Raw genomic sequence first — 57,671 nt, forward strand, 5'->3', positions numbered from 1 at the left:
CATTTATACCACCGATATACCCCGCATCTCCATAGCTGTCTCTTTGGGTAAAAAAAGCAATCTCTTCTGGTTTCAACCCACCTTCCTTAATCAAGGCATTCACCATGGCTGATGTTTCTTCCGCATAGCTAGCGCGATAGTTTATGACATAGCGATCAGGGGGATTTTTTCTCAAGACACCAGCACCAGTGTAAGGTGCAAACAGGAGTGTTTTTTCTTCGTTCACAATCGGAATAGCCGATATAGCTGTCGGTGTCCCAACATTCCCAATAACGGCGAGAACTTCTTCCTGATTAATAAGATCTCGCATATTCGGGATTGTGCGTTCAGGCTCATACCCGTCATCCCAGGCAATCAATCTGATTTTACGTCCACCAATTCCCCCGGCTTTATTTTCCCGTTCCAACCTGATCTGCACCCCAAGGCGCATATTTTTCCCAAGTTCAGCGGCAGGACCGGACAACGCGGTCGACATGCCAAAAACCAGTTCGTTTTTCGTCTTAAATTTAACCGTATTTGATGTTTCCTGAGAAAACACAGGTTTAGCTATGCCAGCAACTAAACAGCAAAAACCAATGAAGAATAGCTTTTTAAATGAAATTTCCTTGAAAGCACTTAATCCTTTAAGTGACATTAATAGCGCCTTGTTTTAATTGAAATAATTCCCTGAATCACTCTTAGAAGAAAACCATCTTATCTCATTGCTCTTTATAGGATGTTAATAAAACAACACCTTAACAATCATCATGGGTTGCGCATTAATGAATTAGAAATCCCTAGATTGTAGAATTAGAAACATTGATACTTATTCTATCGCGATATCGCGTGGGATCGGCCATCCAAAGGATAATCGGGGTACCTTAATGGATACAGGTGGCAAGAAGATAAGCCCAAAGAAAATTCGTCTGCATCACATACTTTTTGTAGGGTTTACCCTTATCTCAACCATACCTGTTTTCTTCCTCGCAGCATGGGCCCAAAAAACTGCAATTGAAAATGAATATTCGGCAACTGAAGACAAACATTTGCTATTAGCAAAAAACCTGACGGGCGCATTAGATCGTTATGCCCGCGACGCCGAACAGATTTTCCGAGTTTCCGCCCAATATCTGCAAACAAAAAAGTCCGCCGAGCAAATTGGTGATCTTATGAAAATCGTCAACTTCAATCATATTTGTATAACAGACAAGACAGGGCGTGTATTCAGTATCAATACAGATCAACAGGGGAAAACATCGATCAAGAACAACGGCCATCTCTCCCAGGACATGTTGGCCAAACTATCTCTGGATATAGAACGCGCGAAACTCTTGCCTGATCACGTTTTCTTTTCCCCTGCCTTTCATAACTCTCATGGGAAACCAACAATATACCTAATAAAATCTGATCTTGATGGATCTTTGGTTATTGGTGGCCTTGAGACTGATTATATTGTTGATATTGGACAGAAAATTTCGTTCGGCAAACTCGGTCACGCAGCAATTGTTGATCACAAGGGGCAGGTTCTTTCCCACCCTAATTCCTTATGGCAGGATGAGATCAAAGATATTTCCGACATCAGACCCGTTGCTCTTATGATGGCTGCTCAGACAGGGGTAACTACCTTTTACTCCCCTGCAATAAAGGCCGATATGATTGCAGGCTTCACATCGTTACCCAAAATTGGGTGGGGGGTCATGATCCCTCAACCTTTATCAGAGCTTGAAGAACGCGCCAATGGTGTAAAAACCGCAGTTGTAATTATTACGCTTCTTGGTGTGATAGCTGCTGCACTCGTCAGTTGGCTTTTGGCACGTTATCTATCAATGCCGATGCAGGCTGTCGTTCACGCAGCAGGGGATGTTGCATCCGGTAAATTGAACGCAAGAGTACCTTCATTTCACACATTCGTTCTCAAAGAAGCCAATGATCTCGTCCACTCTTTTAATTCAATGGTCAATGAACTGGAGAAAGTTGAACGCCGCCTAAGAACAAGCGAAGAGAGGTTTAGAGAATTTGCCTCAACAGCATCAGACTGGCTTTGGGAAACAGACGAAAAGGGCCGTATCGTTTGGGAATCAGCCAGTAAAAAGTTGGGTTACCGGGGGCGAAAATTCACTGACATACAGGGAATGACCCGGCAAGAGCTGGCTGGCGATGCCATGACATCTGAAGATTGGTATCCATATCAACAAGCGATTGATGATCGCGAAGAGATCAAGGATTTTCATTACAGATACCGCGGCGAAAACGGTAAAATTTATCACGCTCTGATTAATGGTATCCCTCTCTATGACGACGCAGGCAAGTACAAAGGCTATAGAGGATCAGCATCAGATATTACCAAACGCAAGAAGGCTGAGTACGAGTTAAAAAAAGCGCGCGACGCGGCAGAACGTGCCAATAAATCGAAATCAGATTTTCTGGCAAATATGAGCCATGACCTCAGAACACCTCTTACTGCTATCATTGGATTTAGTGATATCATGCTTGGTAAAACGTTTGGGAAATTAGGACACCCCAAATACGAAGAATATGTGCGTGATATTCATAATAGCGGAACCCTGTTGATCAGCCTGATTAACGATATTCTTGACCTATCCAAGATTGAGGCAGGCAAATATGAACTAACGGAAGAGCCTTTAGAGATAAAAGAACTTATCGAGATATCATTTAGACAACTAGAGCTAATGGCCGAAAGCTCTCAACAAAATCTCAAAATGGAAATTTCCCCAGGCCTCCCCAATTTAAAGGGCGATAAACGGGCTGTAATACAAATTTTGAATAACCTGATTTCCAACGCAATCAAATATTCTCCAGAACAGGGAACTATTCTTGTTCAAGCAGCGACTAAAGAAGATAACGCCCTTATTATAACAGTAGAAGATACCGGAATGGGAATGTCCGAACAGGACCTTGAGTGCGCAATGCAAGCTTTTGACCAAACAGACCGTGTACACCCCAGAAAGCACGAGGGAACGGGATTAGGTCTTTTCTTGTGCCATAGCTTTATGAAACTTTTTGGTGGCAATCTAAAAGTTGCCAGCAAGGTTGATGTCGGAACCAAGATCACACTCTTATTTCCATCATCCAGAACAATACATCCCACATAAAAAAAGGCACCGCCGTTACTAATCAGCAGACAACATAAATTTCAAAAAAAAACTAAGACCAATTGTTTTATAGGAATTAATTACACAGGAAGCCCAATATGGAAGAGCAGCTCAATATATTGCTCCTAGAAGATGAGCAGGAACAAAACCTTCTGGTCAAAAGTTGCCTGAAAAAGGCTTTCCATAACACTCATCGTTATGACAAGGTCACCAGCCTGATTACAGGTGTCGAAAAGATAAAATTGGAAAGTTACGATCTCGTTCTGCTAGATTACAAATCAACAGGTCAAGACGGTATAGAATTTGTTAATCATGTCATTAATGAACTCAAGATTATGGTTCCCATAATTTTCCTTGCTGATGAAAATAACCGCGAAGCAGACTTGAAGGCAATGGAAGCAGGCGCACAAGATTTCCTTTTAAAGCAAGAACTAACCCCCTATTCCGTGGAAATGGCTATCCGGTATTCTCTCAAACATAAAAAAGCCGAAGAGCATATTCAGTACCTAGCCTATCACGATGCCTTGACAGGGCTACCCAACAAAAACCTTTTAATAGATCGCCTGGAACATACCTTGATCAGGTTCGCACGTCATCAACGTCACAGCGCTTTACTTTTTCTCGACTTAGACAGCTTTAAGATTATTAATGATTCCTTGGGGCATTCTGTTGGCGACAATCTACTGATAGAAGTATCAAAACGTCTTCGTCGTATTTTAAAAGAAACCACTTCAGTAGCACGACCAGGTGGCGACGAATTTATCATTCTTCTACCGGAAATTTCGAGAGATAAAGAAGAAGCCGCCCTTAAAGCGCAACAGATTGCTGATGAAATCATTCACGCGCTTAGCTTGCCGTTTGAATTCGGCGACCATCTTTTGCACATAGGTCTTTCCATCGGGGCTTCATTATTTTCAGGAAAGAATACCACCTGTGCAGATACCGTATTAAAACATGCTGACACAGCAATGTATGAAGCTAAGGCGGCAGGGCGCAATACTGTCAGATTTTTTCAGGAAGAAATGGAAAAATCAGTCAAATACAAATTAGCTTTAGAGAATGATCTTCGCAAAGCCATACCGGCAAAACAGTTTGAGTTATATTACCAGCCGCAGGTGTGTGTGAACTCAGGCCAAGTTTTGGGGGCAGAAGCACTTGTCAGATGGATACATCCGGAAAAAGGGTTAATCTCCCCCCTTGATTTTATTCCCTCAGCAGAACAAAGCGGCTTGATTCATCCCCTAGGCGCTTTGATTTTCAGAACTGCTTGCGAACAACTTCATAGTTTCCCGAAAATCCCGCGAATTTCAGTAAATATAAGTGCCAAGCAATTCCATGCGCCAAACTTTGTAAAGACCATAGAGCAGATTATCAAAGAAACCAATACCAGCCCAAAGCGACTTGAATTAGAGCTAACTGAAAGTGCTATGTTGGCTGATATAGAAGAAACCGCCGCCAAAATGCTAGAGCTCAAAGATATGGGCTTCTCTTTTGCCCTGGATGATTTTGGTACAGGTTATTCATCCCTGACTTACTTAAAGCGACTTCCCTTTGATGTTCTTAAAATTGACCGCTCTTTTATTGCCAATATTATGGAAGATCCCGAACATGCTGGTATTGCTACCGCGGTTATTTCACTCGGGAAAGCCTTGGACCTTCATGTTGTAGGTGAAGGGGTAGAAACAGAAGATCACCTGCAGTTTTTAAAACGCCAGGGGGCCCATTCTGCCCAAGGATACTATATCAGCCGCCCGGTCCCCGCTGATCAGTTTATTGCATGGCATAACCAGCGAATGGCTGGATAATATGTAACCCGGATAATATGTAACTATACCGTATAGAAAAACTTTAACTTTTCAAACAATTGCATCATCATTTATATGATGTAATGATTGCGCTCTTCAAAAATTTATTCCAACCGCAAATGACATAGAGAGTAATCAATGATTATCCCCAACCTCATGGTAACGGATATAGAAAAATCCCTTAATTTCTATAGAGACATTTTAGGGATGGAACTTGTTGTCCTTGTTTCCCCGCAAAAAGATGTTTCCTTTGAAGGGAATGGTGCTGGGGCAGCTTTTGCGACACTGGAGTGGAAAAATCAAAACAGCGCTTCAAACAATAAAGCTGACGATAATAATAAAGAAACGCAATCTGGCGGGCAGATAATGCTTCAAACAGCCCAAAGCCTGGCTGATGAATTGTCAGTCTATAGCCCCGAAAACTCCCCTACTCCATCGGGAACTATTTACTTCCGTGGCTTGGATCCAGAAACAATCCTGAACAAAGCCCCTCAAGACATTGTTGTAAAAGGTCCTTTTCAACAGTGGTATGGCATGAACGAACTCTACCTTCGGGATCCTGATGGGTACATCATCTGTGTCGGAATACCTGCAGGAAATCCGCCTCAATAAGCCATAACCCAACAAGTTTAAAGACCGGACACAGAAATTTATGGTGACAAAACCTGTTCTTTTTATTCTAAAAATGCCATTTGAAGACAAGGATCTTCCTTCAACAAATAAAGACGGTTGGTTTTGCACTCACTGTGCAATGATCGAAGGAGCACTTTTGGTTAATCCTCATTGGCTTGATCATATCGAAGTCAGGCGTATTGATCATGCGAAACCTAGAACTGAAGTGATCGAATTTCTCGGACAAGAAAAGCAATGGCTTCCGGTTCTCATAATCAATGGATCTGAAACGCTGACCGACCCCAAAGAGATTACCACCTATCTGTCAGATCACTTTGGTGGCGCTGCACCGCATCCTTAATTATTTAAGGCTTAAATATCTCTGGCTTAACCCTCTATGTCCTAGACCTATCTAGTTCAATCTATATTGACGCTCCCTTTTCTTCATGGCATAAATTTCTTGGCTTTAATTAAGCCTCCATGTTCGCGGAAAGGGCTGCGCCCAAAATTAAACGTTTATGATCGATATAAACGATTTCCTAACCTGACTGGCGGACACAGGTTCTTATTCAGAGGATAATCGTATGAATAATACACCAGAATTAGATCTGGCGTCTCCCGCTACCCCCCGAACAATGTTTCATGGTGTTCTAAACTACGAACAGCAAAAAAAGCGTGCGAAAGAGCTTTTAAAAACTTTCAAGAATCAAAATCAAACTGCCAGGACGAAGCTAAAGCGTTTTCATCCCCAGTTTGAAAAAAGGCCGATAGATTCAAGCAATATAACACTTTCTGATTGCCAATTATGTGTCGCCCGCGAAAATGGCTTTTCATCCTGGCTCAAATTAAAAGCCCATTGTGATCAGCTTAAAATAAAGCAAAACCAAATTAATTCAGGACATATTCCAGAGCTTGATAATAAAGATACTCTTCATATCCGCTGTGGATCAGATATTAAACATAGCCTAAAAGTCGCCGGGTTTATCGGGGAGTTTCACGAGTTTAACGATCCTTTTTGCCAAGGTCCGATCCCTAAAGGAAGCAAGCTGGATTTTCTAAAAACGAGGACTGAGTTTATATCTACGGCTTACGGCATTCCCTTAAAAGAAATTACAGCCAATCAAAAAATTGCTTATGAGAAGCTGGAAAAGCTTTGGGATTATGAACGGGTTATTTTATGGTTCGAGCACGATAGCTACGATCAGCTTATTCTTGCCTTTTTGCTCGACCATTTTTCCTCACTTGTCTCCCGCCCAAAGCTAGAGATCATTTGTATCGATAGTGTTCCCGGCGTTCCTGATTTTGTTGGTCTAGGACAGCTTGCCCCGGAAATGTTGATATGGCTATGGGAAAACCAGCGTGCACCAATAACAGACGAACAACTCACGCTGGGTGAAAGCATATGGGGCGCTCTAAAACAAGAAACACCTCACGATCTTGAAAGAATCATTGAGACAGGCACACCAGAACTCCCCTTAATGGCAAATGCCTTAAAACGACATTTAAAAGAACTGCCCTCGGATAAAAACGGTCTGGGTCTTACACAGGAATTGACCCTAGGTATCCTCGCAGATAAAGGCCCTTTGAAAGGCAAAGAACTATTTGCAACCTTAATGCGCGAATATGAGCCCCTCCCTTACCTTGGCGACCTGATGTACTGGTATGAATTGAGCCAACTTAAAAAATCAAAAACAGCACTTATTAATGACGAAGCGGCAGATACGCCTCTCCCCTGGCCAGAACGCCTAATTAGCATCACACAAGCTGGACAAGAGCTTCTATCAGGAAAACTGAACTATAAAGATTTCATACCTGATGCCAGGTGGGTCGGAGGCATAAAAATCAACCCAGATATTACCCAAAAGACATAATATTCTATCACGTCTATTAAAGCTGAAACCTCTGACGATATTAGCCCATTGTTAACCGATATCATTGTAAAAGAGGAATAACTGTAAGTTTTATTGTCACAAGAAGATAGGCCTTCTCTGAAACAATTCAACTTGCTAATCAATAAAAGATACTATGAGGTTTCAGCTTTGCCACTTTCAGCTCGCATTACTAAAGGAAGTCACCGGTTTATCAAACTGGTCGTTGCCATATACGTTCTGCTTGCTTTTGTGCTCAGCTTTAGTGTGGTTACACAGGCCACAGCTCAATCATCAAAAAGAATTATTGTTTTGGAAACAATGGCTGTTCCGGTTCTGCAAGATGCCACGAAGTGGTTCCGTCAAGGAATGACTGACTTGGGCTATACTGAAGGATCGAACGTTGAATATGTCATTCTTAATGCTGAAGGCAACATTGATAAAGCGTTTAGCTTGTTGGAAGCCGAACTAAAGAACGAACAACCCGACATGGTAATGTCCATTGCCACACTTGCGACAAGGGCTTCTCATAGCCTTCTCAAGGGCAAGGAAATTCCACAAGTCTTTATTTTTGTCTCTTACCCGGACCAAGAAGGCTTTGTCAGCGCCATTGGCCAGAAAACAGGCACCAATATTACCGGGAAAACTCACATTGTCCCACCAGCAGCCAAACTCGAAGTCGTCAAGCAAGCCCTAAAGCCACTAACGGATAAATCACCTTTGAGAATAGGAATTGTCAATTCAACCTATCCCTCAGCTCTCAGTGAAGCAGCACAACTCATCGAAATAGACAAACAAGTTAATGAACTGAGCTTCATTGATTTGAATTTTGAATATCAACCAGGCTCTGAAAATAGAAAAGCACTACGGGACAGCGCGTTAAAAACAATTGAAGAAAACCGCTCAAAATACGATTTACTCTGGTTTGCAACTGGTCCCATTGGAAATGACACAGAGCTCCTAAAAACTCTGAAAGAAAAAAACATCCCGGTCGTTTTTGCCAACAACACAGCGGCGGTGAAATCCGGGGCCATGATCTCGATGGTCTCTAACGCCGAAGTAAACGGGATTGCCGCGGCCCAGATGGTCGATCAGATTTTTAAAGGCACCAAAGCAGGCGATATTCCTGTTACTCGCCCCAACAGTTACTTAGTCAGCATCAACGTAACAACAGCCACTGAATTGGGAACAGTCATCCCCTCTTCTCTTTTAAAGCTCGCTGGCAAAAACATTTATCGATAGAAACCTGACATGAGATTATATCAAAAATACTTTTTGACCATGTTGCCAATCATTTTAATTTGTATTGGCTCTCTTGGGTTTTGGTCTTATACGCACTCCAGAAATGCACTCTATGAAAGTGAAGAAGAAAATATGAACCTGCTTCTGAACGAGGCAGTACATCATATAATTTCATCGCGTCATGAATTGCTAGAACAAGCTGGCCTCACCGATATACCGGCATTTGTACAATCCTATCAGGATGAAGTCTTTAAAGAATTGGACGACTTGGCAGTTGTCACAAATCGACGCTACTTTATTATTGCCCAGGATGGTACCCCTATCTATTGCAGTGACAGTAAAGATCCCAGTGTACTTGCAGAATGGAGCGTTCTCGCTCAATCCTTACAGGGACAGACTTTTGGATCTTTTCAAGCCAAGGACAACATTAATACTTTATATGCATCCGCTGCTTTCAGTAAACCGGACTGGAATTGGGTCATTTTTGTCTCCCGCCCCGAAGCAGAGGTCACCAAACAGGTTTCCATCATCCAGCTGGTAACAATTGGCGTATCCCTCATTTCCATCCTTTTAATGGGGGGCTTGCTCACCCTTGTGACGCGCCGTCTTCTCATCCAACCCATTAATCATCTACAAGAAGCCGCAGCGCAAATTTCCAGGCAAGAACCCGTTGACCATATTGATATAACCTCAAATGACGAGCTCGGCGATTTGGCCCGTGATATGGAGGGCATGTCCGAAGCAATTAAAAACAAAATCGAAGAAGTGCAGGTTGCAAACAAAGCTAAATCCATGTTTTTGGCCCATATGAGCCACGAATTACGATCACCGCTAAATTCTATTCTTGGCTATGCAGACCTCGCCTTGGGTAATAAAGAAATTCAGGCCCTTCCCAAGGAAACCCAAAATTACATCAAAACCATCTCCAGTTCTGGAAACCACTTGATGGACTTGATTGGTGATATTCTGGATTTCTCGAAAATAGAAGCCGGTGAACTCGTCCTTGAAAAAAGTACAATGAGTTTGGCTGAACTCATCGAAGAAACCAGTAGTATGATGGTTCTGGCAGCAAGAGAGAAAAACAACACTCTTGATGTTGTATTCCCAGACAATATTCACAGGTGGGTTCTTGGTGACAGTGTTCGCTTGCGACAGATCCTGATGAACTTCCTTTCAAATGCAGTAAAATTTACCACGGATGGCACCATCAGACTGGGCGTGACATTAAAATCGGAAGATGAATTCACTCAAAAACTACGCTTCGAAGTATCTGACGAAGGCATTGGTATTCCAAAAGCCAAACAAACGTCACTCTTTAGTGCCTTTTCACAGGCAGACGTATCAACAACACGAAACTATGGCGGTACAGGTTTAGGCCTCGCGATCAATAAACAGCTCGTACTGGCTATGGATGGTCAGATTGGGGTTGATAGTGAAGAGGAAAAGGGAAGTACCTTCTGGTTTGAAGTTACACTGGATAAAGCCAAAGCGCTCTATCGCCCGCAAGAAGAAATACTAGAGCACGATCTGAGGAACCTCAAACTCCTGCTTGTCGAAGATATCAAGGTTAACCAGATCATGGCAAAAGCACTGCTTGAAAAAAGTGGTCAGACCGTGGATACCGCAGACAACGGTTTTGAAGCCGTCGAAAAAGTAACGACCAATGAGTATGATATCATTCTCATGGATATCCATATGCCGGAAATGGACGGTGTTGAAGCAACCAAACAAATACGGTCCCTTTCAGATACGACAAAATCTTCCACTCCCATCATTGCACTGACAGCAGATATCGAAACCAGCAATCTAAAAGAATACATTGCAAGTGGTATGAACGCGACCTGTTCAAAGCCCTTGAATATGGATGACCTGTTAAAGACCCTAAAGCGCCTTGTTCATGAAAGATCAGCAAGTGCGGCTTAGAAAACACAGTTCCTAAACACATAGATTTCAGAACAAATAGGTCTGAGAAAAAAACTCTTTAATACAAGTGTAAGCTTTACACCGAAATTAGAATAGAGAGTGCTCTCTTATCTGCAATACATGTTACCGAGATAAAGAGCACTCAAAATGTCTATGAGGATAAAGTTACATGAGCTATGAAAATCAAAACGACAAATTCACATTGTATCCTTCTTGGATAAAACTTTTCGCAGAGAAGCAAAGTGTTCATCCCAGCCTGCATCCAGCGACAAGATCATATCCATAGCTGCTTCTCCAGCCGCAGCTTCAACACCTTCGTGTTTAAGCGTTAACCGGGTTCCACAAAGAACTTCCTCCAACACCCAGGTGACCGTTGTTAATGAACCATTCAAAGGATTTACCGTAAAGGACCACACCATCTTTTCAGGACGGTGCATCTCCAAAACACTCCCCCAGCAAACCTTCGCCTTTTCGCCGTTGTCTCGGGTTAAAATCAGCTCATAGTCCTCGCCATCGGCCAAATCTTCTTTAGGTGGGTGGAACCAAAGGCCGATTTTGTCCCGCTCGGTTAGAAAAGACCACACGGTTTCCCGGGTTGCGTTGAAAAAAACAGTCTTTGTTATTGTTGATGTCGTCATTATCTATATCCTTCCCTTAATAGATTTTCGTTTTGTCTTTTCCGCATCCTCCACAGCTGTTTTCAACGCTCCCAGACGTTGATCCCAGAACTGATCAAAATAACCGATCCAGTCAGAAACGGCAGATAACCCTTGTGCTTCCAGTCTATTGATCCGCTCACGCCCTTGAACATGAACTGAAATCAGCTGTCCCTCTTCCAGAATGTTCAAATGCTTTTTTACCGCCGCACGGGTGATTTCAAACCTCTCTGTCACCTCACCGATCGTCATCTCCTGTCGACTTAGATGCATCAAGATTTCGCGCCGTGTCGGATCTGCAAGCGCCCTGAATGTTTCTTGTATGTGCATAATCACACCTCAACATAGTACCTTATGGTATCATTTTATACAATACCTTTTGGTATCATGTCAAGATACAAAAACCACTCATGTCATTAACAAGAGTTCTCACCTTCGCAAAAAAACCAAAACCGCCAACAGAGATAATTCCTGTTGGCGGTTTTGGTTTCTATTAATGAGCAAACGAACTAATTGTTTACTTTTGTTTATGAAGCCGTTCTGATTTGAAGCAAGAATTTTTCGACCTCTTGCTTCAATTGATCCGAATTTTTACCTAATTCATCGGCGGCTGATAAAACTTGATTTGAAACTTTTCCGACCTCACCAGAAGCCTCTGTAACACCACTAATATTTGAAGAGACTTCCTGAGTTCCCGCAGCAGCTTGATCAACATTTCTGGCAATTTCCTGCGTCGCTGCTGTTTGCTCCTCAACTGCCGCGGCCACTGAAGCAGCAATTTGGTCGATTTGCTGAATAGTTTCACTGATACTATCAATAGAGCCAGCTGCAAGCCGGGTAGAAGACTGGATACCCTCCACTTGTCCGCGTATCTCCTCAGTTGCTTTCCCAGTCTGGTTAGCCAAATTCTTGACTTCGCTTGCGACAACGGCAAAGCCCTTGCCTGCATCTCCTGCCCTCGCGGCTTCGATCGTTGCGTTAAGCGCCAAGAGGTTAGTTTGTTCAGCGATATCAGTAATTAAACTTATCACTTCTCCTATTTTTTCAGCAGCTTTAATAAGCTCATTAATATTATTTTTTGAATGTGTTGCCTGATTAACCGCTTCACGAGCGACAGTCGCAGACTGAGAGACCTGCTGGCTAATTTCATTACTGGATGCCGTTAACTCTTCCGTCGCAGCGGCAACGGTTTGAACATTGGAAGATGCTTCATTTGAAGCTGAAGCAACTGTCGAAGCCTGCGCTCGCGTTTCCTCTGATATAGCAGACATAGATTGCGCTGTTTGCTTAAGCTCTGAAGCCGCATTAGAGACAAAATCAACAACAGACCCAACACTGCTTTCAAAATCCTCTGCCATTTGCGTCATAAGCTTGCGCTTTTCATCCTGATTTCGTTTCTCCGCCCCTTTTTGCTCATTTTCAAGTTTGGTATTTTGAATAATACCAAGTCTGAAAACTTCCACAGCACGGGCAATCGCCCCTATTTCATCTTTGCCGTCCTGCGCGGGTACCTCAACATCCGTATTACCCTGAGTTAACTGACCGACAACCGCAGTAATTTTATTGATCGGGGACGAAATTTGACGGGCTATAAGAAAAACAACAAAAACAGCACCTGCTAATATAACCATCACAATCAATGCAATTTTTGCCATGGAATCAGTAATGTCGCCAAAAATTTCAACGGCGGGAACTTCAATAATAACAAATGATTGAATAGAAGGTATCCAAGAAGCACCTACAATCATATCACCATTGTTTCCGTTGTAGCTTGCAAAATTAACAGCATCTTCATTTGCTTCTGAAGAAACTTTTAATAACGTTTCGGCAACATCCGATATGCCAATGGCTTTTGTAATATTTTGATTTCCGATCAGTTCAGCATCACGATGCAGCTTGATCATACCGTCAACTGTTGTCAGATAAACAAACCCAGATTTTCCCACTTTGATATTCGCAATGTCTTTGGCCAATTCTTCTGCTCCGACACCAAGACCTACAGAAGCCAGTTTGCCGTTAACATCAACCCGGACATTTGTGAACATTTTCCACTTATTGCCAGTGGTTTCGTTCTTATCCAAAACCATTTCATAAGGTTGGTTACTCTCAATAAAAGCATCAAACCAAAATTTAATAGCCCCGCTTGCCCCTTCATTATAGCCGTTCTGATCATAATATTTACGAGAAACATTCGATACGAGCGAAACATTAAATGCCTGTGTTCTCTGCTGTACTCTTGAAGCATATTTTTGCCACCCGGCAATGCCTTCAACAGATTCACCTTGCGCAAACCAATCCAGAACAAAAGTATTATCAGCAACCGCCAGCGACGTTGTTAAATAAACGTTCAGTCTTTTTTCAATATTGTTGCGAATAGACAAAACAGTTGCGGGTAACTCATTGTTATAAAGCCGCTTTGACACTAGATCAGTGGTTTGAAAGTAACTGATTGTTCCAGCAATCAAAATTGTGACACTCAATAAAACTGAAATTAGCAGCATTAGTTTATTACGTATCGTCATCTATCGATCCTCTGAGTAAACTCCTAAATCGACCTTTTGCCTAATGACACATAAACGACCATACATATAGCATCAGCAGACTCATTAAATCTTTAGGTCTGATTGCACACACATCTTTTGATATCGCCTTTACTTACAAAAGAACTTTACCATAATATCTTAAGGAAACCTGCTGACATCTTTAACACGAAGCAAAATAGTATTTTCAATCAATAACATTAACAAACCATCGAGTTCACAAAACAAATCAATCCTGTTTAAATTACATCACTCTCCTATCCCATAAAATTCAACGGGTTGAGTTTGCCCCCTGACAGTTGTCTCGCCGTGTAAGCATAAGTTTTGCATTGCTGACTTTGAAGGGGCCAACTTTGTATAGGTATGGCCGGACACCAGAAGAGACTGGCCTTTTTCTTTTGCCAGAGCTTCCAAACGGGCCGCCAGGTTCACCGCATCTCCGTAAACGGTATAGCTTTGGCGACCACCTCCACCGACATTACCTGCGACAACAGATCCGGTATTAATGCCGATACGAATTGAAAGCTTCTCTCCGGCAAAGTAATCCTCATCCACACGTAACAACATCGCCTGCGCTGCCTTTAACGCATGTTCCGCGTGCTTGTTATCCTCAAGCGGCACATTAAAAATCGCAAGAATCGCATCGCCGTGGAAGGTCGCAACAATACCACCATTTTCCATGATGACATTCGTCATTTCGTCAAAATAACTATTAAGAACATCAACTGTTTTTGTTGGACCCAGACGCTCTGTCAGGCTTGTAAAGCCAACAACATCGGCAAAGAGAATAGTTGCCTCTCTCTCCAGCGGGGCAAGAAGTCCTTGATCGTTAATCATCGCTTCGACAATAGGTTCCGGTACAAACCGCCCGAATATCCCCGTAATGGACTGTCGATCACGTTCTGCCATCAACTTATCTCTCAAGGTATTTTGAGCTCTCTTCATTACAATCGCGATCAAAACAGCAACCACCACCAGTATGATCGCTTCTTGAATACGACTGCCCGTGCCACCAAACATAGGGTCCAGAATGACCTTTATCGCGTCTTCAGCTGTCGGATTTCTGGGAACATGCCCCCAGTCAAGAACATCGCCATCCTTGTGCACCACCCAAGCATAGGCACTAAGCCATCCAGCGGCGCCAATGCCTCCGGCCCATAAAACAAGCCTGGGCGAAAAGCTAAAGGCCGCAACGGCAAGAATTATAAAATAATAGGTAAGCAGGGGACTGCGGAAAATCATTACTTGAGGCAAATCCGCGGTTTGGTAGAGCGGTTGAGTTGCAATCAAGATCGAGAGAATAGCAACATCAATAGCAACAAAAAGATATTTAACCCAAAACTTATCCCATCGTGTCCCAATGATACGATAATGCAACAACCCCAGAAAAATAAGCAGCAGAACAAGTATGCCAAACTTTAGAGAAACACCAGGTAAAGCCAATCGGGACAAAACAAGCCAAATACCTAAAATCAAAAGCGCAATCGTTCGCCCTGCAATAGCAAGTTTTAACCCTGCACTTTGAGCTTGATTAAAAGTTTGATCCAAGTCTGATGCCAGATCGGGATTGTGATATTTGCTTTGTGACAAACTGAATTTTCCTCACTCAAGACTTGCTTAAACCTTGAAAGCTGTTGATTTGTTTTGGCACAATGCATGCCTTCAATCATTCTGCAGTTTAGAACGAACTTCCTAATCGGAGGTAAGCATTTTTTGTTTTCTATTGGATTTGGTGTCAGAGAACGGCGCTTTTTCATTGTTCATCCGCATCATAATCCCTAACTATTGAGAACATTAATTCATACAACCAAGCTGGCCCATATGACCTCAACTTTAAACATTCCCTTTGATAACAGCTTTGCCGAACTGCCTGATCAGTTTTACACACGGCAAGATCCTGTGCCTGTAACGGCCCCCAAGCTGATTAAGGTGAATGAAAAGCTTGCAAGGCTTATGGGAATTGATCCTGCTGAATTGAAATCCGATGACGGTGTTCAGATACTTGCCGGGAATAATGTCCCCGATGGCGCATCACCACTGGCCATGGTTTATGCTGGGCATCAATTTGGGGGATGGTCACCTCGTCTGGGTGACGGACGCGCGATTTTGCTCGGCGAAACCATTGGAACCGATGGTATCCGCCGCGATATTCACCTCAAGGGTTCGGGGCGCACCCCCTATTCCCGTGGCGGTGATGGTCGTGCGTGGCTGGGGCCTGTCCTGCGTGAATATATCATCAGTGAAGCCATGGCAGCCTTGAATATTCCGACAACACGGGCACTGGCCGCGGTTGAAACGGGCAACAAGGTCCTCCGCGAAGAAGGCCCTTTGCCCGGCGCCATTATCACCCGGGTTGCCCAAAGCCATATCCGTGTCGGCACCTTTCAATATCACTATTCCCGCGGAGACAAAGACGCCCTGCGCACGCTGGCAAACTATGTCATAGAACGTCATTATCCCGATGCCAAACAGGCACAAACCCCATATCGCGCGCTGATTGAAATGGTCATGGAAAGACAGGCCAGATTGATTGCCAAGTGGATGCAGGTTGGCTTTATCCACGGCGTCATGAATACGGATAATATGTCCATAGCGGGCGAAACCATCGACTTTGGCCCCTGTGCCTTTATGGATACTTACCACCCTGGCACTGTTTTTAGCTCGATTGATCACGCAGGCCGTTATGCCTGGGCAAAACAACCCGGTATGGCACACTGGAACCTTTCCCAGTTTGCTCAGTCCCTGCTACCGATTTTACACGAAGATGCTCAAATCGCGGTTGGTATCGGCCAGGAAACCATTGATGAATTTCAGGGTATTTTCAGCGATTATTACTTCGAAGGATTTGGCAAAAAACTCGGCCTTGTAACCTTACAGCAAGGTGACCCGGATTTTATTGGCGACACTCTAAAACTCTTGTCAGATAACGAAGTCGATTTCACCCTCTTCTTCCGCCATCTCACGGGCTACGCCCAGTCAGCCTTGGATCAAGGTCAAGGTGAGGAAAATCATAAAGAAAAACTACAAAACCTGTTCAAAGATCCCGAAGCACTAACCAACTGGCTTCCCCAATGGCAAGCCCGACCGGATCAGGAAACAACGCCGACCAAGGAACGCTTTGAGATCATGCGCACATCAAACCCGATCTTTATCCCTCGAAATCATCAGGTCGAAGCCATGATCCAAGCTGCTGTTGCAGGTGACTATGGGCCTTTTGAGCAGCTCCACAGCGTTCTGTCAGATCCTTTCAACGAACAACCTGATAATGCTCATTACGAAGAGTCTCCCAAGCCCGAAGAAGTTGTCCATGCTACTTTTTGCGGGACTTAAACACACCTAATTGTTGCATAACTTTAAATCCTAAATTAAAACAGTTTTAAACTGTGCATTTAAATTGGGGGATTAGGTAAATGCGAAACTTGTTAATTTTATCAGTAGCGTCTTTATTTACTTTTACTGGATGTCAAACTACCGTTAACCAAGTTGCGCATAAACCAGCAATTGAAATATCCAATCAAGATGAATTAAAACCAATCGCGATCACAAAAGTGGTTGCCAAGATTAAAAGAGGGGCTGAAATTGGAGCTATCCAATTTGGAGCGTTTTGTATTGATCAAGGGAAAATTAACTGGAAGTCAGGTGGAAAGGTCAATCTATCCACCGAAGAACTCGTTGATGTTTTCAAAGACGAACTAGAACTTAATGGTTGGCCCGTGGTTGGGTCAACAGATGACTTGTTCTCAGGATACGATGTTTCGGGAGCAGAAATACTTGTCGCTGCGAAAATCTCACAAATAGAAAGTGCTGTTTGCTATCCCATGACAGGATTTGGCAACTTCACCGATGCAAAAGGGTCAATGCGAATTGACGTCGATTGGCAGATTTATAACCCGGCAAGAAAAGAGATAATCGGAGAACTTTCATCCTCAGGTTCAGCAGAGGTTGGAACGATGACCTCAGGGGTAGAGTATGAGCTATTAAATAGTTCTTTTGCCTCTGCTGTTAACAATTTGATCGCCACTCAAAAGTTTCTTTCCTTGGCTGAACGAAATAAGAATAGCCCTTCAAGTAAGCAAGTAGCCATTACAACAACCATTCCCAATAGTAACATCAAAAACCAATCAGCCCTGAACCCCGTTAATACTGTAACTAATTCAACAGTTACAATAAGAACCTCAGTTGGGCATGGATCTGGCTTTGTCATAGGCGATGGAAATTACGTTTTAACAAATTCACATGTTATCGGCCAAGCAAAACACGCGACATTGATAACAAACAATGGCATAAAAATCGACGCCGACGTTTTGAGTTCAGATAAAGCACGTGATGTTGCTTTATTAAAACTAAATCATGTCAGATTGTTGCCTCTTCACCTAGACACAGAGAAACCGGCTTTGGCTCAAACAGTTTATGCAATAGGCTCACCTTTGGATGAAAGTCTGTCAGGCAGCGTTACAAAAGGTATCATCAGTTCTATACGTACCTTAGATGGTTATGAGTGGCTACAGTCTGATGTGGCGATTAATCCCGGGAATAGTGGCGGCCCACTTATTAATGAATCTGGGTCCGTAATAGGAATCTCCACCGCTGGTTACCAACGGGGAGGCTCTCAAGTCGGGGTAAACCTGTTCATCCCGATTAAAGACGCTCTGAAATTCCTTGGTGTTAAGCTTGAAGATATAAAAACTTAAACGCATTCAAATACTTCAAAATTCGTTTCACTCATCAATAAAGCTCCAGGTGTCTGCCCCGTCGAATTTACGGATTTTAATGCCTTCGATATCGCTACGGTCGAACAGGCGTGCGTTAATTGCCATACGAGGCTCGGGGTATTTGTCCGTACCGATCCAGTGCGTGACACAACCGCAATTTTCGCAGTGATGGAAGGCAATTGTTTCATCGCCATGTTTATAGGCTTTAGTCTCGTTACCAGAACATTCAACCTTGATTTGATCCGGGGTTGAGTAGGTCCAGAGTGCCCCGTAACGATTACAGATAGAGCAGTTACAACTTAAAAGAAATTCCGGTTTTTGCTTGATGGTCAGTCGAACCGCTTTGCAATGGCATGTTGCTTCCACTGTCTTCCCCCCCTGTTTTGACGTTGGCTGTTTTAATACGGATTGTAATTTATTTTGTGCATTTTATGATTTGTTCCTGCGAGAGTACTCAATTTTTCAAGCGAATTCATCCTGAAAACTAAAATCAATATTATTCAACAGAGCAGAGGGAATTGTTTAACCTCTGTGTGCTTTACTTTCTTGGCTGCACAACGTACAAGGACGCCAGCTTTCAAGTATTTTACGATAAAGTATGTACGGTGGACCCGACGAATGAAGAAATTGAGGTCCCCATTCACGTTACACCTGCCGCGCCTGTTCGTTAGCCATCCTAATTGATGGCCCTTGCCGCGCAGCCAGAAAATTGCCCAGAATATCCATATGGGATATTACGGCTAAATAATCAGAAAGATAAAAGATGTCCAATTCGGATAAGCCCGTCAACGACACTCCAAAAGACGTTACAGAAAACATCGCAGAAGATACCTCCGTTGATACGCCTGTAGAAACCAGTACTGAAGAAAAAAATCCTGACGTTTCACCACAGGATGAACAAGACGAAACGCATGATGCAGATACTGACGCGGATGCAGAAACCACTTCTGACTCAGAGGCCAACACTGACACCGCCGCAAACGCTGAACCAGACGCTGAACCAGAACAAGCTGATCCCTTTGAAGGCGTAGCTGCACCCTTGGCAAAAGCCTTGGCCCAAAAAGGCTATGCCAAACTGACCCCTGTTCAAAAAGCCGTTCTTGATCCAGAACTAGCCGATGCGGATGCGTTGGTTTCTGCGCAAACAGGTTCCGGTAAAACCGTTGCTTTTGGTATTGCCCTCGCCCCGACATTGTTGGAAGGACAAGATCACTTCAAACGCGCCGATGCGCCCTTTGCCCTGATCATCACCCCAACCCGTGAACTTGCCCTACAGGTCATGCGAGAGCTGGAATGGCTCTATGGCGATACAGGCGCGCGTACAGCCACCTGCGTTGGTGGTATGGATATGCGCAGTGAACGTCGTGCGTTGGAACGTGGTGCGCATATTGTTGTTGGTACGCCCGGGCGTCTTCGGGACCATATTGAACGCGGTTCCCTGAACATTAGTGCCTTGAGGGCCGTTGTTCTAGATGAAGCGGATGAAATGCTTGATCTCGGCTTCCGGGATGATCTGGAATATATGCTGGATACCACACCAAAAGAACGTCGCACGCTGATGTTCTCGGCGACTGTACCGCGCTCTATTGCCATGCTAGCCAAGCGTTATCAGCGTAATGCAGTTCGGATCAGCACCAAAGCCGAAGAAAAACAGCACAGCGATATTGAATACCGCGCCTTGACCGTTGCTCCTAACGACAAGGAAAATGCGATCATCAATCTGGTTCGATATTATGAGCCAAAGAATGCGATTGTTTTCTGTGCGACCCGTGCAACGGTAAACCACATGACCAGCCGCTTTTCCAATCGCGGCTTTTCAGTCGTGGCTCTGTCCGGTGAGTTAAGTCAAAACCTTCGTAGCCATGCGATTCAAGCCCTGCGTGATGGGCGGGCACAAGTCTGCATTGCTACAGACGTTGCCGCCCGTGGTATTGATCTACCAGATCTGGAACTCGTTGTTCATGCCGATATTCCCAAAAGCCGCGAACCACTGCTTCACAGGTCCGGCAGAACAGGCCGTGCAGGCCGTAAGGGTGTTTCTGCCCTTGTTGTGCCCTTTAACTGGCGTAAACGCACGGAACGGCTATTGGAAAGTGCCAAGGTTCAAGCAACCTGGGCCAAGCCGCCATCTGTTGAAGAAATTTTGCAACGAGATCGTGAGCGCTTCCTTGCCAACCCAACACTGATCGAGCCTATAAAAGAAGAAGAACAGGCTTTCATCAAAGAGTTAATCGAAAAGCACGGCGCAGAACAGATTGCTGCTGCGTTAATTCGGACACAAAGCGCAGGACGTCCCGCGCCGGAAGAGCTAATCGACCGCCCGGAAAGACCATCACGAGAAAGAGATCGCGACAGAGGTGGCAGAGATCGTGGCGGCAGCGATCGGGACAGAGGTCGTGATCGCGACGAAGGGTACGAATACGGCAACGGCGGCAGACGCAATAACGCCCCTGGAACCCGTAAAGAGCGGGTAGATTTCGAAGACGGTGTCTGGATTTCCATGACCGTCGGGCGCAAGCATACAGCAGACCCTAAATGGTTGTTGCCAATGGTTTGTCGTGCAGGGTGCATCACCAAAAAGGAAATCGGTGCTATCCGCATTCACATGGCCGAAACCCATGTCGAGCTTACCCCTAAAGGCGCGGAAAAGTTCTTTGAGACCATTGGCGGTAGCAACCGGATTGAAAAAACCATTACCGTTAAACGTCTGGAAGGTATTCCTGATCTGCCCGAAGATACGCTGGATGATAAAGACGGTCCCGGATACCACCGCCAGCCCAGAGAAAGCAAAAAACATAAGCAAAAACCGTTTCGCGATAACTTCAACCGAAGCGACCGGAGTAAAGAATACAGCCGTCGCGCGGCCGAAGGAAAAGACACCAAAGATCGGGATGAAAAATCTACTGATCGTAAATTTGGCGATAAACCTTACGGCAAAAAGAAATTTGGTGACCGCAAAGCGGGTGAGCGGGATTACGCAAAGAAAGATCACAATCCCAAAGCTAAAACCAAGTTTAAAGGCAAATTTGGTTCTGATGGCAAGTTCCAAGGCCCCCAAGATGATAGCGGAAAAAAACCTTGGTTTGACGACAGTTCGGATAGCAAGCGTCGCGAAGGTGACAAAAAGCCATTTGGCAAAAAACCGTTCCGCGATAGCGCCAAAGGTCCAAAGTCAGGTGCGAAACCTTTCAAAGGTAAAGGCGGAAAACCAGCTGGTGATAAAGCAGGCGCCTCGACACTGAAACGGAAAAAATCGCCAAAGAAGGATTGATGATCCAAAGCTCCAAAGAAGATTAGGGGTTTAAAGAAAGATCACTCGGTACTTATTGGCGTACATGATACAGGAGCTACAATTTTTATTGTGGCTCCTTTTCATATCAGTGTTTTCCATTCATACTAAAAAATACAACCTATAATTAACATGTCATCTGAAAATAATACATTTAAGAGCACCCTTATTGATAAGGAACTTAAGACGTGAGCATTCAAACTGGCCGTACAGCTATTCTTGTACCGATGACCGAAGCAGATTACCCTGTCTGGCGTGAGCGCGGTATTAAAGCCTATGCGGAAGACAAAGCACAGTCAGGATACAGCCTTGAAAACGCACAGAAACTGTCCGAAGAATCATACGCAACAAGCCTGCCAAAAGGTGTAAACACGCCGGATAACTATATCTTCACTATTTTAAATGCTTCGGAACAACCCGTTGGAGCACTGTGGTTCGCCGTCAAGGAAGACTACGGTAAAAAGACCGCTTTCATTTATGATATTGAAATTAATCTGGCAGAACGTGGCAAGGGATTGGGCAAAGCAACCATGCTGGCGTTAGAAGCAGAGATAAAGAAACTTGGTATCAATAGAATTGGATTGCATGTCTTTGCCTTTAACAAAACAGCACACGCACTCTATGCATCGCTTGGTTACAAAAGCACAGATATCACGATGGAAAAGATCATCTAGATAACGATCTATATAGAATGTCCCCTTATCTCAACAGATCTTCTAGTACCTCGAATATCTTGGGGTTCTGTGATTGGGCAGCATTAAAACGGATATAGTTATCAGCGGATTGCGTAATACTGAAAACGCTACCGGGTGCCAGAATGACGTCACGGGCCAAGGCACGCTGTGCCAAATCAGCAGCATTTACACTTTTGGGCAATTCACACCAGAGAAACATGCCCCCACGTGGTTCTATCCACGGTTTGATCCCCAGCGAGGTCAAACGGGCAGCCGTAGTACCCATTGTATCGGCCAACTTTGTTTTCAGAGCATCCAGATGTTTACGATAGCTGCCGTCTTTTAAAACCGACAACACAAGTTCAGCTGAAAAATGTCCTGCCCCAAACGACGTAGCAATGCGCAGATCCACCAAACTATCAATCCAGTCTGGCCGGGCAATAATATAACCGCAGCGTACAGAAGCCGAGAGTGTTTTTGAGAAGCTGCCGATATGAACAACCCGCTCTAAACCGTCAAAAGCAGCATAGCGCGGTGCGTGTTCATGCTCCAGATCCGCAAAGATATCATCTTCAATAATGGTCAGATTGTGTTGTTCAGCAAGCTTTAGAACCCTATGAGCTACAACAGGGGACAAGGTTGCGCCTGTGGGGTTATGTAAACCCGAGTTAGTAATGTAAAGCTTTGGTTTGTGCTCAATCAAGACTTGCTCAAATGCCCCGACATCCGGGCCATTAGGAGTAAATGGTACCGAAATCACCTTTGCACGATGCGCCCTTAAAAGCGCGTGAAAGTTAAAATAACAGGGATCATCAACAACCACGCAATGCCCCGGTTCAAGCAAAAATCGGCAAAGCTGGTCAATAGCCTGCGTACCAGACCCTGTGAGAATAATTTGATCCGGGCTGGCATCGATACCGTGCCCTCCTGCCCGTCTGGCAAGAAACTGGCGCAATTCTGACAATCCCAATGGCGATCCATATTCAGTCAAAATTGTATCATTCGCCCGTGATAGAGATCGCAAAGCCTTGCGAATAGATGTTTCCGGCATCCACGACGGTGGCATCCACCCACACCCCGGCTTCAAGAAATTTCTTCCCGCATCTAGCGACTGCCGTGATACCCATAGGGGATCAACCTCCCGATCCAGTTTGGGGCCGATTTCCGCCAAAGACAAAGGCGCCAATTGTCCTGCCACATAAAACCCTGATCCGGGTCGCGATATGATAATTCCTTCGGCTGAGAGACGATCATAGGCATCGACAATGGTTGATTTGGAAACCTGCATATCATCGGCAAAGCGACGGATAGAGGGTAACTTTGCCCCGGGTGCAAGTGTACGAGCAGCAATCCGCTGTCTGATCGCATCCATTGCTCGTTCAACCAGTGTCGTTTCTTCTGCCAACATCATATCTGTACCTATTCCGTAACCAGTACAGTTTAATCAAACTGTACTTAACTGTATCTGGTACAGTTTTCTTTGGCAACCTACATAGGTATCGAGGCCGGGTAACATCTTTATCCCCTTTAATTCCATTTCGGCGCCCAATTCCGCATGGGCAAAAAATGACAGGACGGTAGGTTATGAAGAACATAAACAAAGGCTGGATATATGGCTTTATTGGCATGACGATTTTCAGTGCTTCCCTGCCTGCAACACGCGCTGCCGTTGGTTCTTTTGACCCGATCTTCCTGACGTTGGCACGGGGGAGCATTGCCGGGTTACTTGGCCTCGCGCTTCTATTGGTATTCAGGGAAAAACGTCCACGGGCAAAAGACCTGCTTTCCCTGTTAATCGTGGCTCTTGGTGTTGTTGTTGGCTTCCCCCTACTCACGGCCTATGCATTAGAGCATGTAACAGCCGCCCATTCGACGGTCTTCATTGGCTTGCTTCCGCTTGCTACGGCTATATTCGGCGTCCTTCGCGGGAATGAAAAACCACAGGCAATATTTTGGCTATTCTCACTATTGGGGTCAGCCTTGGTCGCTGGATACGCCCTTATTGAAAGTGCCGGATCCTTCAGTCTTTGGGATTTTCTTATGTTTGCTGCAATTGTGCTCTGTGGGCTTGCCTACGCCGAAGGGGCAAAATTGTCGCGACGACTAGGGGGATGGCAAGTTATCTCTTGGGCCCTCGTTCTTTCACTACCGCTGATGATCCCGATTACTTTCTATACGATGCCTGACAGTTTTAGTGATGTGACAACACCAGCCTGGGTCGGTTTGGCCTATGTCTCTCTCTTTAGCATGCTGATTGGCTTTATCTTCTGGTATCGTGGATTGGTCGAAGGAGGGATCGCCTCTGTCGGTCAACTCCAACTCCTGCAACCTTTTTTCAGTCTGATACTCGCGGCCCTTCTTCTGGGGGAAACTGTAAACATGGCAATGATGATCGTAACCCTTGCCGTTGTTCTCTGTGTCGCCGGAGCAAAACGTTTCGGGCAAAACAATGCTCCCGCATCCCCTTCTGCCAATAATCTGGCGAGCATCAACGCAACAAACGCAGGATCGTGAAATGTCAGGCCTTGAGGATATTCCCCCCTATCTCTCGACGATAGCTGTTTCTTATGTTGCTTATCTTGTCGCAACAATTAGCCCGGGCCCCGCGAACCTGGCGATTATGTCCACCTCTATGAGTGAAGGGCGTAAACCTGGCCTGTTATTAGCGTCTGGTGTTATAATCGGATCTTTGACATGGGGAATGCTGGCTGCTATCGGCCTTTCCAGCCTTCTTTCATCCTTTGCATGGTTGATGACTGCACTTCGCATTATTGGTGGCCTGTACCTACTATGGCTCGCCTATAAATCATTAAAGTCTGCCCTGGGGTCCCATGCCCCGAAAGCAATGAAAACAGGAAAAACCCGCAGTAATATTCAATATTTCCTCCTCGGCCTGGGTATCCACCTGACAAATCCGAAATCTATCTTCGCTTGGGTATCCATTATAGCCGTTGGCATCAAGCCGGATGCGCCTACCAGTATCACCTTTATTATTGTCGGCGGATGTATTCTGTTGGGCGTTCTTGTCTTTGGCGGGTATGCACTGGCTTTCTCGACACAAAAAATGATCGCGCTCTATCAATCATTCAGACGCTGGATTGAAGGCACAGCCGCTTTGATCTTTGGCTTTGCCAGTTTCAAGCTGCTAACAATGAAATGAAATTCCGAGAGAGAGAATTCCTGAAGATACTATTCCAAATAAACCTCACCTGAAAAACAGGTATAACAACTTGAAACAACGACCACGCCATGAGAAGAGAAATGACAATTTCTTTCTTGTGGAGTGAAAACAATGCCTTGGGTTTATCTTGTACTGGCGGGTATTTTCGAATGTGGGTGGGCTATCGGGCTTAAATACGCTGATGGCTGGACCAAGCTTGTCCCTTCCCTTTTGACGATTGCCGCCATGGCGCTCAGCTTCTGGCTTCTATCCGCTGCCATGAAAACGATCCCTGTGGGTACGGCCTATGCTGTCTGGACAGGCATAGGAACCGTTGGGGTCGCCATTTTAGGCATGATCCTGTTTAACGAAAGCCACGACATCATGCGCATTATCTGCCTGCTTCTCATCGTTTCTGGCATCGTCGGACTAAAGGTCTTTTCGCCGATTTAATGTTAATTACCTACCTGCTAAATTTAAGATAATAACTTTTCATATAACAAAGACTAGCACTCATATCCTGAAATAAATTTATAACAATTAAATTCAAATTTAACCTTTTACTCTTTAGTGTACATATATAATTCATCATTTACAGATGGCATTACACACGCACAAGATGCATTATTTTCATTAAAAATTTAAGAGTAAATTAACTTACTACATACGATAGTATGTGAGTCATGCGGGGGGAATCGAAACAAACCAAGGCTTGAAACATGCTTAACACTACGATTAAAGATCAAGAGACAGAAGTTTCATTACCACGACACTCTTCTCGTACCAACTTTTTTACAAATATGAAGGTAGGAATGAAGATAGGTCTGGGCTCAGCTCTTACCTTATTTCTTCTCGCTGTTGTTGGTTTCATTTCTTATAACGGTACTTCCCGGGCAGAAAAAAACTTCTCTGAATACCGTTCATATGCCTTACAAACCAATCAGATGGGGCGTATTCAGGCCAACCTACTGACAGCAAGACTTTTCGCGAAAGATTACATTAAAACAAACAAAGATTCATCTGCAGAAAAAGTATCCCAACGGATTCAAATAACAGTCGATCTTATCAACGAATCAAAAAGCTTATTTCAACGCCCGGAAGCTATTGAGCTGATGGATAAAGCCTCTAAAGATATGCTGACATATCAAGAATCTTTTCAAAAAGTAAGAGAGCACGTTAACCAGCGAAATGAACAAGTAGAAAAGATGAACACAATAGGTCCTCTCTCTGAAAAAAGCCTAACAAACATCATGGAAAGTGCCTATAAGGATGGAGACGCATCAGCCAGCTACATGGCCGGAATTACACTAAGGCATCTGCTATTGGCAAGGCTTTATGCGACCCGCTATTTGGTAGATAACACAGCTGCCAGCGCAGAGCGCTCTATATCTGAATTAACAAACTTTAGCACCACAGCTGATAATATGCTTCAAGAGCTTGAAAATCCTACCCGCCAAAAATTGGCTCAGGAAGTAAAAGACCTCGCTAGTCAGTATCTGATTACGTTCAAGGAAACTGTTAAAACCATCAGCGAAAGAAATACTATTATTACAGGAAGTCTTGATGTTATTGGCCCAAAACTTGCCGATGAAACCGAGCAACTAAAACTCCAAAACAAAGCACTCCAGGATGAGCTAGGCCCACGCGCTGTAAAATCTATGGAAGAAACTGTGGTAATTACAGCTGTAATATCTATTGGTGCGATTATCGTTGGTATAATTTTATCATTCTTCACAGGTCGCATGATCGCAGGACCAGTTAACAACATGACTTCCGCAATGAACGACCTTGCCCAAGGAGATCTGGATACAGAAATTCCAGCCATTGGGCAAAAAGACGAAATTGGACATATGGCTTCTGCTGTTCAAGTATTCAAAGATAATGCAATTGCAGTGAAAAAAATGCAGGCAGAGAAGTTAGAGCAAGATCAACGCATTGAAGAAGAGAATAAACGCCGAACAGAAGAAATGGCAGACAAATTTGAAAGTAGTGTGGGATCTATCATCAGCACAGTATCTTCAGCGGCGACAGAGTTGCAACATACGGCTCAGTCAATGTCTTCTACAGCTGAAGAAACCAATACGCAGTCAAATGCTGTTCGCTCGGCCTCAGAAGATGCTTCTTCAAATGTCCAAACAGTTGCGTCTGCGACAGAAGAGCTTTCTGCTTCTATTGGGGAAATTAATCGACAGATTGAAGAATCAACAACAATTGCACAAAAAGCAGTTAATGATGCAGATACTGCAAATGAAAATGTGAAGGGGCTTTCAGACGCAGCCCAAAAAATTGGCGAAGTAGTTGGATTGATTTCAGACATCGCAGAGCAAACAAATTTACTAGCCTTAAATGCCACAATAGAAGCGGCAAGAGCTGGAGAATCTGGAAAAGGTTTTGCCGTTGTTGCCAGTGAAGTTAAATCTCTTGCCAATCAAACTGCAAAAGCAACTGAAGACATTTCAATTCAGGTTACTCAGATGCAAAATGCAACAAATGGTACAGTACGTTCTATTGAAGGAATTACCGAAATCATCAAGAACATAAGCACAAATACAACATCCATTTCCGCGGCAATAGATCAGCAGACGAGTGCCACTCAAGAGATATCAAAAAACGTCCAAGAAGCAGCAGTTGGCACCCAACAAGTTTCAACAAATATAACAACGGTTCAACAAGCTGCTGAGCAAACTGGAGCATCTTCAAGCGAGGTCCTAGAAGCGGCAGGAGAACTTTCGAAACAGTCTGAAACACTCCGATCTGAAGTTGATAACTTCATTCAAGGATTAAGGGCCTCCTAAATAATCTAAGTAAAAAGATAACAGGCCAAATTCCAGTTATGAATTTGGCCTGTTATCTTTTCGAAATATGTTCTAAATAATTTTATTAAGGCGACTCAACGTCTCCACCGGCATCAACCCAGTCCTTGATCGCGCCAAGATTACGAACGTTTTCGTAGCCCATATCCATCAGAACTTTTCCACTGAGCGCCGAGCGCCCACCAGACGCACAGTAAAGAACAATCATCTTGTCGCGCGTCAATTCTTTCTGGTGCATCGGCGTTGTGGGGTCCGCCTTGAATTCCAGCATACCTCGGGAAATATTAATCGCCCCCGGGACCATACCTGTTGCTTTCAGTTCCTGTGCATCCCTGACGTCAACAACAACTACGTTGCTCTGACCCAATACTTCCATTAACCCGGCGGGACTGATTGTTGGCACCTCTGCCTTAGCTTGCGCCACAATCTCCACTACGGACTTAATCATAACCTAGTTCTCCTTTAATCCTCTCAGGTTTGAGAAATATTCACCTAATCTACACGATGATCAAAAAATAATTACGTGAAAAACTTATGTCAGATTTTAAATCCTGAAAACTAAATTTTCGTTAGTTCCAAGAAACCAGCCAACAACAATCCAAAAAGTACAGAGTAGAAAGCCATGCAAACACGCTTGAGGACAACTTGCAGAAACTAGAAACAATCCTAAATGGCCCATTTAATCATAAATTAATGATAAAACCGTAATATTTAACCCATTGTTGGGGTTGAAGGCAGTAGTTCCCCCACTTTTTCAAAAACATGTGTGTTGTCTTTTAACCTGTTTAGAAGAGGTCGTTTCATGTCTCTGTCAAAGCTTTCTTTCCGCAATTTAAAACTGGCATACCAAGTCAATTTAACAAGTGTTATTGCCCTAATTGGCTTTATTATTGTCGGTGGTATCCTCTTCACCAGTTCTAAAACGGTGCTCTCTTCACAAGAAACTCAAACACGCTCGGCACAGGCAATGGAGTTGGTTTCCAGTGTAAAGTATGAATTTCTCAATGCCCGCAGACGCGAAAAAGATTTTCTGATCAGGCTAAATGAAAAGTATATCGGACAACATGCCGAGGTGATCACCAAAGCATCCAGTCAATTAACCCAGCTAAGAAGTCTGGTTACAGGGCCGGAAGTTCTCAAAGCCATAGATACAACCCAGGACGGCATTAAAAAGTATCAATCCCAGTTTAAGCTGGTCACCAGTCAATGGCTGAAAATGGGATTAAATGAAGAGGCAGGATTGCGAGGTAAGCTGAGAAAATCAGTTCACAATGTTGAAAGCAAACTAAAGGAATTCAAAAGCGATCGTTTGCTTGTCACCATGTTGATGATGCGACGCCATGAAAAAGATTTTCTCTTGCGTCTTCAAGACAAATACGTTGGTCGCATGGATACACGCCAGGAAGAATTCAGTGCCGATCTGGCCAAAGCGGACATCCCGCCAGCCGCGAAACAAGAAATCACCACGCTTATGACGTCTTATCTAAACGACTTTAAAGCGCTAGCAGCCACAAGACTTCAAACGCAAGAAGACATCAAAGTTCTGAGTGCCATATTTGCAGAGATGGAACCACACTTCGCCCTTGTTTTCGCCAGTACTCAAGAGAATTTTCGTCAAGCTGCTTTAACAGGGACGTCGGCAATTTCTGATAGCCAGAACTTAACATTAACATTGATCGTGGTCATCACTTTCGCTGTTTTTGCAATCGGGATTTTAATTGGCAAAGGCATTACTACGCCGCTCAAAAAACTAACCGATAGCATGACTGTTTTAGCCGCTGGTAATAAAGATACAGATGTATCCGTCACAGACAGAACAAATGAACTCGGTGAAATGGGGCGGGCCGTTCTCGTCTTTAAAGAAAACATGATCAAAGCTGAAGAACTCGCCATTGCACAGGCAGCAGAGCAGGCAGAAAAGCTTAAACGATCAAACAGTATTAATCAGCTAACCGAAGATTTTGAGGCACAGATAAAACAAATCCTTGGGTCGGTTGATGGCGCTGTGGATCAAATGGAAGATACCGCAAGTTCAATGAATAATTCAGCTGATCAAGTCAGCAAACAATCAACTGCTGTTGCAAATGCTGCCAATGAAGCCTCGTCAAATGTGCAAACAGTCGCCTCGGCCTCAGAACAACTTGCAGCTTCCATTAAAGAAATTGGCTTACAGGTCAGCAAATCTACTCAAGTGGCCTCGGATGCTGTCAAACAGGCCAATGACACCAACGCTGTTATTCAGGGCCTTGATCATTCTGCCCAGAAGATAGGCGAAGTTCTTGCCCTTATCCACGACATTGCCGAGCAAACTAATCTTCTTGCTCTTAATGCAACAATCGAAGCGGCCCGGGCTGGTGAAGCCGGTAAAGGTTTTGCCGTTGTCGCATCAGAAGTTAAAAGCCTCGCCAGCCAGACCTCTAGTGCAACAGAAGAGATCGGTAGCCAGATCACAGGCATACAAAATGCAACAGGAGATGCGGTTCAGGCCATAGGTTCAATAGGAAAAACCATTAGCACAATGGATGAAATTGCCTCGGCCATTGCCGCAGCAGTTGAACAACAGATGGCCGCTACTCAGGAAATTGCCCGCAACGTTGAGCGTGCGGCAAACGGTACAGATTCCGTGACCCAGAATATTAATAATGTCAGCAATACAGCCAAAGAAAGCGAAGCCGCTGCCAATCAGGTAAAACGAGCATCGGTTGAGCTATCTGGCGAATCTGGGAAACTCAATTCCTACGTATCGAGCTTTATCCAACAGGTAAAAGCTGCGTAACCCCCCCAAAGTCACCACGGCCACACTTAGAAAAGTGTGGCCGTAGTCTTAATTTCAAAGCAGACAGAGGCAGCTATTTAATGAAAGGCCGCGTTTAGATTGGCGAACTCGCCAATCTTTCTCTCTTTGAGCGTCAGGCCTTCGCATTCCTGATCAAGGTCGTTATATTCCTGACCAAAGATTTTCTTAAATTCATGAAAATCTTCTTCAGTATCCCAATAATCAACTGTCAGATAACGTTGAGGATCTGATTGATCCTGGACCAACTCGGTCCTGATATAGCCAGCCCCCATTGTAAAGAGCTGAACCCAATCACCTTCGGCACCATAGAAGTCTTCAAAATGGTTATTCGCGCCGTCTTTGACGATAAATTCCCATATGTAGCAATATGATTGCTCGGGCATCACACGCCCCCTCACTGCAAAGGACTATACTTAAAAGTACTCTGGTAAAATCTTGGCAAGATTATCCCGAATACGCTCTCTCAACGGCTGGTCAAAGCTTTCACGCTTAAAGGTCTCGCCCGTCACCCTTTCAAACAGGTTGATATACTTTTCGCTGAAGATCTCCAGCGTTTCATCCGGAATATCAGGAATATCATCTTTGTAAGGATCGCATCGCTGACTGACCCATAAGCGCAAGAATTCTTTGTCCAGACTTTCTGGCTCCAATCCCTTATCCATCCGCTCCTGATAGCTCTCGGCAATCCAGTAACGACTTGAATCCGGTGTGTGGATTTCATCAGCCAAAGTAATGCGACCATCCTGATCAACACCAAATTCATATTTTGTATCGACCAGAATAAGTCCATTTTTTGCAGCAATTTCACGACCGCGCGCAAAAAGAGCCAGGGATAACCGCGCAAGTTCTTCCCATACATCTTTGGACAGAATGCCCTGATCCACAATTTGCGTTGCCGTAATCGGGGCATCATGGTCCCCCTGAGCCGCTTTGGTTGTCGGCGTGATAATCGTCTCTGGAAGCTTTTCGTTCTTCATAAGACCTTCGGGAAAATCGTGACCGTAAAGGTTACGCTCTCCGCGTTGATACATGGGCCAGATCGATGTCTCTGTTGACCCTGTCATGTAATCACGAACCACCATTTCAATCGGCAACATTTCCAGATTACGCCCAATAACAACATTTGGGTCTGGAAAGCTGATTACATGGTTCGGGCAAATATCTTCTGTTTTTTCAAACCAGAAACGAGCGGTCTGGTTCAGAACCTGTCCTTTGTGAGGCACAGCAGCCAAAATACGATCAAATGCAGACTGTCTATCCGTCGCAATCATGATCCGACGTCCATCAGGAAGATCATACGCATCCCGAACCTTGCCTTGGTAATGCTTCGGAAGTTCTGGATAAGTGGCGTCAGTAAGCCTGTTTATTAGCGCTTGCTGAAAGTCCTGATTTTTGTCGCCCATCGCGATGGTTCCCTAAAGAATATAATCTTGCTCAGGGTGTCTCTTTCTTAGCTCAGTCACCCGTGAATGATCTGGCTTAAATATCACCCCTCTTGCCTGTTCACAAGATCTTGTATCACCCAGTCACAAACAGAATTTTCAATTGCCCCTGTTTGTGTCATTATTAGGTAATCGCAGTAACCACTACTGTGCTTCATTTATAGGATGCTAATGTTAGAGTTTGCTTACCCGGAACATAAACAACTCTATGATTACTGGGATAAAAAACGTGGTGACAGCTTTGCCCCCGGCCGAAAAGATATAGATCCCATCGACTTTCCCTGTCTTCTTCCAAATCTTTGCCTTTATAAAGTTCACAGAGATCCTCTTCGTTACGAAGCAACTTTAATGGGGACAAAAGTGGTTGAAATATGGGGTATCGATTACACTGGAAAATTCGTCGAAGACATTATTCTTGGCCCTGTATATGATCAGGTAACAACCCAATTTAAATATGTTGTTACCCATAAAGAGCCAACGTTACATGACCTGGATGCCAGTTGGCTGGACAAGGATTATATTAAATATTCCCGCCTGATGCTTCCCTTGTCAGATAACGGTACAGATGTGACACGCCTTCTGGTCAGCATCCTTCTCAAGAAAAAAAGTCATACTGTTTAATCGGATTATCTTGATTGGTTGCCAAGATAATCGATCAACACCCGATAAGACCCGAGAATATGTTCTCTCGTTCTTTTTGCTGCCAACACACCATCTCGTTGTAAACAAGCTTCCAGAATCCCGTGGTGTTCGCCTATAGCTACTTCCATCCCATTGGTTAGAACCAACTGTGCCCGAAGATAGGAATCAACCCGATCAATCGCTTCACCTACTAACTTGAGATGATAGGGCCGCTCAGCATCTCTATATAGGGTTTCGTGGAACAGTCGGTTCCATTCCCCCCATTTTGACGCCTCCGTTTCCGAAGAGAAGCTGTCACAATAGTCTTTTGCCTCTTCCAGTGTCTCTTCACTCATATTGGCGACAGATTTTTCAATAACGATCGGCTCCAGATTGGCCCGGATTTCGTATATCTCTTCCATCTCGGCATGGGACAAAGGAGAAACCACATAGCCCTTATAGCGAAGGGACTGTACCAAGCCTTGTGCCTCCAGCCTTTTCAAAGCTTCTCTGACCGGAATACGCGACACATTGAACAGCTCAGCAATATGAGCTTGTCGCATAGACTCCCCTGCTTGAATCTGTCCGCTGATAATAGAATCCCGCAACGCATCGTAGATTATATCTGAAGAAGAAGCTGTTTTTGCCAGGTTCGTTGCAAAAATTTTCACTATTTTTCTCCTCAGAAAAGTATCCTTGCTACGCAAAAAAAATCTTTTGTAACAAAGACATCATTTTATTTTCACACTTGGTTCTCAGGCAAATTTATTAAAGCTGAGATCATAATGCAAAAATTTATATTGAATATTGTATACAATCTGCATTATACAATAATTAAGCCGCCAAGAACCAGACAAAAAAATCAAAAGGTTGGCCCAAAGCGTTAACCCCAAAATGTCTGCCTCAAATATGAGTTGGGGTGCCAAACATGGGTTGGGTGCAAAAAAGTAAGAAGAAAATTCAACAGTTGGAGGAAAAAATGATTAAAAGTTTTATGAAAACACTGGCACTTGGCGGATGCTTGGCCGCATTAGTTGCTCAGCCGGCAGCACAAGCTGATAAACTGGATGATGTTATTGACGAAGGTGTTCTACGTTGTGGCGTTGTTCTAGACTTTCCCCCTATCGGTTATCGCGATGCTAACAACGAGCCTGCAGGCTTTGATGTCGAGTACTGTAAAGATCTCGCCGCGGCTCTCGAAGTTGAACACGAAATCCTTCCGGTTACTTGGGCAGAGCGTTTACCCGTTATCGTGACCAATTCTGCTGATGTTGTTTTTGGTGGCACGTCTGATTCCCTCGCCCGCGCCAAAACCGTTGGTTTCTCAATTCCTTACGCAATCTATTATGCACAGGCTGTTGTGGGTAAAGACACAGGCATCAAGACATTCGAAGATATGAAGGGCAAGCGCGTTGCCGCGGCTGTAGGCACAGTTCCGGAACAGGAATTTCTCAAGATTGCAAAAGAATGGGGTACAGAAAACCTCTATCAAGGATATCAAAGCGAAAATGAAGTTTTCCTGGCCGTTGCACAAGGTAAAGCTGATGTTGGCATCACAACAAACACTGCTGTGAAACCAATCGTAGAAAAATATGACACTATTGATGCTGGCCCACGTATGCCGTGGACTACAGACTACACATCAGTTGTTGGCCCGCGTAAAGATGTGACCTGGTTGAACTATCTGAATCTTTTTGTAACCCATCAGGTCCGTTCTGGTCGCTATCAGGAACTCTGGGATACCTATGTTGGTGGCGAAGCCCCAGAACTGCGTATTCCCGGTGTTCTATACTAAGGCCTAATTGTATCAGGCAAATGGCACCGCTTAAGGATGTTTGGCAATCATGACGATCTGTGATTATTCACCGAACATTCTTCTTCTCGGCAAAGCACGGTTTAGTGTGTTTGATCAGTGCTTTGCCGGGATTAGTTGGAGTAATACTTGTGGATTATAATTTTCACTGGCGCCCGGTATTAAGAAAACTTCCGGAGTTGTTGGAAGCAGGTCTCTTGACATTGGAAGTAGCTGTATTGTCCATGTTGCTTGGTATTGCAATCGGGCTGGGGCTTGCGTTACTTCGTATGCAGGGACCTACACCCTTGCGCCAGATCGCAACAACATGGGTCGAGATCGCCAGAAATACACCTGCCCTCTTCCAGCTGTTTTTCTTTGGCTTTGGCTTAGGTGCCTTTGGTCTTCATCTCTCGCCCTATTTGATTGTGTTGGCGGGATTGACCTTTAACAATGCAGGATATCTGGCTGAAAACTTCCGTGGTGGTTTTCTAGCGGTTCCGGAAACCCAGGTACGCGCAGCAAGATCACTCGGGATGACAGCAATACAGACCTATGTCCGTATTATTATCCCTCAGGTTTTGAAAATTGTTTATCACCCCATGACGAACCAGATGGTTTGGGCTGTTCTTATGAGCTCGCTTGGGATGCTGGTCGGTTTTCGTGAACTATCTGGTGAAACCCAGTTCTTTGCCTCAAAAACCTACCGTATTTTCGAATACTTCGCTGTGACTGCTGTCATTTATTATGTCATCGTCAAAATAATTCTTCTGGCATCAAATCTTCTTGCCAGACGATTGTTCAGATATTGAGAGAGGAAAATTAGATGAGTAATTCTGCTTCCTTTTTCAGCGACTTCCAGATCTCGGATTTACTTTTTCTGGGTGAAGCAGCTGGGCGTACATTGGGAATTTCAACAGTCTCCATTACAATAGGTACTGCTTTAGGCTGCGTTTTCGGATGGGCCCTACAAGAGTCCAAATGGTTCGCACAGGCAACCATTGGAACCATACTGGACATATTCAGGTCCGTTCCTTTGATTATCCAGTTAATCCTGTTCTATAACTTTTTTCCGATCATTGGCTGGAAAATGGGTCCCTTTGCTGCCGGTGCTTTTGTTTTAAGCATCTACACGGCCGCCCTTGTCGCCAACGTTGTGCGCGGAGGTATCGACGCCGTTGGTACCCCCATGCGCCGTGCAGCAAGATCGCTTGGGATGTCTTATTGGCAGGACTTGCGTTACGTCGTCTGGCCAATAGGCCTGCGGGCTGTCTTCCCTTCGTGGGTTGGTGTTGCCTTAAGCGTGATCAAGGATAGTGCTCTCGTTTCTGTTCTGGGCTATCTGGAATTGCTCAGAGCATCCCAGATCCTTATCACCAGAACACAGGAACCCTTTATAATTCTGGCATGCGCAGGGGCATTCTACTTTGCCCTGTCTTACCCCCTATCCAAATACTCCAAAAAGCTCGAAGAAGGTTGGGCCTCATGATCGAGATCAAACAACTCCATAAATATTTCGGGGCTCTCCATGTACTACAGGGGATCGACCTGAACGTCAGTAAAGGCGAAGTTCTCAGTATCATTGGCTCTTCCGGGTCAGGGAAATCAACGCTGCTTTACTGTATCAATGGACTGGAAGAGATACAAAAAGGCCAGGTTGTTGTTGACGGCACGACTGTCCATGACAAAAAAACTGACATCAATAAGCTGCGTCAGCGCTTAGGAATGGTCTTTCAACAATGGAATTCCTTTCCTCATCTCACCGCTTTGGAAAATGTTGCTCTGGCACCCAAGATCGTCAAAAAGGTATCCAGAGATCAGGCAAAATCCATTGCAGAAAAGCAACTCAAACACGTCGGGCTTGGCGATAAACTGGATGTTTATCCCTCTGCATTATCGGGGGGACAACAACAACGTCTGGCTATTGCCCGGGCACTGGCAATGGAACCTGAATATATGTTGTTTGACGAAGCAACCTCTGCTCTGGATCCCGAATTGGTAGGTGAAGTTCTGGATACCATGAGACTTCTGGCCGAAGAAGGCATGACCATGATCTGTGTAACCCACGAAATGGGCTTTGCCCGCGACGTGTCAGATCGGGTTGCTTACTTCCATCAGGGCGTCATGGAAGAAGTTGGCCCACCAGAACAGATCTTTGGCGCGCCACAATCTGTTCACACCCAAAAGTTTTTAGCAAACGTCCGATAGGAATTACTGTTCTTTCGGATAAAATATACTACCCTTAACCGTTTTTGAAATCAGTACAGGAAAAAGACCATGTGGAAAGGCGTTATCCCAGCCGTCACGACAAAGTTCGATGAGAACGATAATCTCGATCATGCAGAAATGAAACGCTGCTTTGATTATCAAATGGATGCAGGTTGTGATGGCCTGATCGTCGCAGGCTCTCTTGGTGAAGGCTCCATGCTTTCTAAAGAAGAAAAAATTGCTGTTCTTAAAACAGCAAAAGAGTCCACTCGTGATAAACCGGCGATCATGACAATCAACGAAGCTGCAACCCGTGACGCCTGTGCAATGGCTCAGGAATCTCAGGAAGCTGGCGCTGATGGTATCATGCTTGTGCCAAGCCCTATTTACCACACAGATCCGCGTGAGACTGTCGCAAGCATGCGTCAAGTTGCCGAAGCAAGCGATCTTCCAATCATGATCTATTCCAACCGCGTTGCTTACCGTGTTGATGTAACACCGGAAATCATGGAAGAACTCGCCGATGAAAAACGCTTCGTTGCCATCAAAGAAAGCTCTGACGATATTCGCCGCACAACTGAAATTATTAACAAGTTCGGTGATCGTTTTGATGTTTTCACTGGCGTTGATAACCTTGGATACGAAGCTCTGAGCGTTGGTGCTATCGGTTGGGTTGCCGGTCTTGTGGTTGCTTTCCCTAATGAAACTGTTGCGATCTACCGCCTGATGCAAGCTGGCCGCAATCAGGAAGCCCTTGAAATCTACCGCTGGTTCCGCCCTCTGCTTGATCTTGATGTCTCGACTTACCTTGTTCAAAACATCAAATTGGCTGAACAGATTGAACTTGGCTCTAATGATCGTTGTCGTATGCCACGTATGCCACTGATTGGTGCACAGCGTGAAAAGGCAGAAAAAACTATCCGCGACGCAATCGCTTGCCGTCCCGAGCTTCCTACTCTCTAGTTTTCCCTATCGCTGAGAGTAACTTGGCTGGGCGAGCTCTGCTGCCTCGTCCAGCTTTTTCTTTCCGGTTTTCAGGCAAAATCGTCCCTAAGAAAACGCCCATGGGTGAACAGATTTTATTAAGATACAATACCAACGATCAAGCCTAACTTGATAACGACAGGTCAAAGAACAATAGGCCAAAGAATAACGGGCCAGAGAACAATAAGGTCAGACAATGGATAACTACTTCCCTTCTATTCTCAACGATGCCATTGGCCCTGTCATGCGCGGAGCCTCAAGTTCTCACGTCGCCGCGGCCTATAGAATTGGCCGGTTGGGGCGCGATTACATGAACGGAGAGTTTACCAAAGTACTGATTGAGTATGATCCAAAGGGATCACTTGAACCAACCCATGACAGTCAGGGTTCTGATATGGGGCTGTTCACCGGGTTATTGGGGTGGGATATTACAGATGACCGTATGGTCGATGCGCAAAAATATCTCGAAGCTGAGGGGACAGATGTTGAAATAGCAATAAGCGACTATGGCGCAACACACCCCAATACCTACAAGCTAACCCTAACCAATGATACTGAAAGTTGCTGCATTCTAGCGATTTCAATTGGCGGCGGTATTATTGAAATCATCGCCATTGATGACATAAATCTTTCGCTCTATGGCGATTACCATGAAACTTTTGTTTGGACTGAAGATACCAATCTTTATGAACATGTAACTGGTTTGCCTTTTATCGACACCGTACAGGAACATCACGGATTACAAGGGAAAGTTCTTCAGATAAAAGGGCAACAGGCTCTATCAAAACAAGACTTACCCAGCGAGTATAGGATAAAAGCGATTAAAAACCTCGCCCCGATCCTTCCGGTTGCAAGCTCAACCCAAATGAAACTTCCCTTCACAATTAGCGAAGAGATGATCTCATATAACAAGGATAAAAACCTTTCACTTTGGGAACTCGCCTTAAAATACGAAAGTGCCCGCGGCAATATATCGGAACAGCAAGTCTTTGAAAAAATGCGCAATATTGTGCGCATCCTTGAAAAATCTATTGCAGATGGCATCAAAGGTACGCAGTACATGGATCGAATTTATCCAGCACAGGCTCCGTCCTTTAAACAAAAAATAGCCGGAAATTCTTTTCTTAATATGGGCTTATACAACGATGCTATTCTCTCGGTAACAGCCCTGATGGATGTAAAAAGCTCGATGGGAGTTATCGTTGCCGCGCCGACAGCTGGGTCATGCGGCACTCTGCCCGGTACCTGCCTTGGTGTCGCAACAGCCCTTAACATGGACGAAGATCAAAAAGTAAAGGCAATGCTGGCAGCAGGTCTGATTGGTGTTTTCATTGCCCGCATGGCGACCTTTTCTGCTGAAATCGGAGGGTGCCAGGCTGAAACCGGGTCAGGTTCCGGTATGGCCGCAGCCGGATTGGTAACATTGCTTGGCGGATCGTTTGATCAATGTCTCGCCGCAGCATCCATGGCTCTTCAAAACACCTTTGGCCTTGTTTGTGATCCCGTCGCTAATCGCGTCGAAGCCCCTTGCTTGGGCAAAAATGTTATGATGGCCGGCAATGCATTGTCAGCCGCAAATATGGCAATGGCAGGCTTTGACCACCTTATTCCTTTGGATGAAGTAATCATTGCCATGCACAAGGTCGGACAATCCCTGCCCTGTGAGCTGCGATGTACCGGAAAAGGAGGTTTGGCCATGACACCAACAGCCAAGGCCCTTGAGGCTAAGTTGGAAAGAAAACAAACGTAAGTTAGAAAGAAAAGTAAGTAAAATAACAGGCTGATTATCCAGCTATCCTATAGTTTTCTTATGCCAGTTTTTGTCATCGAAATTTTGAATTTCTATTCGATACCCGTGTGGGCTTTCAAACAAAGAGCTATAGACAGAAAAACGCTCTGAATGACTTGGTTTCTTGATATATTTAACACCTTTTGACGTTAGAAAATCATGCCACCCATCAACATCATCAGACACGATCGTGATCATAACACCAGCCTGAAAACGGGATACTGAACCGGGTCGATCCGGCAAACAGCAAACACCTAAATAGCTCAAATCAGTCAACCGATAGATGTGGCAAGCTCCCTGATCGACAACAAATTCCAGCTCCATAACCTCTCGAAAAAATTCAGAGGCCAATTCAAGATCATCGCAGTAGGTAAAAACAATGGATTGATTAATTTTGGGACGCTGAGAATAGTCCGGCATTTCTATTTCTCTTACCCTTAAACTAAGTGTATCTATATAAAGCTTCGATAAAAGTTTAGCGAAAACGTTACATATTTAGAGAATAAAATCAGGTGCATCAACCGATCTGGCTTCTTATCTTTACATCCCAATGTTGCCCCCTGAACTCTTGGTCAGAATTCTCCGAACCTGAAAGTCGGGATAAAGCTCCCAGAATAAATTTAACGTCCCCCTCCTCATCTACCATGGGAAGATGAATAGCCTCAATCAGCATTTTTTGCTGCGATGTAGAAAGGACTTCTTCCTGAGAAACGTAGGCAACACGTTTTATTGCCGCTTCTTCATAACTATCAAGAATAGCCGCAGCACTCTCCCCAAAGGTACTTTCATCAACATACTTGTCTGTAAAATGCTGACCCAGTGAATAATTGATATAAGTACCCTGTAAACGAACCAGAGCGGCAAAAGGATTGTATTCAAGTTCCATAAGGAAGACATGGGGTAGAAACTCCAACGGAATTTCCATAGGTGCCAACGCTGACTTGAGAGGTAAGCCCCTACACTTTGGTAGAGATTGCCAATAGTCATACACACCTTTAACAGGAGCTGTCAGGCTATTCAAATCAGTGGTTAAATCAGTGGACTGTTCCACGTTTCACTATCCCCTGGTAGCATCGTCAAACCGTACATATGGCTCAGTATACTTAAACATATGATAAACTATATTTTATAATTCAACCATAAGAAATTCGACTGATCGTCACCACCCTGCCTTTTTAAGGTCACCGAACATTAGTGGGCATAGAAAGGCAAAACCCTTCTAAAGTTACTATTAGATAGAGAAATGAAAATGGAAGCTGAATAAAGGCACGATCAGGCGATCTTGTTAACGACCTTAACATCCCACCGACGTCCGCGGAATTCGTGATCATGGTTGGTAGAACCAGAAATTCGCGATAGTGCTCCCAGAAAATAAATAACCTTCCCCTGTTCATCCACCATAGGCAGATGAATGGCCTCAATAACCATTGTCTGTCCGGATATCGCATGGACCTCTTCGTGAGAGACATAGGCAGCGCGTTTGATCGCAGCTTCTTCATAACCGGCCAGAATAGTTGACGCACTCTCCCCAAAAGTACTTTCATCAATATACTTGTTGGTAAAATATTCCCCAAGTGAGTGGTTGATATAAGTGCCCTGCAGGCGGATCAAAGCGGCAAAAGGATTGTATTCCAGTTGAACAAGAAAAACATACGGCAGATATTCCAAAGGCATATCAAGGGGATCGAGAGAGGATTTTAAAGGTAATCCCTGAAATTTTGGTAATGCGTCCCAGTATTCGTATATAGCTCTGACCGGCGCTGCCAAATTATCAAGATCAGCGTATTGTCCCACTCTTTAAACCCCATTTGAAACTGCACGAAACAGAATAATCTTAGGACAATATACGTAAATATAAGATATACGAAAAGCTATATTTCAACTATGAAAAGTATTTATTAGCTTGCGATAAAAACCCAGCCTCTTGAAAAAATATTCGCTTAAATAATATTCTGTAAAATCGTTTTACGAATACCATCTCTTTGCTGTTCATCAACCGAGAGATTCTGTTTTTCCCCTCCGGCAAGCGACTTATCCCCTTGTTCGTTACCAAGGTTCAAATTTGCCTGTAGCTGGTTCTTCTCACCATTTTCCAGATCAGTTTCACTCGCAGGTGTGAAATTTTCTGACACCGAGTTTTTGACATTCTCATCGATGAGCTTGGCTATCTTTTCTTCAATCTTTTTTCGATCTTCAGGTGACATATTCTTTAGATCGTCTTCGGTCAAACCAAGAGATCTCAAGACCTGAGCGCGCATCCGTTCACCTGGTGTTTGGCCTATAATTTCCTTGAATGCCGCAACAGATTTATCATGATCACCCTGATCTTCAGTTAAAGGTGTCATGAATTTGCTAACATCGGCCTCCGGCACGTTAGATGCAATTTGCTGAGCATAAAAAAGCGTTTGAGAAGTCTGTGCGCCCGCCAAAGTCATGGCCCCGGCGGTCTCAACAACCGGGTCCTTTTTGCCTGTCGTAATATCTTTGTAGGAAGATGCTACACTTTTTGCCGCACTCTCATTTGACGCATAGGCAGTTTTTGCCAGGTTGTAATCTCTTGCAGCCTGAATCTTCGTCAATTTCAATTGTTCTTCAACCCGACTAACCCTTTGGTTTGCCTCGACTACAGCGTTCGTCCTACTTAGCAGCATTGCCCTTATCCATCCGTGTGAACAAAAAACATGTACAACTAAATAAGCAATTTATGTGCCAACGAATAGCACCACGAACAAACACATTTATATTCTCGAATTGGATTGGCTATCGCTGATGATCAGGAAAAGTATTTTCATGATCTGGCCGTTTCTTGTTCAGTTACTTGATTTTACTCTTGCAACAGCTGCCCGAAAACATACATTAACACTTGAAAACAACAATAAACTATCCACCGAACACGGAATTTCATTACATGAAAAGATCAAAATCGCTAAAACTTGCGCTAATGGGTGCAAGCGTTCTTGCTTTGAGTGCCTGTGAAGAGCCACAAGATGTCGCCGTTTTTGAAAATGTAGATCAGTGTTCTCAGCAAGATGGTTTTGATCGGACATCTTGCGAAGAAAATATGCAACTTGCCAAAGACGAGCACATTCGTGTCTCGCCCAAATATACCTCTGTTGAAGATTGTGAGGCTGATTTCGGTTCAACACAGTGTGAAATCGCCCCTGTACAAACATCAAGTGGTGGCTCTGTCTTTATGCCTTTAATGATGGGCTATATGATGGGCAATATGTTAAGTGGCGGTTCCCGCGTCGCAACACAGCCACTTTACAGATCAGCGGATGATCCGAAAAACTTTAGAACTGGTGATAATCAAAAAGTTGCGGGAAAAACAGGTGTTTCGAAAGTTCCTGCGAATGTTGCAAAGGCCCCGACCACAAAAACAAGTACGATCCGACGGGGTGGTTTTGGGGCAAGTGCGCCAAAGATGACCTCCTCACGTCGTAGCTTTGGTGGTTAAGGCTCCTTTTCGCTATAAAATCCCATACAGGTATTAAATACCCAATCAAGACAGAGAATAAATGCAACGTATTTCGCTGGAACAACGTGACGACTGGAAAACACAGGCCGAAAGCCTGGGCTTTGACTTTCATACAATTGACGATGCTCCCTATTGGGATGAAAGCGCCTGTTACCGTTTCAGTCTGAGCCAGATCGAAAATGACATAGAAGATCCCAGCGAAGAGATTGAAAACCTTTGTTTTGAAGTTGTGCAACGGGCAATCAATTCCGAAGAAATACTCACTAAACTCGCCATTCCTGCAGACTTTTGGGACTATATACGCGCAAGTTGGCTCAACCAGGAAAAGAACCTCTATGGGCGGCTTGATTTTTCCTATGACGGGCAAGGCCCGGCCAAGCTTCTGGAATACAATGCTGACACCCCCACATCGCTCTATGAAAGTTCTGCTTTTCAGTGGCTTTGGCTGGAACAAGCGATGGAACTTGATCTGATTCCGAAAGGGTGTGACCAGTATAATTCCATTCATGAACGGCTTGTAGAGGCCTTCCAGACGCTGCAGCGCAACAAAGATATCGATGGAAAACTTCATCTGGCTTCATGCCAGAATTCGCCAGAAGATGAAGGCACCGTCCGCTACCTTGAAGAATGCGCCACCCAGGCAGGACTGGAAACCAGCTTCCTGTTCATGGAAGAAATCGGCATTGATGCGAACGGGCACTTCACTGACCTTGACGACATGGGCATAAGAACACTGTTCAAGCTATATCCATGGGAATGGATCATGACGGATGATTTCGGGAAATCCGTTCCCCAAAGCGGTGTCACCTTTATTGAACCAGCATGGAAATCTATTCTTTCAAACAAAGGGTTGCTCCCTCTGTTATGGGAAATGTTCGAAGGGCACCCCAATCTTTTGCCTGCCTATTTCTCGACAGATCCACGTGCCACACAGCTTGAAGGTGACTATGTAAAGAAACCACTGTTCTCGAGAGAAGGTAGCAACATCGAGATGGTGCGCCAAGGTGAACAACCTTTGAAAATTGCAGGTCCTTACGGTGAAGAAGGCCACATCATTCAAGCTTTACATCCCTTACCTGTGTTCGACGGAAATCACACTGTAATCGGATCATGGCTTGTTGCCAGCAAACCCTGTGGCATGGGAATACGTGAAGATAACTCCCCGATTACCAAAGACAGTTCTCGCTTTCTTCCTCATGTTATTTATTGATCAAGGTAATTAAGCTGAACGAGCAAAAGCTTATCTCAGCCAAGACGCCCGTAAAACGTCATCCGCGCAGCTTCTGACAGGGCAATTCCCGGTTCCGAGTTATAGGCAAGTACCACCAGCATACGAGTTCGTTCACCTTCGACGGGGGCAACCCGGTGGATCGCATTGCGCCCGCGAAAAAGAACAAGCGCACCAGCGCCCATAGAAAGTCGGCTGACCGCAGTCTCACCGTCCAGGACTTTTCCGACCCCCTCAAAGTTCATATCTCCGCGATCTGCATCCCGCAGGTCACCCACATACTCAAAAGCGCCACCAGCTTCGGGTTCTTGTATCATCAAGGTCGTCGCAAAGGATGAATTATCAAAATGCCACCCTAACTCCTGCCCTGTTCGCGCATAATGCAGATTAATTGACGATAATGGATCAGCATATTGATAGAGAGCTTTCTCTTTTAAGACGCGACACAGAAATTTCTGAAAATCTGCATCGTGATAAAGTGTCTGCAAAGGAGATTTTTCGGGAATTTGATCATCCGTGATGCAGCCCTTAGAGGAAGTCACCAGACGGTTTCTGGGATGGGTATCATCAAATTCAGGATCATGAGGGTTGAGGTAAACAGTATGCTTTTGCTCACAAAAATAAGCCTGATCCTCATGCTTTTCGCCTTCATTCTTTACCAACGCAACGGCTTTTGGCAACAGAAAACCCTCTAGAACAAGGACCCCGTCACGATCAAGCTTATCCCGGCAGGATTGCATAAACCCCTCATCCGATATCGGATGCTTTTCAAGATTTACGATATCTAAGAGGCTCATCACCTGTTCCTTTGTTCCATGCACAACAATCGCTATTCGTCATACAATGCAATTCCTCAGACTGCAAACCCCTCATTACAGCAACAAGGGGATTGCTGATGATAAAAAAACCGATCACAACAACGATAAAATATCACTTTTAATCCGAGAACCTGGAGCTCAAAAGCTTGATCCCTGCAAAAGCAAAAAAACTTCCCAAAGCCAGTTGAATGACACGGCGTGCTTTTCCATAAAGATGCACCATTACAGGTGTGGAAAACGAAATGGCATAGATCAAATGAATCACCACAGATAGCACAGACGTACCGACAACGATTGCCATCCCCACCCAAATCGGAGCACCTTCTGTTAAGCCGATAGAGATAATGGCAATCCAGGCCAATGCTGCTTTAGGATTGGTCATTTGAATAATCAAGCCACGTAAAAAATAACCTGTAGGACTGCGATCTCCCCCTTCTAAAGCTTTGGCCGTAAGATCAGATTTCTGACGTGCGGCTTTGAAAGATTTATACGCCAACCATAACAAGTATACCCCCCCGCCGACCTTAATCGCCGTCAAAGCCATCGCATAGGTTGATAACAGTGCAGATAACCCAAGCACGGTAAACATTGCCCAACAAAACGAGCCACATGAAACACCAAGCGCTAATGCCATACCAGATTTACGCCCAACGTCCATTGATGTGCCAATAACAGCCAAGACATTTGGCCCAGGACTAGCGATGGAAATTAGAAAGGCTGAATAGGCAAGTAAAATACCCGGTAAATAGATCGAAACACTGTCCATAGTACTCCCTTTCAAATGCCGCTATTTCCAGAGAACAGGAAACAGCTATAAGCTATAAAAGAGGATTATGACAGAGTTTCCACAGAAAATGCTTCGCTATTGAACGAACTATATATTTTAATATTAAGTAGTATAAAAAATCACGGCGTAGCTAGCTTTTCAACAATTCTTTCTGCGGGAAACGTTACTGTTGCAACGGTTCCTTTTCCCGGTTCACTTTCCAGTTTGAATTCCCCGCCATGATTGGCAACCAACGCTTTAACAATAGAGAGCCCCAATCCGGTACCATCATGATTACGCGTCATACTGCCGGCAACCTGCCCAAAGGCCTCTTGAACTCGCTCAATATGTTCTTGCGAAATACCAATCCCGGTATCTTCAACACGTACACTAAAACCCTTTGGATCACATTGAAGGCTGACAAAAACCTTACCTCCAGGATCGGTAAACTTAATTGCATTGGTCAAAAGGTTAAGTAAAATTTGTTTGAACTGTCGACTATCCAATGATGCATAAAGATCAGTTGTATTGTTCTCAGTAACGATCTTTATTTTACCTGACGCTGCACGGTCTTTGACAAGGAACAGAACGGTTTCAATCGTCTGCTCAACCAGAATAACCTCTTCATCCAGTTCCAATTCTCCGGCTTCAATACGGGAAATATCCAGAATATCATTGATTAACTGTAGCAAAAACTTACCGGATTTTTGTATATCGGCCACATATTCAGCATTCTTTTTACTACCCAGCGAGCCAAAAACTTCGTGTTCGAGCGTTTCTGAAAAACCAATAATCGAGTTAAGCGGGGTCCGTAGTTCGTGGCTCATGTTGGCCAGAAACTCTGATTTGGCACGACTGGCCATTTCAGCACGGTCCTTTTCCAGCATCAGTTCTTTAGTCCGTTCAGCAACACGGGTTTCCAGATTTTTATTTACATTACGCAAAGCTTGTGAAGAAAGGTCCCGTTGAATACTGACAGTTACCGCAGAACGAAGAGTGAGGAAAACAATGACCAATAACCCCAAGGCCACACTGCCCAAAACAAAGGTTGAGAGCAAAATAAGACGGTCAATTTCGGCCATTCGATCCGTGACGTCATAATAGATTTCAAAGGCACCACGGAAATGCCCCTGATCATCACTTCGCATCAACGGCACATAAGTCTCGACGACATCCTGTGTAACAACTTCACCTTCCAGGCTCAGTTTATCTTTGCGCGCAAGCTTGGTGAAAACCTTGCCCTTGGCGACAATATCATGAAAATAATCGTTCTCATTGACCTTGCCGATGTCTTCTTCGTCGGTCGAATAAACCGTTGTCCCATCCGGTGCAAAAAGCTTGAATTTAACAAGCCCCAATCCACGGGCAACAGAGAGGGCGCCTTCTTGCACATCTTTTGATAGAGAGCCTGCAGTAATATCTTTGTTATTTTGTATAACAAGGTCTTCAGCCAAATGATGGCCAGCACGCACTGCCTCTTCTTCTGTATGCTGAATAACAAAGTTGGAAAAGAGCGGCAGGACAATAAAATAATCCGCCAGAGGAAAGGTAACTGCGATCAAAAGAGAGACAATAAATATCCCGCGTAAATACCCCGTCCTGAAGACAGTTTTAATTTGAGACTTTAGATTTTTATATTTCTTTTTGTCACCAGACTGACTTTCGTAAGTCTCCGCACTTTTTTCTGCCAACAAGCTGTTCTCCGATTTTTACTCTTGCCCCCTCGAGAAAACTCAGAACACACTTCCTAAACTGTATAGGGAAGGGCTTTAAAAATGATGAAGAAATTTTCACCTTCTCATTTCGCCAATATCATCACAGTTCCTTATACGTTTGCAGCGCTTTTTCCCTTGATGACTTTAGACTGGTAATCACGTCTGGATAGTCACGCCCCAGTTCTATACCAACGGTATCTAGCACATCTCGGGGCGTTTCCCATGGCGCAAAAATATAGCGTGTCGGTAACTTCGCAAGTTCGGGAACATACGTACAAATATAATCAGCCTCACCGTCAAATCGCTTACTCTGCGTGACAGGATTAAAAATCCGGAAATACGGGGCGGCATCGGCACCTGATCCAGCAACCCATTGCCAACTCGCACTGTTACTGGCCAGATCAGCATCAAGCAGCGTGTCCCAAAACCACCTTGCCCCTTCACGCCAATTTACCCCCAGATTTTTCGTCAGAAATGACGCAACAATCATTCGGACGCGATTATGCATATATCCCGTCTGCCAGAGTTCTCGCATGCCCGCATCGACAATGGGAACGCCGGTCATTCCCTGTTGCCACGCCTTCAGATCCTTTTCAGAACCGAACCATTCAAAATCATCAAACTTGGACTGAAAATTTTCGTCAGGAAGTTTGGGGAAATGATAAAGCAAATAATATGAAAATTCCCGCCAGGCCAGCTCGGAACAAAAATGATCCCGATCCTCACTACTTTCCTGCTTCAGGATCAAATCCCAGGCATAATTCGGAGATATCTCGCCAAAGTGCAAATGAGGCGACAATCGGGATACACTTCTTTCAGACGGGTAATCACGCCCTTTTTTATACCTGCTCAAACCATTTTCAATAAAGTCACCCAAAGCCGTATGGGCAGCCTTCTCCCCCATTACCCAATTGGCGCACATCTTTGTCACCCACGTTTTTTCTCCGGGCAGCAAACCCAAATCTTTTAAACCTAGAGCGTTATGATCCTTCAAAGCCGTGATTTTTCCCGGTGTGGGAACCGGTTTGGCCGGTAATGTGCTGGCCCGACACGCACGATAATAGGGCGTGAAAACTTTATAGGGCGTACCGTCTTTCTTTAAAACTTCCCACGGTTCCCAAAGCAGAGAACCGTTGAAACTCTTAACTTCGACATTTGCATCAGTCAGGGTTTGTTTGATCTTCGTATCACGTTTTATACGCCAAGGCTCATAGCACCTGTTCCAATATACCCCGTCTGCCCCAAGGCGTGCCGCCAGCTCTGGCAGTATTTTTTCTGCATCTCCCTTGTACAGAGAAAGCTTGCCATCCAGTGAATGATCCAGCTTTTCCAAGGAAGAATTCAGCCATACCCGACTGGCCGCACCCATTGCCCATTGCCCTGCATTTTCGTCATCCAGAATATAAACGGGATAAATATGCCCTGATTGGACCGCGGCACACAGCGCCGGATTATCTTCCAACCTAAGATCCTGGCGAAACCACAAAATCGATACTCTTTCAGAAGACATTAATTATCCACTCTTGATGTATTTTGTTTTCGAACACCCAGCCCTATGACATCGGATTAGCTGAGACATTAGATTACCTGGGACATTAGAATAAATGTCTCAATCTTTGCCCGATATAATATGCACAGTATAAAGCTGGCATTGTCTTCTTGCATACATGATATTTAAGTCTTGTTTATCAAGAGTCTATTAATGCTATTCAGATAATAGATATAAGTATCGATCCATAACTCCAGACACAAAAAAAGAGGAAGATTTCTCTTCCCCCAATAAAACAAATTGATTTGGAAATGCTTTTACTGCTTCTCTGCCCAGGCAATAAACTCATCGTACATGGTACAGGCTTTATCTGTATCACCATTACCCAAGGCGTTACCTGCTTCATTCAACTTAGTGGACTCAGCTGTAAATTCATTTGCATCAACACCATTGCCAATCTTGGACGCAACCTGCTCCATTAGAGATGCAACCTTTTGCGTTTTCTCTGTCAGTTCGTCAGTAGAACACTCAGCATAGGCATAGCTTGATGTCATGCCAAGAAAAGCAGCCGTTGATAGTATTGCGATAAACTTCTTCATTACTCATTCCTGTCTTTAATAAGTTGAGTTTTATAAAACCGATTAATGTTTGCCATATATCTATGGCTGATACCCTTTGGTCCGTTATTACTTCATTTCTTTGCGTCGCCCCCTGACAAGATCAGAAATCTGATACACAGAAATACTGAATTGAACATGATCAAAGATCAGAGAAAGAACGTGCTTGCAACAAAGCCCCAAATGCCAAGTGCGATTGCTGCAAAACCAAGATTAATTTGATGTCCAACCAGCTTGTCTCGTAGTACATTCGCCTTGGATTGAAGTTCAGGATTTGATCCGGTTACATACTTGTTGATCAGACCAAAGCCCAGAAGGAACCCAAGGATCGCGGTAATGACAGAAACGGCCATCCAAGTTATCCACCAGATCGGAAAGGACGTTAACAAACCCATGTTCAAAAGTGCCTGGATGATTCCCCAGACCCCCCATATACCAAAAATAACGCCGATAACGCCTTGGAATGGAACAATTCGGTCTAATATTTGCTGTGCTGCCGGTTGTTTTCTGACAACAACCGGATAGGCCGCAAGCGCGCCTAAAATAATCAAACTAATGGCATAAAACATACTATGTAAACTCTCTTATCTGTTACAAAATCACAGTCATTGGCACTAGCGGATAAGCCCATAAGAGATGCATTCAACCAAAATGCGCGCGCCCCTTTTTGACCAAGCTTATTCCTACAGCGAAATGCCTGAAATGTTCGCAAAGATACTAAAATCATCGAGACAAAAGACGCATACCCCAAAGGGGGTACGCATTGTATTTTATTCACTAAATAAGGCCTCTTTTGAGCCTCTATCTCTTACTATTCAATAAAACAGAAAAAAATGAGTGTCCCTGAACAATGTTTCCAACATTGCCTTTTAAAGAGAGATTTCAGGGTCTCTTTAAAATGGAGAGCACCATAATCAACAAAGCGCCCAAACAGGCAAAAACCAGTATGTATCCGCTATTACTGATCAAGTACGAGATTAAAAAATCCCTCTCGTGGAAAGGAAAGGAATAGATGAAGAAGCCTCTGATTTTCATTATGACCAACATAAAGAAATAGCTACCACCAAAGACCATAGCACCAGCGACTAAAGCTTTCATACCAAAGCATGGTGTTTTCAAAAACTTAGGTAATACAAAGCTTCCTGAAAGCATTAAAATTGGAACAATCCAAAGATCCCATAACGAAAAGAGATCAATAAAACCGCGCTGCGGGATACTCTCCATGCTTAGAATAAACGCTCGCTCTGATAAATACTCCGGAATATGAATAAGGGCATAAATCCCGCAACCACCAAACAGGGTAAAAAGGCTAAGATACAACCTGGAAACCATCGTAGTTTTCCCATACAGACAAAGAGGAAACATTGAAAATCAATTGTTTCCTCTTTGTATTACTCGAATTAAATCACCTGTTTCAAACAACATCAACAGGATGAAAGATAACTACGACTAATCTACGACCAGCGCCATCTGATCAAGAAGGTTATTAATAATCTGCACATCGGACAAACTACCTCCTTGCGTCAAATCAATGTCCTGTAACAAAATTTCTTTATCTGTTCCACTACCATCGCCATTAACATCAATCTCAATGCGCGTATCAGAACCCGATTGCGAAAAGTGCAAATACCGATCAAGATTTTCATTATTTTCTGCCGATAATAACTCTCCAAGATGAAGAGTATCTCCTTGGCCGATAGAAAAATCACCAATGACATCGTTATCTGTTTCACCATTCCGGAAAATAAAGACATCAGCACCTTCCCCGCCAATTAAGGTATCTTCACCATGGCCACCTTCGATCAAGTCATTGGACTTAGTACCTGTTAAGATATCATCTTCAGAACTTCCGATAATGTCCAGTCCAGGCGAGTTCCCGATAACAGAAACAGTAGTTGAGATCACATCACTATCTTCGGTTCCATCATTGACTGTTACTTCGATAGTACGGCTTGATTGAAGACCACTGATATCGGGGTTATCTGATGTACTGTGATAGTTAATGTGCTCAAGAACAGCTTCATATTCAGACGCACTGGCGGCACCCGTCAGCATTAAAATACCACTGGAACTGTCATAGTTAATGTTAATGCCCGTCGGCAGGCTATAGCCACCAAAATCAAGCACATCACCAATAACAAAATCGGTTATGGTTACGGTTGCCGAGACAATGCTGTCCGCAGTATCAATATCTGTCAGTTCAAGATCGCTGAAAAGCACAACCGGATCACCGCCTTCGGTAAAAGCGTGATATGTCAAACCATCTTCGGTATTTTGGTAAGATCGCAAAGAACCATCTGCATTATAGGTTTTGCTGTAAATTTGCGTCCCCCTGCGCAGGATTACAACCCAGCCTCCATCTTCCAACCCGGCAACAGCCGCGATATCCTCATTAACATGGCCAAACATATGGTAGACAGTTATTTCATCCCCCTGTCGCGATCCATTTGCGTCAAACACCTGGCTTTTGATAAAGAAGCGCCCTGGTTCTGCAAAGTCAGACGCCCAGACGGCAACCCATCCGCCATCGCTCAGCGACGTTGTTACAACACCTTCCTGATCACCAGCTGTCTCGCTATTGATCTGAAACTCTGTGCCACGGGGCGTACCATCCGGATTATAAGCCTGTCCAAAGATGCCGTTCCCGGAACCATCCTGATCATCACCGCCATGCCAGGTGACAACCCAGCTACCGTCTTTTAACCCGACCACTGATGGTTTTCTCTGGGTTCCTTCCAGATGGCTGTTAACCAGCGTTGCCTCTGTCAGCGGATTACCCGCAGCATCGTATGCACGCATAAAAATGTTCGTCGAAGTTACATCTGTCGAATCACTCAGCTCGTGCCAGGTCACAACCCAGTTCCCATTTGCAAGTGTTGTCATTTCGGCATCAAGGTAGATATTAACGACATGCCTGTCGCTCACTTGAAACTCATCACCACGTGCCGTTCCATCAGAATTAAAAATACGCGCCTTAACATATGAGCCACTTGCTGTGCTGTGCCAACTTACGACCCAACCACCGTCATTCAGAGCTGTAACTGTTGAGTTTCGCTCACTTCCATATTCAAGATCACTAATTTTAATGCTCTCATGTGCGGTTCCATCCGGATCATACAATCGCCCATAAAGTTTATTAGGAAGTCCTTGACCACTTTTAGCATGCCAACTTACAAACCACCCACCATTAGGCAGACTTGTTACATCCGGATGATGATACGAAAAATGCTCCTGCGGCGGAAAGACATCAAAATCATCACCCCGTGGACTTCCATCCGCATTAAAAACACGACCTTTCACATGCATAAATTCATCAGAATTTTCATCTTCTGGCTTACGATACATCCAGACAGATACCCACCCACCATCGGGCAAGTGACTAACGGATGGTTGATGCATATAATGGTTATGGTTGAAATCACTATTTACTCTGATCAGATCCCGTAAATTTGTGTGATCAATAATCTCCGGTGCATCATTACTGCCAGTAATGGTAATAACAACTTCCTGGATTAACGGTGCCCCGTTTCCGTCTCGGATCGCAACCTCATAGGTTTGCGTCAGGGTCTCACCTTCGGCCAGATGATCCAGATCGGCATCATCGACAGTAAAGGTCCAGTTCACAACTTTATTGTCCTGATCCATTACGGGCGTAAACCGTCCCAGATAGTTCCCGCTTCCCTCACCAGCGGTGAATATTACCTGATGCTCATCTGACAAGTCATCATCGGTAAAATGAATACTGCCCTCTGTGCTCAGTTCGGTATTGTTTTCCCCTTGTTGCTGATCAGCAATCTCATCAATAGAACCACTTGTTTCCCCGGAAACAACAACCGGTTGATCATTAGCTCCCTCGATAGTGATAACAACATTTTCGGTTACACTGCCACCATTACCATCTTCGATAGTAACACGGTAAATTTGGGTTAAACTTTCTTCCCTCCCAAGGTAATTCAGGGCAGAATCCTCAACTGAGAAAGTCCAGTTTATCGTGCCATCAGACTGATTTAAAACAGGCGAAAAGCGTCCCAGATAATTTTCCTGATCCGCTGTAAATGTAATACGGTGATCATCAGTGATATCAGCATCAGAAAATGAGATAGTGCCCGTTGCACGATGCTCTGTTTGGTTTTCACCAATTGCACCGTCACGCATTTCTGTAACAGTTCCCTCAGACGCCTCGGACGTGATAACTGGTGCGTCATTTGTTCCGTGAAGAGTGATCATCACGTCCTGTTGGGTCGTACCACTATGCCCATCGTCAACCGTAACTGTATAAACCTGTGTAAGACTTTCCCCGGCGGCTAAATGATTTACCGCAGAATCAGCAACAGTAAATGACCAGTTTATGGTTTTATTTTCCTGATCCAGAACAGGACGAAATTCGCCAAGGTACCTTTCACCATTGGCTTCAAAGCGAACGGAATGTGTGTCAATCAGATCCACATCTTCAAAAATAATCAGCCCTTCACTTCGAAGAATTTCGTCATCTTGCCCCGCATCTAATTCAATCACTTCACCCTGCTCTGTCGCAGAAGTAATAATTGGCCCATCATTACTTCCGGTCAGATTAATGGTCACTTGCTCAGTCGCAACACCACCATTGCCGTCATCTATGACAACAGTATAACGTTGCGAAATTGTTTGCCCTTCAGCAAGAAAATCAAGATCAGCATCTGCCACTTCAAACAACCACTCAACAACCTTCAGACTGGGTTCAAGCTCTGCAATAACCTGCCTTATTGTGCCCACATAATTACTGCCTTCAGGCGTAAGAGTTGCCGTATGGACATCCTCTAAATCCGGATCGATAAAAATAGCCCCTCCATGCGTGGAATGCGTGTAGTTGTTTTCACCGTCCACACCATCCATGATCTCCAGAGGGAATTGATCTTCATTCCATCCTGTTTTCAAGATCACAGGGGTCTTATTATTATTTATCGGTGCTGGCTGGACAAAAACTTCCGTGTCACTGTCATCGTTATCTCCATTCGCAATTTGCAACGAAGGTCTTGCACTATCACTCTGCAGAGCGCCCTCAGTCTCAAGCATCCCGAGAAGTTCTCCGGTATCATCTTGATACTGACTCCCACCACCGCTTTGAACATTTATTTGCCCATCGGGTCCAGCAGCGGTTTCGAAAGCATTATCACCATTTTCAAATGCTAGTACCTGTGAAATCAATTCATCAGATGACACCTCAACGCCGTTGATAATCAAAACTGGCGCATTTTCGGTATTTGCTTGATCAACGAGATCAAGGAAAACAACCCGGCTCTGTTCCGCACTAGTCTCGCCTCCAATATCGCCCATGGACAAAACAAGATTTCCGTCCTCTAGAGAGAGAGTTACGCGAGACATATCCAAGTTAAGAGCAGTTTTTTGGCCCAACGCTAGTGTATATTCAATTGTTTGACCAGCTTGTTCAGGAAAGCTGATAACAACAGAATCTCCCTGCCCGACAAGATAATCCCGACCTTCTGAACTGGTAACAACGCCTACCGTTTCTCCAGCTATTCCGCCAAGAACAATCTCTGGACTATTTTCTGCAGTTTTTGCTTCGGCAATTTGCCCGCTTTTCATTGACATCAATTTTCCTCACACAAACATGAATTCACGAATACAAGCAACCTGTCCCGAACGCAGTCATGCAGACGGAAATAGACAAGTGAACAAAGCATTGAGCAAGAATATGTTTCCGGCACCTTCACCGGCGCCTTCATTGCTCAACCTTCCTGATGGAGACAATAGACAAGGGCAATGGGGGCGTCATACCGCATTTGAGGTAGCAAAAAATTTCAATTAAGTAAAAAATGCATACTTGGCTTTTAACATTACAGAGCCAACAAATACATATCCTATAAATAATTGATAAATAACAATTAATATAACAAATTTTCGATTAATTTTATCTTTATTTGCCTAACATAGCTGGATTGAACCGAGCACATGGCTGAAACCTTACGTCTCATCACTACTCTCAAGCCCTACAGTTGAGAAACCGACACCTAAAACAGGCTCTTCTTCCCTCATATGAGGTATGACGCGTGATAACTACTTCGGTAAATTATTTCTGTCCAAGACCTTAGTCACAATCAACCTGATTGTCTGAAGGGTCTAATAATAGCTATGGCTGATTTTTTACAGCAATCCCTTTATTACAAATGCATAAACAACACAGGAAACAGGTCGTCGTGAGAAATAAAATTGCACCAGTAGCCTCATACCCAAGAACTTCATGCCCAACAACCTCACACATGGATAGATATTCTTCAGAGGTTACCCTCTTTACTTCACTGACATTAATCGCTTCATTTGGTATCGCCATGAGTATTACAACACCAACTCATGCAGAGGATGCCTGGTGTGGCTGGTCCAATACCGAAATACAGGAAAGTGGCATTAATCAGAATAGCAGTTGCCGCATTGATACAGCCAAGGGCGAGTTAGTATTGGTCGAAGGAACAAAAAAATACAACGTTGGTATAACTAACTGGTTTTCGGGTGCAGAAAATCCTCATGCAGGTGCCCAATTGAACGAATGCAGAGGACCAAAACGAAAGGTTCTGTCTGGCGACACACTATTAACGGCACCCAAAATGCGATGGATCTGCTCAAAGTTAAAATCAGGGGATCACATCATGCTCGACAAAAAAAGTATGAAAGCTACTTTACATTGTGACCAGTATGTTGCTCAAAACATTACCTTGGAAGCTGAAGGCCAAACCAAGACCTGTACCATCCCTCCCATATTACAGGAATTACCTGCTCATCTCAAAAAAGCTAATTCCTGGTATGGCTTGACACAAGATGACATGGAAAAGAAGCAAATCCAACGGGATAGTTCTTGCGAAGTAACAACTGACGATCAGACCTATCCGGAAAAGCTACAGTTTGCTTTTATCTGGGGCAAAAGCTCTTGCCATGCACTCAACTACTATTCCGATAAACATAGCTGTGGCTGGTTTGCACATAATCAGAGGTTAAGCGGAAAAAGAAAGTCGGATTATCTTTATGTTCCAAAGCTTGCCGAAGTATGCAAGGGCAAAGCCAACGAAGAAGTATTGGTGACAGAACCTTTCTGGCGAAAAGATCACAAATCCACGCCGGGTATGGGCGAAATGAATGGCTATGTTCAGTGTGAAAATGGTCAGGCCAAGAATGTCAGGCTTGAGGTCAAGCCATTGGTCGGAGAAATGGCCGCTAAAACCTGCGCCATCCCTCAAGCTTTACTAGATGATAAACCAGATATCTAATCTGATTACAGGTAAGGTCATGGCAAAAGGAAAAGAAGACAAATGTTGTTCCAAAACTCATTCAGAGCCTGTTGTTTTGTTTTCCTTAAGCTCCCCCTTTCCAAGCTTACAACCAAAGGTCCTACTGTTGCATTCCTGGCTGTCGTGGTTTTTACCTTTATGGGGATTAGCTTAATGACCAGCGACGCCAGCTCTATTTTAACGACACCATTTCCACTACACTGCAACTATGGTTGTCCGATAAAAAAAGGCTCTCAAAAAACGGATACCGATCCCAATCCGCTT

The 57,671-nt window shown here is 44.4% G+C and carries 50 protein-coding genes (2 of these 50 running past the window's edge); 27 read left to right on the forward strand and 23 right to left on the reverse strand.

Annotated elements, in window-relative coordinates; all coding sequences use genetic code 11:
• Window positions 1-634: the 5' portion of an ABC transporter substrate-binding protein gene (locus BKB51_RS01315; protein ID WP_198946594.1), read on the reverse strand. 623 nt of this gene lie to the left of the window's left edge; only the first 634 of its 1,257 coding nucleotides appear in the window; the start codon lies at window positions 632-634; its stop codon lies beyond the left edge, outside the window.
• A 229-nt stretch (window positions 635-863) separates the two neighbouring features.
• Here BKB51_RS01315 and BKB51_RS01320 point away from each other — a divergent pair, with 229 nt between their 5' ends.
• From BKB51_RS01320 to BKB51_RS01350, 7 genes are all read left to right on the forward strand, one after another.
• The gene (locus tag BKB51_RS01320; protein WP_085899291.1) at window positions 864-3,092 is read left to right on the forward strand and encodes an ATP-binding protein; all 2,229 of its coding nucleotides are present in this window, start codon (window positions 864-866) and stop codon (window positions 3,090-3,092) included.
• 98 nt (window positions 3,093-3,190) lie between these two features.
• Window positions 3,191-4,897, forward strand: coding sequence for an EAL domain-containing response regulator (locus tag BKB51_RS01325; protein ID WP_085899292.1), 1,707 nt, complete (start codon window positions 3,191-3,193; stop codon window positions 4,895-4,897).
• 138 nt (window positions 4,898-5,035) lie between these two features.
• Complete coding sequence (locus BKB51_RS01330) at window positions 5,036-5,509, forward strand: VOC family protein (RefSeq protein WP_085899293.1); 474 nt, start codon at window positions 5,036-5,038, stop codon at window positions 5,507-5,509.
• A gap of 40 nt (window positions 5,510-5,549) precedes the next feature.
• Window positions 5,550-5,870 (forward strand): DUF3088 family protein, encoded by a 321-nt coding sequence (locus tag BKB51_RS01335; RefSeq protein WP_085899294.1) that lies wholly within the window; start codon window positions 5,550-5,552, stop codon window positions 5,868-5,870.
• 223 nt (window positions 5,871-6,093) lie between these two features.
• Window positions 6,094-7,380: a DUF1835 domain-containing protein gene (locus BKB51_RS01340; RefSeq protein ID WP_198946595.1), complete on the forward strand. Its 1,287-nt coding sequence runs from the start codon at window positions 6,094-6,096 to the stop codon at window positions 7,378-7,380.
• 168 nt (window positions 7,381-7,548) lie between these two features.
• Window positions 7,549-8,619: an ABC transporter substrate-binding protein gene (locus tag BKB51_RS01345; protein WP_125911755.1), complete on the forward strand. Its 1,071-nt coding sequence runs from the start codon at window positions 7,549-7,551 to the stop codon at window positions 8,617-8,619.
• A 9-nt stretch (window positions 8,620-8,628) separates the two neighbouring features.
• A complete protein-coding gene (locus BKB51_RS01350; RefSeq protein ID WP_085899296.1) occupies window positions 8,629-10,542 on the forward strand; it encodes an ATP-binding protein in 1,914 nt (637 codons plus the stop codon).
• Between the two features lie 197 nt (window positions 10,543-10,739).
• Here BKB51_RS01350 and BKB51_RS01355 read toward each other — a convergent pair whose 3' ends face one another.
• From BKB51_RS01355 to BKB51_RS01370, 4 genes are all read right to left on the reverse strand, one after another.
• Window positions 10,740-11,180 (reverse strand): SRPBCC family protein, encoded by a 441-nt coding sequence (locus tag BKB51_RS01355; RefSeq protein WP_085899297.1) that lies wholly within the window; start codon window positions 11,178-11,180, stop codon window positions 10,740-10,742.
• Window positions 11,181-11,183: 3 nt separating this feature from the next.
• Window positions 11,184-11,528, reverse strand: a complete 345-nt coding sequence (locus BKB51_RS01360; RefSeq protein ID WP_085899298.1) for an ArsR/SmtB family transcription factor — start codon at window positions 11,526-11,528, stop codon at window positions 11,184-11,186.
• Window positions 11,529-11,725: 197 nt separating this feature from the next.
• Complete coding sequence (locus BKB51_RS20940; RefSeq protein WP_125911756.1) at window positions 11,726-13,720, reverse strand: methyl-accepting chemotaxis protein; 1,995 nt, start codon at window positions 13,718-13,720, stop codon at window positions 11,726-11,728.
• Window positions 13,721-13,987: 267 nt separating this feature from the next.
• Complete coding sequence (locus BKB51_RS01370) at window positions 13,988-15,328, reverse strand: adenylate/guanylate cyclase domain-containing protein (protein WP_085899299.1); 1,341 nt, start codon at window positions 15,326-15,328, stop codon at window positions 13,988-13,990.
• Window positions 15,329-15,559: 231 nt separating this feature from the next.
• Here BKB51_RS01370 and BKB51_RS01375 point away from each other — a divergent pair, with 231 nt between their 5' ends.
• Window positions 15,560-17,068 (forward strand): protein adenylyltransferase SelO, encoded by a 1,509-nt coding sequence (locus BKB51_RS01375; RefSeq protein WP_085899300.1) that lies wholly within the window; start codon window positions 15,560-15,562, stop codon window positions 17,066-17,068.
• Window positions 17,069-17,148: 80 nt separating this feature from the next.
• Window positions 17,149-18,429 carry a S1C family serine protease gene (locus BKB51_RS01380; protein ID WP_085899301.1) on the forward strand — a complete coding sequence of 427 codons (1,281 nt, stop codon included), beginning with the start codon at window positions 17,149-17,151 and terminating at the stop codon, window positions 18,427-18,429.
• Between the two features lie 27 nt (window positions 18,430-18,456).
• Here the strand turns inward: BKB51_RS01380 and BKB51_RS01385 are convergent, their stop codons facing one another.
• Window positions 18,457-18,816: a GFA family protein gene (locus tag BKB51_RS01385; protein WP_085899302.1), complete on the reverse strand. Its 360-nt coding sequence runs from the start codon at window positions 18,814-18,816 to the stop codon at window positions 18,457-18,459.
• 397 nt (window positions 18,817-19,213) lie between these two features.
• On the opposite strand from BKB51_RS01385, the gene BKB51_RS01390 reads away from it, so the two are divergent.
• Both BKB51_RS01390 and BKB51_RS01395 read left to right on the forward strand, forming a co-directional pair.
• Complete coding sequence (locus BKB51_RS01390) at window positions 19,214-21,721, forward strand: DEAD/DEAH box helicase (protein WP_085899303.1); 2,508 nt, start codon at window positions 19,214-19,216, stop codon at window positions 21,719-21,721.
• A 206-nt stretch (window positions 21,722-21,927) separates the two neighbouring features.
• A complete protein-coding gene (locus BKB51_RS01395) occupies window positions 21,928-22,413 on the forward strand; it encodes a GNAT family N-acetyltransferase (RefSeq protein ID WP_085899304.1) in 486 nt (161 codons plus the stop codon).
• A gap of 25 nt (window positions 22,414-22,438) precedes the next feature.
• Here the strand turns inward: BKB51_RS01395 and BKB51_RS01400 are convergent, their stop codons facing one another.
• Window positions 22,439-23,824 (reverse strand): aminotransferase-like domain-containing protein, encoded by a 1,386-nt coding sequence (locus BKB51_RS01400; protein WP_198946596.1) that lies wholly within the window; start codon window positions 23,822-23,824, stop codon window positions 22,439-22,441.
• A gap of 173 nt (window positions 23,825-23,997) precedes the next feature.
• On the opposite strand from BKB51_RS01400, the gene BKB51_RS01405 reads away from it, so the two are divergent.
• From BKB51_RS01405 to BKB51_RS01420, 4 genes are all read left to right on the forward strand, one after another.
• Window positions 23,998-24,927 (forward strand): DMT family transporter, encoded by a 930-nt coding sequence (locus tag BKB51_RS01405; protein ID WP_085899305.1) that lies wholly within the window; start codon window positions 23,998-24,000, stop codon window positions 24,925-24,927.
• 1 nt (window position 24,928) lies between these two features.
• On the forward strand, window positions 24,929-25,573 hold the full coding sequence (locus BKB51_RS01410) for a LysE family translocator (protein WP_158090107.1): 645 nt from the start codon (window positions 24,929-24,931) through the stop codon (window positions 25,571-25,573).
• Window positions 25,574-25,705: 132 nt separating this feature from the next.
• Window positions 25,706-26,026: a quaternary ammonium compound efflux SMR transporter SugE gene (gene sugE, locus BKB51_RS01415; protein ID WP_085899307.1), complete on the forward strand. Its 321-nt coding sequence runs from the start codon at window positions 25,706-25,708 to the stop codon at window positions 26,024-26,026.
• Window positions 26,027-26,292: 266 nt separating this feature from the next.
• A complete protein-coding gene (locus BKB51_RS01420; RefSeq protein ID WP_085899308.1) occupies window positions 26,293-28,368 on the forward strand; it encodes a HAMP domain-containing methyl-accepting chemotaxis protein in 2,076 nt (691 codons plus the stop codon).
• 85 nt (window positions 28,369-28,453) lie between these two features.
• Here BKB51_RS01420 and BKB51_RS01425 read toward each other — a convergent pair whose 3' ends face one another.
• Complete coding sequence (locus BKB51_RS01425) at window positions 28,454-28,834, reverse strand: rhodanese-like domain-containing protein (protein ID WP_085899309.1); 381 nt, start codon at window positions 28,832-28,834, stop codon at window positions 28,454-28,456.
• A gap of 354 nt (window positions 28,835-29,188) precedes the next feature.
• Here BKB51_RS01425 and BKB51_RS01430 point away from each other — a divergent pair, with 354 nt between their 5' ends.
• Window positions 29,189-31,162, forward strand: coding sequence for a methyl-accepting chemotaxis protein (locus BKB51_RS01430; protein WP_085899310.1), 1,974 nt, complete (start codon window positions 29,189-29,191; stop codon window positions 31,160-31,162).
• 77 nt (window positions 31,163-31,239) lie between these two features.
• Here BKB51_RS01430 and BKB51_RS01435 read toward each other — a convergent pair whose 3' ends face one another.
• Window positions 31,240-31,566: an antibiotic biosynthesis monooxygenase family protein gene (locus tag BKB51_RS01435; protein WP_085899311.1), complete on the reverse strand. Its 327-nt coding sequence runs from the start codon at window positions 31,564-31,566 to the stop codon at window positions 31,240-31,242.
• Between the two features lie 30 nt (window positions 31,567-31,596).
• Window positions 31,597-32,586, reverse strand: coding sequence for a phosphoribosylaminoimidazolesuccinocarboxamide synthase (locus tag BKB51_RS01440; RefSeq protein WP_198946597.1), 990 nt, complete (start codon window positions 32,584-32,586; stop codon window positions 31,597-31,599).
• A gap of 210 nt (window positions 32,587-32,796) precedes the next feature.
• On the opposite strand from BKB51_RS01440, the gene BKB51_RS01445 reads away from it, so the two are divergent.
• The gene (locus BKB51_RS01445; protein WP_158090108.1) at window positions 32,797-33,246 is read left to right on the forward strand and encodes a PAS domain-containing protein; all 450 of its coding nucleotides are present in this window, start codon (window positions 32,797-32,799) and stop codon (window positions 33,244-33,246) included.
• Between the two features lie 5 nt (window positions 33,247-33,251).
• Here BKB51_RS01445 and BKB51_RS01450 read toward each other — a convergent pair whose 3' ends face one another.
• Complete coding sequence (locus BKB51_RS01450) at window positions 33,252-33,917, reverse strand: GntR family transcriptional regulator (protein WP_085899313.1); 666 nt, start codon at window positions 33,915-33,917, stop codon at window positions 33,252-33,254.
• A gap of 308 nt (window positions 33,918-34,225) precedes the next feature.
• Here BKB51_RS01450 and BKB51_RS01455 point away from each other — a divergent pair, with 308 nt between their 5' ends.
• The 6 genes from BKB51_RS01455 to BKB51_RS01480 all read left to right on the forward strand — a co-directional run bounded on the left by BKB51_RS01455 (window position 34,226) and on the right by BKB51_RS01480 (window position 39,980).
• Window positions 34,226-35,041 (forward strand): transporter substrate-binding domain-containing protein, encoded by an 816-nt coding sequence (locus BKB51_RS01455; protein ID WP_218043933.1) that lies wholly within the window; start codon window positions 34,226-34,228, stop codon window positions 35,039-35,041.
• Between the two features lie 149 nt (window positions 35,042-35,190).
• Window positions 35,191-35,850, forward strand: coding sequence for an amino acid ABC transporter permease (locus BKB51_RS01460; protein ID WP_085899314.1), 660 nt, complete (start codon window positions 35,191-35,193; stop codon window positions 35,848-35,850).
• A gap of 14 nt (window positions 35,851-35,864) precedes the next feature.
• Entirely contained in the window at window positions 35,865-36,527 is a 663-nt protein-coding gene (locus BKB51_RS01465; protein WP_085899315.1) for an amino acid ABC transporter permease, read from the forward strand.
• Complete coding sequence (locus BKB51_RS01470) at window positions 36,524-37,246, forward strand: amino acid ABC transporter ATP-binding protein (protein WP_085899316.1); 723 nt, start codon at window positions 36,524-36,526, stop codon at window positions 37,244-37,246. The genes BKB51_RS01465 and BKB51_RS01470 overlap by 4 nt, the downstream gene beginning before the upstream one ends.
• A gap of 69 nt (window positions 37,247-37,315) precedes the next feature.
• Window positions 37,316-38,209 (forward strand): dihydrodipicolinate synthase family protein, encoded by an 894-nt coding sequence (locus BKB51_RS01475; RefSeq protein WP_085899317.1) that lies wholly within the window; start codon window positions 37,316-37,318, stop codon window positions 38,207-38,209.
• Window positions 38,210-38,426: 217 nt separating this feature from the next.
• Window positions 38,427-39,980, forward strand: a complete 1,554-nt coding sequence (locus BKB51_RS01480; protein ID WP_085899318.1) for an L-serine ammonia-lyase, iron-sulfur-dependent, subunit alpha — start codon at window positions 38,427-38,429, stop codon at window positions 39,978-39,980.
• 42 nt (window positions 39,981-40,022) lie between these two features.
• Here BKB51_RS01480 and BKB51_RS01485 read toward each other — a convergent pair whose 3' ends face one another.
• The 4 genes from BKB51_RS01485 to BKB51_RS01500 all read right to left on the reverse strand — a co-directional run bounded on the left by BKB51_RS01485 (window position 40,023) and on the right by BKB51_RS01500 (window position 42,670).
• Window positions 40,023-40,439: a VOC family protein gene (locus BKB51_RS01485; protein ID WP_085899319.1), complete on the reverse strand. Its 417-nt coding sequence runs from the start codon at window positions 40,437-40,439 to the stop codon at window positions 40,023-40,025.
• Between the two features lie 97 nt (window positions 40,440-40,536).
• Window positions 40,537-41,070 (reverse strand): PAS domain-containing protein, encoded by a 534-nt coding sequence (locus BKB51_RS01490; RefSeq protein WP_085899320.1) that lies wholly within the window; start codon window positions 41,068-41,070, stop codon window positions 40,537-40,539.
• Between the two features lie 221 nt (window positions 41,071-41,291).
• Window positions 41,292-41,813, reverse strand: coding sequence for a PAS domain-containing protein (locus BKB51_RS01495; RefSeq protein WP_085899321.1), 522 nt, complete (start codon window positions 41,811-41,813; stop codon window positions 41,292-41,294).
• A 146-nt stretch (window positions 41,814-41,959) separates the two neighbouring features.
• Window positions 41,960-42,670, reverse strand: a complete 711-nt coding sequence (locus tag BKB51_RS01500; protein WP_085899322.1) for a hypothetical protein — start codon at window positions 42,668-42,670, stop codon at window positions 41,960-41,962.
• Window positions 42,671-42,927: 257 nt separating this feature from the next.
• On the opposite strand from BKB51_RS01500, the gene BKB51_RS01505 reads away from it, so the two are divergent.
• Window positions 42,928-43,476: a DUF1190 domain-containing protein gene (locus BKB51_RS01505; RefSeq protein WP_085899323.1), complete on the forward strand. Its 549-nt coding sequence runs from the start codon at window positions 42,928-42,930 to the stop codon at window positions 43,474-43,476.
• 61 nt (window positions 43,477-43,537) lie between these two features.
• Complete coding sequence (locus BKB51_RS01510) at window positions 43,538-44,707, forward strand: glutathionylspermidine synthase family protein (RefSeq protein WP_085899324.1); 1,170 nt, start codon at window positions 43,538-43,540, stop codon at window positions 44,705-44,707.
• 35 nt (window positions 44,708-44,742) lie between these two features.
• Here BKB51_RS01510 and BKB51_RS01515 read toward each other — a convergent pair whose 3' ends face one another.
• From BKB51_RS01515 to BKB51_RS01550, 8 genes are all read right to left on the reverse strand, one after another.
• A complete protein-coding gene (locus BKB51_RS01515; protein ID WP_085899325.1) occupies window positions 44,743-45,522 on the reverse strand; it encodes a HalD/BesD family halogenase in 780 nt (259 codons plus the stop codon).
• A gap of 139 nt (window positions 45,523-45,661) precedes the next feature.
• Window positions 45,662-46,309, reverse strand: a complete 648-nt coding sequence (locus BKB51_RS01520) for a LysE family translocator (RefSeq protein ID WP_085899326.1) — start codon at window positions 46,307-46,309, stop codon at window positions 45,662-45,664.
• A gap of 140 nt (window positions 46,310-46,449) precedes the next feature.
• Window positions 46,450-48,003 carry a sensor histidine kinase gene (locus tag BKB51_RS01525; RefSeq protein WP_085899327.1) on the reverse strand — a complete coding sequence of 518 codons (1,554 nt, stop codon included), beginning with the start codon at window positions 48,001-48,003 and terminating at the stop codon, window positions 46,450-46,452.
• Between the two features lie 121 nt (window positions 48,004-48,124).
• Window positions 48,125-49,534, reverse strand: a complete 1,410-nt coding sequence (locus tag BKB51_RS01530) for a cryptochrome/photolyase family protein (protein ID WP_085899328.1) — start codon at window positions 49,532-49,534, stop codon at window positions 48,125-48,127.
• A 296-nt stretch (window positions 49,535-49,830) separates the two neighbouring features.
• On the reverse strand, window positions 49,831-50,112 hold the full coding sequence (locus BKB51_RS01535; RefSeq protein WP_085899329.1) for a hypothetical protein: 282 nt from the start codon (window positions 50,110-50,112) through the stop codon (window positions 49,831-49,833).
• Between the two features lie 167 nt (window positions 50,113-50,279).
• Window positions 50,280-50,699, reverse strand: coding sequence for a hypothetical protein (locus BKB51_RS01540; RefSeq protein ID WP_085899330.1), 420 nt, complete (start codon window positions 50,697-50,699; stop codon window positions 50,280-50,282).
• A 313-nt stretch (window positions 50,700-51,012) separates the two neighbouring features.
• Window positions 51,013-51,462, reverse strand: a complete 450-nt coding sequence (locus tag BKB51_RS01545; RefSeq protein ID WP_085899331.1) for a hypothetical protein — start codon at window positions 51,460-51,462, stop codon at window positions 51,013-51,015.
• A gap of 117 nt (window positions 51,463-51,579) precedes the next feature.
• Complete coding sequence (locus BKB51_RS01550; RefSeq protein WP_085899332.1) at window positions 51,580-55,719, reverse strand: VCBS domain-containing protein; 4,140 nt, start codon at window positions 55,717-55,719, stop codon at window positions 51,580-51,582.
• A 668-nt stretch (window positions 55,720-56,387) separates the two neighbouring features.
• Here BKB51_RS01550 and BKB51_RS01555 point away from each other — a divergent pair.
• Complete coding sequence (locus BKB51_RS01555; protein WP_085899333.1) at window positions 56,388-57,386, forward strand: hypothetical protein; 999 nt, start codon at window positions 56,388-56,390, stop codon at window positions 57,384-57,386.
• Between the two features lie 42 nt (window positions 57,387-57,428).
• A protein-coding gene (locus tag BKB51_RS01560) for a DNA/RNA non-specific endonuclease (protein WP_085899334.1) crosses the window boundary here: on the forward strand, window positions 57,429-57,671 show its 5' portion. The gene runs 576 nt beyond the window's last position; the window shows 243 of its 819 coding nt (coding positions 1-243); it begins with the start codon at window positions 57,429-57,431; the stop codon falls past the right edge of the window.

The sequence above is a fragment of the Kiloniella majae genome (assembly GCF_002118315.1).
GTDB lineage: Bacteria > Pseudomonadota > Alphaproteobacteria > Kiloniellales > Kiloniellaceae > Kiloniella > Kiloniella majae.

What these genes read in the sequence shown, in the direction of transcription:
- BKB51_RS01430 (WP_085899310.1), top strand. Translation starts at nt 29,189, where the DNA reads ATGTCTCTGTCAAAGCTTTCTTTCCGCAATTTAAAACTGGCATACCAA.
- BKB51_RS01380 (WP_085899301.1), top strand. Translation starts at nt 17,149, where the DNA reads ATGCGAAACTTGTTAATTTTATCAGTAGCGTCTTTATTTACTTTTACT.
- sugE (WP_085899307.1), top strand. Translation starts at nt 25,706, where the DNA reads ATGCCTTGGGTTTATCTTGTACTGGCGGGTATTTTCGAATGTGGGTGG.
- BKB51_RS01510 (WP_085899324.1), top strand. Translation starts at nt 43,538, where the DNA reads ATGCAACGTATTTCGCTGGAACAACGTGACGACTGGAAAACACAGGCC.
- BKB51_RS01480 (WP_085899318.1), top strand. Translation starts at nt 38,427, where the DNA reads ATGGATAACTACTTCCCTTCTATTCTCAACGATGCCATTGGCCCTGTC.
- BKB51_RS01465 (WP_085899315.1), top strand. Translation starts at nt 35,865, where the DNA reads ATGAGTAATTCTGCTTCCTTTTTCAGCGACTTCCAGATCTCGGATTTA.
- BKB51_RS01520 (WP_085899326.1), bottom strand. Translation starts at nt 46,309, where the DNA reads ATGGACAGTGTTTCGATCTATTTACCGGGTATTTTACTTGCCTATTCA.
- BKB51_RS01470 (WP_085899316.1), top strand. Translation starts at nt 36,524, where the DNA reads ATGATCGAGATCAAACAACTCCATAAATATTTCGGGGCTCTCCATGTA.
- BKB51_RS01410 (WP_158090107.1), top strand. Translation starts at nt 24,929, where the DNA reads ATGTCAGGCCTTGAGGATATTCCCCCCTATCTCTCGACGATAGCTGTT.
- BKB51_RS01515 (WP_085899325.1), bottom strand. Translation starts at nt 45,522, where the DNA reads ATGAGCCTCTTAGATATCGTAAATCTTGAAAAGCATCCGATATCGGAT.
- BKB51_RS01440 (WP_198946597.1), bottom strand. Translation starts at nt 32,586, where the DNA reads ATGGGCGACAAAAATCAGGACTTTCAGCAAGCGCTAATAAACAGGCTT.
- BKB51_RS01435 (WP_085899311.1), bottom strand. Translation starts at nt 31,566, where the DNA reads ATGCCCGAGCAATCATATTGCTACATATGGGAATTTATCGTCAAAGAC.
- BKB51_RS01360 (WP_085899298.1), bottom strand. Translation starts at nt 11,528, where the DNA reads ATGCACATACAAGAAACATTCAGGGCGCTTGCAGATCCGACACGGCGC.
- BKB51_RS01335 (WP_085899294.1), top strand. Translation starts at nt 5,550, where the DNA reads ATGGTGACAAAACCTGTTCTTTTTATTCTAAAAATGCCATTTGAAGAC.
- BKB51_RS01375 (WP_085899300.1), top strand. Translation starts at nt 15,560, where the DNA reads ATGACCTCAACTTTAAACATTCCCTTTGATAACAGCTTTGCCGAACTG.
- BKB51_RS01475 (WP_085899317.1), top strand. Translation starts at nt 37,316, where the DNA reads ATGTGGAAAGGCGTTATCCCAGCCGTCACGACAAAGTTCGATGAGAAC.
- BKB51_RS01425 (WP_085899309.1), bottom strand. Translation starts at nt 28,834, where the DNA reads ATGATTAAGTCCGTAGTGGAGATTGTGGCGCAAGCTAAGGCAGAGGTG.
- BKB51_RS01550 (WP_085899332.1), bottom strand. Translation starts at nt 55,719, where the DNA reads ATGTCAATGAAAAGCGGGCAAATTGCCGAAGCAAAAACTGCAGAAAAT.
- BKB51_RS01320 (WP_085899291.1), top strand. Translation starts at nt 864, where the DNA reads ATGGATACAGGTGGCAAGAAGATAAGCCCAAAGAAAATTCGTCTGCAT.
- BKB51_RS01330 (WP_085899293.1), top strand. Translation starts at nt 5,036, where the DNA reads ATGATTATCCCCAACCTCATGGTAACGGATATAGAAAAATCCCTTAAT.
- BKB51_RS01455 (WP_218043933.1), top strand. Translation starts at nt 34,226, where the DNA reads ATGATTAAAAGTTTTATGAAAACACTGGCACTTGGCGGATGCTTGGCC.
- BKB51_RS01535 (WP_085899329.1), bottom strand. Translation starts at nt 50,112, where the DNA reads ATGAAGAAGTTTATCGCAATACTATCAACGGCTGCTTTTCTTGGCATG.
- BKB51_RS01545 (WP_085899331.1), bottom strand. Translation starts at nt 51,462, where the DNA reads ATGGTTTCCAGGTTGTATCTTAGCCTTTTTACCCTGTTTGGTGGTTGC.
- BKB51_RS01350 (WP_085899296.1), top strand. Translation starts at nt 8,629, where the DNA reads ATGAGATTATATCAAAAATACTTTTTGACCATGTTGCCAATCATTTTA.
- BKB51_RS01445 (WP_158090108.1), top strand. Translation starts at nt 32,797, where the DNA reads ATGTTAGAGTTTGCTTACCCGGAACATAAACAACTCTATGATTACTGG.
- BKB51_RS01540 (WP_085899330.1), bottom strand. Translation starts at nt 50,699, where the DNA reads ATGTTTTATGCCATTAGTTTGATTATTTTAGGCGCGCTTGCGGCCTAT.
- BKB51_RS01555 (WP_085899333.1), top strand. Translation starts at nt 56,388, where the DNA reads ATGGATAGATATTCTTCAGAGGTTACCCTCTTTACTTCACTGACATTA.
- BKB51_RS01500 (WP_085899322.1), bottom strand. Translation starts at nt 42,670, where the DNA reads ATGCTGCTAAGTAGGACGAACGCTGTAGTCGAGGCAAACCAAAGGGTT.
- BKB51_RS01485 (WP_085899319.1), bottom strand. Translation starts at nt 40,439, where the DNA reads ATGCCGGACTATTCTCAGCGTCCCAAAATTAATCAATCCATTGTTTTT.
- BKB51_RS01340 (WP_198946595.1), top strand. Translation starts at nt 6,094, where the DNA reads ATGAATAATACACCAGAATTAGATCTGGCGTCTCCCGCTACCCCCCGA.
- BKB51_RS01400 (WP_198946596.1), bottom strand. Translation starts at nt 23,824, where the DNA reads ATGATGTTGGCAGAAGAAACGACACTGGTTGAACGAGCAATGGATGCG.
- BKB51_RS20940 (WP_125911756.1), bottom strand. Translation starts at nt 13,720, where the DNA reads ATGACGATACGTAATAAACTAATGCTGCTAATTTCAGTTTTATTGAGT.
- BKB51_RS01505 (WP_085899323.1), top strand. Translation starts at nt 42,928, where the DNA reads ATGAAAAGATCAAAATCGCTAAAACTTGCGCTAATGGGTGCAAGCGTT.
- BKB51_RS01355 (WP_085899297.1), bottom strand. Translation starts at nt 11,180, where the DNA reads ATGACGACATCAACAATAACAAAGACTGTTTTTTTCAACGCAACCCGG.
- BKB51_RS01530 (WP_085899328.1), bottom strand. Translation starts at nt 49,534, where the DNA reads ATGTCTTCTGAAAGAGTATCGATTTTGTGGTTTCGCCAGGATCTTAGG.
- BKB51_RS01405 (WP_085899305.1), top strand. Translation starts at nt 23,998, where the DNA reads ATGAAGAACATAAACAAAGGCTGGATATATGGCTTTATTGGCATGACG.
- BKB51_RS01390 (WP_085899303.1), top strand. Translation starts at nt 19,214, where the DNA reads ATGTCCAATTCGGATAAGCCCGTCAACGACACTCCAAAAGACGTTACA.
- BKB51_RS01420 (WP_085899308.1), top strand. Translation starts at nt 26,293, where the DNA reads ATGCTTAACACTACGATTAAAGATCAAGAGACAGAAGTTTCATTACCA.
- BKB51_RS01325 (WP_085899292.1), top strand. Translation starts at nt 3,191, where the DNA reads ATGGAAGAGCAGCTCAATATATTGCTCCTAGAAGATGAGCAGGAACAA.